This window comes from Selenomonas ruminantium subsp. ruminantium ATCC 12561, assembly GCF_000424065.1.
GTDB lineage: Bacteria > Bacillota > Negativicutes > Selenomonadales > Selenomonadaceae > Selenomonas_A > Selenomonas_A ruminantium.
Genome location: NZ_AUJE01000029.1, coordinates 1 through 57,671 on the forward strand (window position 1 = coordinate 1; position 57,671 = coordinate 57,671).

62 protein-coding genes and 1 pseudogene (1 of these 63 running past the window's edge) are annotated in these 57,671 nt (G+C 43.5%); 40 read left to right on the forward strand and 23 right to left on the reverse strand.

The window, feature by feature from the left end; genetic code table 11:
* Positions 1-612: 612 nt before the first annotated feature.
* On the forward strand, positions 613-753 hold the full coding sequence (locus G598_RS19780) for a hypothetical protein (RefSeq protein WP_157833326.1): 141 nt from the start codon (positions 613-615) through the stop codon (positions 751-753).
* Positions 728-1,453, forward strand: a complete 726-nt coding sequence (locus tag G598_RS0111030; protein WP_157833327.1) for a hypothetical protein — start codon at positions 728-730, stop codon at positions 1,451-1,453. The genes G598_RS19780 and G598_RS0111030 overlap by 26 nt, the downstream gene beginning before the upstream one ends.
* A gap of 54 nt (positions 1,454-1,507) precedes the next feature.
* Here G598_RS0111030 and G598_RS0111035 read toward each other — a convergent pair whose 3' ends face one another.
* From G598_RS0111035 to G598_RS20445, 3 genes are all read right to left on the reverse strand, one after another.
* Positions 1,508-1,819 carry a helix-turn-helix domain-containing protein gene (locus G598_RS0111035; protein ID WP_026767023.1) on the reverse strand — a complete coding sequence of 104 codons (312 nt, stop codon included), beginning with the start codon at positions 1,817-1,819 and terminating at the stop codon, positions 1,508-1,510.
* Complete coding sequence (locus G598_RS0111040; protein WP_051180243.1) at positions 1,816-2,172, reverse strand: hypothetical protein; 357 nt, start codon at positions 2,170-2,172, stop codon at positions 1,816-1,818. Before G598_RS0111040 ends, G598_RS0111035 begins: the two co-directional genes overlap by 4 nt.
* A gap of 252 nt (positions 2,173-2,424) precedes the next feature.
* A complete protein-coding gene (locus G598_RS20445; protein WP_157833328.1) occupies positions 2,425-2,928 on the reverse strand; it encodes a hypothetical protein in 504 nt (167 codons plus the stop codon).
* Between the two features lie 301 nt (positions 2,929-3,229).
* Between G598_RS20445 and G598_RS20450 the strand changes: the two genes are divergently transcribed.
* From G598_RS20450 to G598_RS0111080, 10 genes and pseudogenes are all read left to right on the forward strand, one after another.
* Entirely contained in the window at positions 3,230-3,475 is a 246-nt protein-coding gene (locus G598_RS20450; protein WP_419185356.1) for a hypothetical protein, read from the forward strand.
* Positions 3,476-6,924: 3,449 nt separating this feature from the next.
* On the forward strand, positions 6,925-9,717 hold the full coding sequence (locus G598_RS20455; protein ID WP_419185357.1) for a DEAD/DEAH box helicase family protein: 2,793 nt from the start codon (positions 6,925-6,927) through the stop codon (positions 9,715-9,717).
* Positions 9,718-9,950: 233 nt separating this feature from the next.
* The gene (locus G598_RS0111050) at positions 9,951-10,901 is read left to right on the forward strand and encodes a hypothetical protein (RefSeq protein ID WP_026767026.1); all 951 of its coding nucleotides are present in this window, start codon (positions 9,951-9,953) and stop codon (positions 10,899-10,901) included.
* Positions 10,895-11,638 carry a hypothetical protein gene (locus G598_RS0111055; protein WP_026767027.1) on the forward strand — a complete coding sequence of 248 codons (744 nt, stop codon included), beginning with the start codon at positions 10,895-10,897 and terminating at the stop codon, positions 11,636-11,638. The genes G598_RS0111050 and G598_RS0111055 overlap by 7 nt, the downstream gene beginning before the upstream one ends.
* Positions 11,639-11,743: 105 nt before the next feature.
* Entirely contained in the window at positions 11,744-12,160 is a 417-nt protein-coding gene (locus tag G598_RS17795) for a hypothetical protein (RefSeq protein ID WP_245582803.1), read from the forward strand.
* 156 nt (positions 12,161-12,316) lie between these two features.
* A complete protein-coding gene (locus G598_RS20055; RefSeq protein ID WP_026767029.1) occupies positions 12,317-13,843 on the forward strand; it encodes a hypothetical protein in 1,527 nt (508 codons plus the stop codon).
* Between the two features lie 18 nt (positions 13,844-13,861).
* Complete coding sequence (locus G598_RS0111070) at positions 13,862-14,068, forward strand: hypothetical protein (protein WP_026767030.1); 207 nt, start codon at positions 13,862-13,864, stop codon at positions 14,066-14,068.
* 77 nt (positions 14,069-14,145) lie between these two features.
* Positions 14,146-15,045, forward strand: a pseudogene (locus G598_RS20360) (ArdC family protein); the annotation flags it as partial.
* Positions 15,046-15,105: 60 nt separating this feature from the next.
* Positions 15,106-15,963, forward strand: coding sequence for a YodL domain-containing protein (locus tag G598_RS20365; RefSeq protein WP_272867107.1), 858 nt, complete (start codon positions 15,106-15,108; stop codon positions 15,961-15,963).
* Positions 15,964-15,975: 12 nt separating this feature from the next.
* Entirely contained in the window at positions 15,976-16,332 is a 357-nt protein-coding gene (locus tag G598_RS0111080) for a hypothetical protein (RefSeq protein ID WP_026767032.1), read from the forward strand.
* 647 nt (positions 16,333-16,979) lie between these two features.
* Here G598_RS0111080 and G598_RS0111095 read toward each other — a convergent pair.
* The 6 genes from G598_RS0111095 to G598_RS0111120 all read right to left on the reverse strand — a co-directional run bounded on the left by G598_RS0111095 (position 16,980) and on the right by G598_RS0111120 (position 21,818).
* Positions 16,980-18,176, reverse strand: coding sequence for an MFS transporter (locus tag G598_RS0111095; RefSeq protein WP_026767034.1), 1,197 nt, complete (start codon positions 18,174-18,176; stop codon positions 16,980-16,982).
* A 171-nt stretch (positions 18,177-18,347) separates the two neighbouring features.
* Positions 18,348-18,563, reverse strand: coding sequence for a protein kinase (locus G598_RS0111100; protein ID WP_026767035.1), 216 nt, complete (start codon positions 18,561-18,563; stop codon positions 18,348-18,350).
* Positions 18,564-18,657: 94 nt separating this feature from the next.
* Entirely contained in the window at positions 18,658-19,122 is a 465-nt protein-coding gene (locus G598_RS17805; RefSeq protein WP_051180245.1) for a single-stranded DNA-binding protein, read from the reverse strand.
* A gap of 3 nt (positions 19,123-19,125) precedes the next feature.
* Positions 19,126-21,174, reverse strand: coding sequence for a DNA topoisomerase III (locus G598_RS17810; RefSeq protein ID WP_071837973.1), 2,049 nt, complete (start codon positions 21,172-21,174; stop codon positions 19,126-19,128).
* A 12-nt stretch (positions 21,175-21,186) separates the two neighbouring features.
* Entirely contained in the window at positions 21,187-21,504 is a 318-nt protein-coding gene (locus tag G598_RS0111115; RefSeq protein ID WP_026767036.1) for a hypothetical protein, read from the reverse strand.
* A gap of 74 nt (positions 21,505-21,578) precedes the next feature.
* Positions 21,579-21,818, reverse strand: a complete 240-nt coding sequence (locus G598_RS0111120; RefSeq protein ID WP_026767037.1) for a hypothetical protein — start codon at positions 21,816-21,818, stop codon at positions 21,579-21,581.
* A 379-nt stretch (positions 21,819-22,197) separates the two neighbouring features.
* On the opposite strand from G598_RS0111120, the gene G598_RS18695 reads away from it, so the two are divergent.
* Both G598_RS18695 and G598_RS0111135 read left to right on the forward strand, forming a co-directional pair.
* Positions 22,198-25,086: a MobA/MobL family protein gene (locus G598_RS18695; RefSeq protein ID WP_051180248.1), complete on the forward strand. Its 2,889-nt coding sequence runs from the start codon at positions 22,198-22,200 to the stop codon at positions 25,084-25,086.
* A gap of 35 nt (positions 25,087-25,121) precedes the next feature.
* Positions 25,122-25,376 carry a hypothetical protein gene (locus G598_RS0111135; RefSeq protein ID WP_026767038.1) on the forward strand — a complete coding sequence of 85 codons (255 nt, stop codon included), beginning with the start codon at positions 25,122-25,124 and terminating at the stop codon, positions 25,374-25,376.
* 114 nt (positions 25,377-25,490) lie between these two features.
* Here G598_RS0111135 and G598_RS0111140 read toward each other — a convergent pair whose 3' ends face one another.
* Positions 25,491-25,787 (reverse strand): LysM peptidoglycan-binding domain-containing protein, encoded by a 297-nt coding sequence (locus G598_RS0111140; RefSeq protein WP_014431056.1) that lies wholly within the window; start codon positions 25,785-25,787, stop codon positions 25,491-25,493.
* Between the two features lie 370 nt (positions 25,788-26,157).
* Here G598_RS0111140 and G598_RS0111145 point away from each other — a divergent pair, with 370 nt between their 5' ends.
* From G598_RS0111145 to G598_RS0111170, 6 genes are all read left to right on the forward strand, one after another.
* Positions 26,158-26,730: a cob(I)yrinic acid a,c-diamide adenosyltransferase gene (locus tag G598_RS0111145; RefSeq protein ID WP_026767039.1), complete on the forward strand. Its 573-nt coding sequence runs from the start codon at positions 26,158-26,160 to the stop codon at positions 26,728-26,730.
* 47 nt (positions 26,731-26,777) lie between these two features.
* Entirely contained in the window at positions 26,778-27,254 is a 477-nt protein-coding gene (locus tag G598_RS0111150) for an HD domain-containing protein (protein WP_026767040.1), read from the forward strand.
* Positions 27,255-27,256: 2 nt separating this feature from the next.
* Positions 27,257-27,577: a YqfO family protein gene (locus G598_RS0111155; RefSeq protein WP_026767041.1), complete on the forward strand. Its 321-nt coding sequence runs from the start codon at positions 27,257-27,259 to the stop codon at positions 27,575-27,577.
* A gap of 31 nt (positions 27,578-27,608) precedes the next feature.
* Positions 27,609-28,112: an RNA 2',3'-cyclic phosphodiesterase gene (thpR, locus tag G598_RS0111160; protein WP_026767042.1), complete on the forward strand. Its 504-nt coding sequence runs from the start codon at positions 27,609-27,611 to the stop codon at positions 28,110-28,112.
* 112 nt (positions 28,113-28,224) lie between these two features.
* Positions 28,225-28,611 (forward strand): hypothetical protein, encoded by a 387-nt coding sequence (locus G598_RS17820; protein ID WP_051180250.1) that lies wholly within the window; start codon positions 28,225-28,227, stop codon positions 28,609-28,611.
* Between the two features lie 156 nt (positions 28,612-28,767).
* Positions 28,768-29,136 (forward strand): heavy-metal-associated domain-containing protein, encoded by a 369-nt coding sequence (locus G598_RS0111170; protein ID WP_026767043.1) that lies wholly within the window; start codon positions 28,768-28,770, stop codon positions 29,134-29,136.
* Between the two features lie 150 nt (positions 29,137-29,286).
* On the opposite strand, the gene G598_RS0111175 is transcribed toward G598_RS0111170, so the two are convergent.
* Positions 29,287-29,490: a hypothetical protein gene (locus G598_RS0111175; RefSeq protein WP_026767044.1), complete on the reverse strand. Its 204-nt coding sequence runs from the start codon at positions 29,488-29,490 to the stop codon at positions 29,287-29,289.
* Positions 29,491-29,537: 47 nt separating this feature from the next.
* Here G598_RS0111175 and G598_RS19795 point away from each other — a divergent pair, with 47 nt between their 5' ends.
* On the forward strand, positions 29,538-29,681 hold the full coding sequence (locus tag G598_RS19795; RefSeq protein WP_157833331.1) for a hypothetical protein: 144 nt from the start codon (positions 29,538-29,540) through the stop codon (positions 29,679-29,681).
* Positions 29,682-29,853: 172 nt separating this feature from the next.
* Here the strand turns inward: G598_RS19795 and G598_RS0111185 are convergent, their stop codons facing one another.
* Both G598_RS0111185 and G598_RS0111190 read right to left on the reverse strand, forming a co-directional pair.
* Entirely contained in the window at positions 29,854-30,327 is a 474-nt protein-coding gene (locus tag G598_RS0111185; protein WP_026767045.1) for a hypothetical protein, read from the reverse strand.
* Positions 30,324-31,268: a hypothetical protein gene (locus G598_RS0111190; protein WP_026767046.1), complete on the reverse strand. Its 945-nt coding sequence runs from the start codon at positions 31,266-31,268 to the stop codon at positions 30,324-30,326. The genes G598_RS0111185 and G598_RS0111190 overlap by 4 nt, the downstream gene beginning before the upstream one ends.
* Positions 31,269-31,472: 204 nt before the next feature.
* Between G598_RS0111190 and G598_RS0111195 the strand changes: the two genes are divergently transcribed.
* From G598_RS0111195 to G598_RS17840, 17 genes are all read left to right on the forward strand, one after another.
* The gene (locus G598_RS0111195) at positions 31,473-32,057 is read left to right on the forward strand and encodes a ClpP family protease (protein WP_051180253.1); all 585 of its coding nucleotides are present in this window, start codon (positions 31,473-31,475) and stop codon (positions 32,055-32,057) included.
* A gap of 9 nt (positions 32,058-32,066) precedes the next feature.
* On the forward strand, positions 32,067-33,386 hold the full coding sequence (locus G598_RS0111200; protein ID WP_026767048.1) for a type IV secretory system conjugative DNA transfer family protein: 1,320 nt from the start codon (positions 32,067-32,069) through the stop codon (positions 33,384-33,386).
* 17 nt (positions 33,387-33,403) lie between these two features.
* On the forward strand, positions 33,404-33,628 hold the full coding sequence (locus G598_RS0111205; protein WP_211221572.1) for a hypothetical protein: 225 nt from the start codon (positions 33,404-33,406) through the stop codon (positions 33,626-33,628).
* A gap of 42 nt (positions 33,629-33,670) precedes the next feature.
* Complete coding sequence (locus G598_RS19360) at positions 33,671-34,891, forward strand: hypothetical protein (RefSeq protein WP_051180256.1); 1,221 nt, start codon at positions 33,671-33,673, stop codon at positions 34,889-34,891.
* Positions 34,892-35,057: 166 nt separating this feature from the next.
* Positions 35,058-35,495, forward strand: coding sequence for a hypothetical protein (locus tag G598_RS17830; protein ID WP_051180257.1), 438 nt, complete (start codon positions 35,058-35,060; stop codon positions 35,493-35,495).
* A 23-nt stretch (positions 35,496-35,518) separates the two neighbouring features.
* The gene (locus G598_RS19800) at positions 35,519-35,665 is read left to right on the forward strand and encodes a hypothetical protein (RefSeq protein WP_157833332.1); all 147 of its coding nucleotides are present in this window, start codon (positions 35,519-35,521) and stop codon (positions 35,663-35,665) included.
* A 21-nt stretch (positions 35,666-35,686) separates the two neighbouring features.
* Entirely contained in the window at positions 35,687-35,974 is a 288-nt protein-coding gene (locus tag G598_RS0111230; protein ID WP_026767050.1) for a hypothetical protein, read from the forward strand.
* Entirely contained in the window at positions 35,967-36,533 is a 567-nt protein-coding gene (locus G598_RS0111235; RefSeq protein WP_026767051.1) for an RNA 2'-phosphotransferase, read from the forward strand. The genes G598_RS0111230 and G598_RS0111235 overlap by 8 nt, the downstream gene beginning before the upstream one ends.
* Positions 36,534-36,654: 121 nt before the next feature.
* A complete protein-coding gene (locus G598_RS0111240) occupies positions 36,655-36,912 on the forward strand; it encodes a hypothetical protein (RefSeq protein ID WP_026767052.1) in 258 nt (85 codons plus the stop codon).
* Positions 36,906-37,229 (forward strand): TnpV protein, encoded by a 324-nt coding sequence (locus G598_RS17835; protein ID WP_051180259.1) that lies wholly within the window; start codon positions 36,906-36,908, stop codon positions 37,227-37,229. The genes G598_RS0111240 and G598_RS17835 overlap by 7 nt, the downstream gene beginning before the upstream one ends.
* Positions 37,216-37,413, forward strand: a complete 198-nt coding sequence (locus tag G598_RS0111250) for a hypothetical protein (RefSeq protein ID WP_026767053.1) — start codon at positions 37,216-37,218, stop codon at positions 37,411-37,413. The genes G598_RS17835 and G598_RS0111250 overlap by 14 nt, the downstream gene beginning before the upstream one ends.
* 9 nt (positions 37,414-37,422) lie before the next feature.
* Entirely contained in the window at positions 37,423-37,818 is a 396-nt protein-coding gene (locus G598_RS0111255; protein ID WP_026767054.1) for a PIN domain-containing protein, read from the forward strand.
* A gap of 45 nt (positions 37,819-37,863) precedes the next feature.
* The gene (locus G598_RS0111260) at positions 37,864-38,103 is read left to right on the forward strand and encodes a hypothetical protein (RefSeq protein ID WP_026767055.1); all 240 of its coding nucleotides are present in this window, start codon (positions 37,864-37,866) and stop codon (positions 38,101-38,103) included.
* A 62-nt stretch (positions 38,104-38,165) separates the two neighbouring features.
* Positions 38,166-42,419, forward strand: coding sequence for a hypothetical protein (locus G598_RS0111265; RefSeq protein WP_026767056.1), 4,254 nt, complete (start codon positions 38,166-38,168; stop codon positions 42,417-42,419).
* Entirely contained in the window at positions 42,406-44,724 is a 2,319-nt protein-coding gene (locus G598_RS0111270) for a hypothetical protein (RefSeq protein ID WP_026767057.1), read from the forward strand. The genes G598_RS0111265 and G598_RS0111270 overlap by 14 nt, the downstream gene beginning before the upstream one ends.
* Positions 44,725-45,126: 402 nt before the next feature.
* Entirely contained in the window at positions 45,127-45,465 is a 339-nt protein-coding gene (locus tag G598_RS0111285) for a transposase (protein WP_026767058.1), read from the forward strand.
* 5 nt (positions 45,466-45,470) lie between these two features.
* Positions 45,471-45,833, forward strand: a complete 363-nt coding sequence (locus tag G598_RS17840; protein ID WP_157833333.1) for an IS3 family transposase — start codon at positions 45,471-45,473, stop codon at positions 45,831-45,833.
* Between the two features lie 3 nt (positions 45,834-45,836).
* On the opposite strand, the gene G598_RS17845 is transcribed toward G598_RS17840, so the two are convergent.
* From G598_RS17845 to G598_RS0111330, 8 genes are all read right to left on the reverse strand, one after another.
* Positions 45,837-46,841 (reverse strand): tyrosine-type recombinase/integrase, encoded by a 1,005-nt coding sequence (locus G598_RS17845; RefSeq protein WP_051180267.1) that lies wholly within the window; start codon positions 46,839-46,841, stop codon positions 45,837-45,839.
* A 309-nt stretch (positions 46,842-47,150) separates the two neighbouring features.
* The gene (gene dnaE / locus G598_RS17850; RefSeq protein WP_051180271.1) at positions 47,151-48,848 is read right to left on the reverse strand and encodes a DNA polymerase III subunit alpha; all 1,698 of its coding nucleotides are present in this window, start codon (positions 48,846-48,848) and stop codon (positions 47,151-47,153) included.
* A 27-nt stretch (positions 48,849-48,875) separates the two neighbouring features.
* Positions 48,876-49,451 (reverse strand): HD domain-containing protein, encoded by a 576-nt coding sequence (locus tag G598_RS0111305; RefSeq protein WP_026767059.1) that lies wholly within the window; start codon positions 49,449-49,451, stop codon positions 48,876-48,878.
* Positions 49,452-49,616: 165 nt separating this feature from the next.
* Complete coding sequence (locus G598_RS0111310; protein ID WP_026767060.1) at positions 49,617-50,615, reverse strand: hypothetical protein; 999 nt, start codon at positions 50,613-50,615, stop codon at positions 49,617-49,619.
* 416 nt (positions 50,616-51,031) lie between these two features.
* Positions 51,032-51,661 (reverse strand): hypothetical protein, encoded by a 630-nt coding sequence (locus G598_RS0111315; RefSeq protein WP_026767061.1) that lies wholly within the window; start codon positions 51,659-51,661, stop codon positions 51,032-51,034.
* 23 nt (positions 51,662-51,684) lie between these two features.
* Positions 51,685-51,999, reverse strand: a complete 315-nt coding sequence (locus tag G598_RS0111320) for a hypothetical protein (protein WP_026767062.1) — start codon at positions 51,997-51,999, stop codon at positions 51,685-51,687.
* Positions 51,996-52,775: a helix-turn-helix transcriptional regulator gene (locus G598_RS0111325; RefSeq protein ID WP_245582804.1), complete on the reverse strand. Its 780-nt coding sequence runs from the start codon at positions 52,773-52,775 to the stop codon at positions 51,996-51,998. Before G598_RS0111325 ends, G598_RS0111320 begins: the two co-directional genes overlap by 4 nt.
* Positions 52,776-53,110: 335 nt before the next feature.
* The gene (locus G598_RS0111330) at positions 53,111-54,352 is read right to left on the reverse strand and encodes a PHP domain-containing protein (protein WP_026767064.1); all 1,242 of its coding nucleotides are present in this window, start codon (positions 54,350-54,352) and stop codon (positions 53,111-53,113) included.
* A gap of 548 nt (positions 54,353-54,900) precedes the next feature.
* Between G598_RS0111330 and G598_RS19805 the strand changes: the two genes are divergently transcribed.
* Positions 54,901-55,092, forward strand: a complete 192-nt coding sequence (locus G598_RS19805; protein ID WP_026767065.1) for a hypothetical protein — start codon at positions 54,901-54,903, stop codon at positions 55,090-55,092.
* Positions 55,089-55,904, forward strand: coding sequence for a hypothetical protein (locus G598_RS0111345; protein ID WP_026767066.1), 816 nt, complete (start codon positions 55,089-55,091; stop codon positions 55,902-55,904). Before G598_RS19805 ends, G598_RS0111345 begins: the two co-directional genes overlap by 4 nt.
* Before the next feature lie 375 nt (positions 55,905-56,279).
* On the opposite strand, the gene G598_RS17855 is transcribed toward G598_RS0111345, so the two are convergent.
* Positions 56,280-57,428: a glycoside hydrolase family 3 protein gene (locus G598_RS17855; protein WP_037364047.1), complete on the reverse strand. Its 1,149-nt coding sequence runs from the start codon at positions 57,426-57,428 to the stop codon at positions 56,280-56,282.
* Positions 57,429-57,573: 145 nt separating this feature from the next.
* Positions 57,574-57,671 carry the 3' end of an exo-beta-N-acetylmuramidase NamZ domain-containing protein gene (locus tag G598_RS20370; RefSeq protein ID WP_272867106.1) on the reverse strand. 163 nt of this gene lie beyond the right edge of the window, so only the last 98 of its 261 coding nucleotides appear in the window; the start codon falls outside the window, past its right edge; its stop codon occupies positions 57,574-57,576.

A 57,671-nucleotide genomic window follows, 5' to 3' on the forward strand; every position in this document is an offset into this window, starting at 1 on the left:
GCCTAAGCGTCCTACACGATTTCCCCAAGCGTTAATTCCCGTGTGTCCCACGGTATCTGTATACTGAAAGCTTTTTATCTTTGCAGCCGCAAGGTCTTTAAATTACGGCAGGCCAGCATACATGGCCTCAACCCGCTAAGAACTGGTTGCCCGTAGGCCTTGGTTTTCGATTCGTCCAGTTTCTATCTTTGCAGGGCTTCTCCTTTCTTCCGTATTCTTTAGCTAAGTCTACTATTCGAGAAAGGTTAGCAGTTGTCCTGCTTCAATTACTTACGTAAATTCGCAGGACGCGGCTTATATCCCCAGAGCTAAAGCTCGGGGTTTTACGCCGCATTGGATAAGCGGAACGAAGGAATTTAGGACTCTGCATAGTCAGATGATCCTGTTAGACATGGGAGGTTCGTTACCATAAGGCGAAGGGATTATATTGGTATTCAAAAAAGCAAGGCAATGACGTTAGCCTCGCTATACCCAAAATCCCGCTTACGCCGTGCATAATGCACCACTTATTCATGTTATGCTGTTCTTTATAAATTAAACTGCCATGAAAAACTAAGGAAAACGGAGATATTCAAAGATAATTAAAGATTATATAGGGAGGGAGGTGAGAATATGAAAAAAGGAAAAGTGATGTACTGCCTTGGTGTGGTGGGGGCTTGCTTTGTAGTTGGCATTGGCTCATACGGCATAGGACATGCCCGGGTAATCCCCGGCAAACTATTACAGCATGACCAGCATATCCTATGCAGATAGTGCCCCGTCCCCTTTTGCCCTGAAGGATTTAGCAAGACAGGGAGGCAATGTCTATGACTATGCCAGACACATGAAGGCCATTATGGCCACCCAGAATATAGAAAGCTGGCTATCTATGGCCATGGAAAGATTTGGTATTACGGTCAAGAATATGAATCCTTTGGATAACAGTATCTTGACCACCGTTCAAAGAAATCTTGCCAGTCTAAATCAGGACACCAATAGTAGCAGTCTTAGGGAGAGAACAATGGATTTTTGGAAAAGCAGAATTTTCCGCAATGATGAAGGCTATGAGGACGAGAATACCTTTAAGGCGCAAGAACAATATCAAGCCACTGCCGAAATCTACAAGATTTATGGAGACAATGCCAAGGGCTTCATTGATACGGCCAGCAGTGAACAGGCAAACATAGCTGCTATTGTGGAGGCCGGCAATAACGCCGAAGGGGAAATGCAAGCAGACCAAGCCAAAGCAGATGCTATGGCCATGGTTGAGGCAGAGACAGCCCGGCGAAACAAATTGCTTGGCAATCTCGCCAGCATCAAGGCTGTGGAAGGGAAAATCAGACAAAACGAGGATTTGGCTTTCAGGCGGCAAGTGCAGGCCGCACAAATAAGCATCGAAGACCCGTATCACCGTACCTCAAGGTCAAAAAAGCTCTATGAGAAGTCGGAGCCTAAGGGCTTTGTGAGGTTCTAATGGTATTAACGAAAAAAACAGGTCTGAATCAACAACAAGATTCAGACCTGTTTTTTAAGCTGTAACTATGGACACTGCTTGCCGGTCTAAAAGTTCCAACAGACGGCTGGATGGCCCATTGGGGGTGTTCCTGCCAGATTCCCATGCTTCGATGGTCTTTTTGCTTACGCAGAGATATTTGGCAAGGATGGATTGAGTTAAGTGATTTTTTTTGCGTATAGAGCGAATATCATCGCTGGTGAACTTGCGGGCTGGAGCAATATCAACGGTTAATACAGTATGAGAGAGATTTTTTCCATCATTTTCCTCGAAGTCTGTAATCAGTTCATTCAGCGAATCCGCTAACATATCATAAGTCCTGCTCATTTCGATGCTCCTTTCTGCATACTTTTTTCCAGACGCTCAATCAAAATCTTTAAGCTATTACGTTCGGCCTTGGAGAGATTTTCCATTTCGTTCTTGGCAAATACCATGATAAGAACAATTCGACCATGTATTTCAAAATCAACATAACACACACGGGCACAATGTGATTTTCCTCTGTTACCATAGGAAAATCGCATTTTTCGCAGTCTTCTTGTTCCCTGTATGACTGCACCTACCTTCGGATTGTCGAGCAGAGTTGATTGTAACTCTTTAAGATGTTCATCGTTAAGACCGAGAGCTTTCCATTGCTCGTCAAACTTCTTGCCATGTATAAATTCTCGTGATATCTGCATTTCAGTTCTCCTTTTCTGATATCATACCCTATTTAATAGGGTTAGTCAAGAAATTCTTCTTTTGGAATAATGACAGAAAATTCTTGCAATTTATTTTACTATATGCTATTATCGTAGTGGAAAATCCATAAAGTAAAATATTGTATAGTTTTTCAACCCCTAATCAGATTTAACATGGATATGAAATCAATTTAAGGAGGCATATTCATGTTAAGCAAAAATGCGCTAATGACTGAAGCTGACCGCTTCATCTTAGACATGCAGTCGAATCAGCAACGCTATATCGACTTCCTGTCTACCATGGGCAAGTACCACAAGTACGGCCTTACGCAGCAAATCAATCTCTTTTTTCATGCCCCGGCAGATGCCAGCGGTGCGGTGGCCACCAAGGCCATTTGGGAAAAGTTGGGGAGGAAGGTGGCAGATAATGCCAGACCTATCCCTATCATCACAGGCAGCGAGTATCAGGAACACGTTGAAGAAGTCTTTGATGTCTCGGCTACTGAAGGGTATCAAGGAGAAAAGCTCACATGGGAATATGACGAGGAAAAATGCAAAGCCTATATGGATGAGCACTTTCCCGGCCCCAGTAACCTTTCCATGCCCCAGCGAATCCTCAATTTTGCCAAGAACTACACCGGGGCGCTGCCGTGGGTAGAGGATAAGGAACTTGCAGCCCTTAGTACGGCCTATGTAATTATGGAGCGACTGGGCTATGATGCTGAAGATGAAATTGGCCTTGAACTGATGCTTCACGATTGGGAGAATGTGGATGCTCGAAAGACCCTTGCTACGGTAAATGAGGCCAGCAAGATGGTTTTAAGTCAGATAGGAGATTATATCAGAAAGGAAGAGAGACAAAATGACAATGGACGAACTGATGGCAAGCGAACAGGAATATCAGGAAATGCTCACCCGTTGGGACATGGAGGACAAAGCGAGGGAAGAGCGGATGAAGGAGCTGGACGAGTTAGACCGGCTGACGGCCAAGGCGAAGGAAATTCGGCAGCAGATGAACCTGATACCCGGACGATGGTCGGGGATATGGGCGAAGTACATGGAGGAAGAGAAACCAGCCCAGTGGATAGAAATTCTCCAGAGTGGGAAAGTGGAGCTGATGATGGGCATGATGGACAGGGAGTACAACCAGAAGTACGACCAGATGAAGCAGGAAATGAAGAAACAAAGAGGCCTGAACCACATCTTCCAGCAGAGGGACTTCATGGGGTACACAAGAGCAATAATGGCGATGGAGGACGAGATAGTGTACCTTCTGACCCAGCAGCTGACCAGTCAGGCGTAACCGAAAAACCTGCTACGCATATCACCGTTACCAAAGCTTCCTTGCACCCGGTCAGAACACCTGATGGCGGTATTGCTTGGGTGCCGGAGGATGTAACTGAGAAAGAAGTAACCGTAGATGCGGCAGGGAAGGTCACTGAGGAAAGTGAACCTGTAGCCGTAACCACGGATGAAACGGATAAGGAAGACACAGCTGCGACAACGGAGGACGTTGCAGCTGTACCTTCTATGCCTGAACATGAGGAAACTCCTGTTACAGCCGAAGGAAAAGAAGATTTCCCGGAAAATATTGATACTGTCGATACCGTAGATGCTAATGAAACGACAGAGAAGCCTTCTAGGCCTATCACTACTGAGGATTTCAGCCATCTGGACTTTGCGGCGGATATGTCTACTACTTCTGGCAAGCGCAAGGTTTTTGAGCGCAACATGGCCGCCATTCGCACCGTGAAACGCTTGGAGGACGAAGAACGGGAGGCCACGCCGGAAGAACTCAAGGTCTTAAAGAGCTATTCCGGCTTCGGTGGTCTGCCAGAGGCTTTTGACCAGTATAATACCGCTTGGCAGAAGGAATATAACGAGCTTAGAAATAATCTTACGGATTCCGAATATAGTTCTGCCCGGTCTTCAACATTAAATGCCCACTTCACGCCGCCGGAGCTTATTCGGGGGATTTATGCAGGGCTGGAAAAGCAAGGCTTTACCGGTGGCAATGTCTTGGAGCCGTCTTGTGGCAACGGCAGATTCTTAGAGAATATGCCGGAAGGCATCCGGGAGGCCAGCAATATCCATGGCGTGGAGCTTGACCCCATCACTGCCCGGATTGCCGCTCATATCTACACGGATGCCACCATTTCCAATCAGCCCTTTGAGCGCACCAACTATGCGGATAACTCCTTTGACCTTGCCATCAGCAATGTGCCCTTCGGAGAGTATCGTATTACCAGTGACGTGCGCTACAAGAAACAGCGCCCGTATATTCATGACTATTTCATCAGCAAAATGGTGGATGAAGTGCGCCCAGGCGGTTATGTGGTAGCTATGACCAGTTCCGGCACCATGGATAAGAAATCATCTAAGGCGAGAGAGGACATTGCTGCCAAGGCCGAATTGGTAGGCGCTATCCGCTTGCCGAATACCGCTTTCAATGCCTCCGGCACCAGTGTCACTTCGGATATCCTTATCCTAAGGAAGCGAGAAACACCGCTGAACATTACGCATGATAAGAATGGGGAAGTTCAGGGAGAAGATGCCAACTTCATGAGTTGGGTATATTCCATGCCGGAAAGCGAATATGACTATCAGAATCTGAACCATTATTTCAATCAGCACCCGGAAAATGTACTGGGGAAGCTTGCTGTGGTTTCCGGCCCTCATGGAAATATGCTGACCTGTGAGCCGGAAGAGGGCATGGACTTAGGCAAGAAGATAGCCGAAACCATAGCAAACTTTGAGGGCAGCTACGAAAAAGCTCCTTATGATATGGAAATACCAGTACAGGAAACTGTGCAGGCAAGCAATAGTTTTGGCTATGTCTATGAAAATGGCAAAGTGGTCTATCATGGTGTTTATGGCGAAAAGCTTGAATTCCAGACCTTTATCCATCAGCAGATGGTAAGGGAGGCCGTTATCAGCCAGCAGGGCGATAAAAAAGCAAAAGGAGAAGTGCATGGGGAAGAAGACCTGACCGCCGGACGGCGCAAGAAAATTGATGCCGTTATGGCCAAAGCCCCGGAGCTGGAAAAGAAGGTGCTTTCCCTTATCCATATTCGGGATGCCGTCCGTGATGTATTCGATGCCCAGACCAATGCCTGCTCCAATGACGAGCTGTCTGCCTTGCAGGATAACCTGAACGCCCTTTATGACCAGCATGTGAAGAACTATGGCCATATCTACCGGGATACGGAGCTTTTATCCGTATTTAGGCATGACCCTACTTGCCCACTGATGGAAGTGCTGGAAAATGTAGATGCCGAAACAGGCGTGTTCCTTGGCAAAGCCGACATTTTCACCACCCGAACTGTCATGCCTACCTTCACGCCGGAAAAAGCTGATACAGCCATGGATGCCTTGGCTTTCTCCATGCAGGAAAAAGGCAAGGTCGATGTGGGGTATATGGCAAGTCTTATGCCGGAGGTCAATGTAACCGACATCTTAAAAGAGCTGACAGACAAAAAGCTCATCTTCCAAGATTACGAGGATGGGGAGTACAAAATAGCCGATGAATACCTTTCCGGCAATGTCCGCGCCAAAATCCGCCATCTACAGGAAGCGCGGAAAGAGCTGCTACTGGACAAAGAACTGGCTGTAGCAAATATCATGATGCCAGATTGGCAGCCGGATTTTACCCCGGAGAATGATTTGGAGAAAAGAATCCATGACATTATCAAGGACACCCAACAGTTTGTACGCTCCGGCAATGGGCGCATCCGGGAAGGCAGTCTGTATCAAGATTCAATTTATGGCCTCTACCAGCTGAACGGCGATGAACGGAAATTTTACAATGACCATAAGGGGGACCGGGACTTCATGCTGCACATGACAGGTGCCATGCGTGATATGAACAGCTATTGCCCCACGGAATACAGCAAAGACCCGGTCTTTGTACTGGAAGCATTCAGACATGGCATCAAGAGTATTTCCATGCATGAGGAAGCCGGTGCAGATATTCGGGATATGCTGGAGCATATGGAGCCAAAGGCGAATGTGAAGTGCTACTTCCAGCCGGATTTTGTGCCATATTACAAATTTCTCCATGAAAAACTCTCGGCTGCGGATTATGTTCACTTGGACAAGCAGGAAAAAGCGGCCTGCCGAAAAGAGATTGTTGCTGCATGGCCAGCCTATAAAACGGCCTATGATAAAGAGGTGGAAGACCTTATCAGCAGCCGCAAGGACGAACAGCTTAGTATCTGCGATGATAAACTCCGGGATATCGAGGCAAATATCAAGGCTCTGGAGGAAGTGAAGCCCACGGATATTCCTTCTGAGGATATTCGGGTAACAATGGGAGCGACATGGCTGCCCATCAAGTATGTGAAGGATTTCCTTGTGCAAGAGCTTGACCTGTCTTATAGTGAGGCCAGAAAGCTCAAAATCGAGTATTCGCAAGCCTCCGGCAAGTGGCATATCGACAATAAGGGAGGCTTCTTCAACACCAAGATTGACCAGATTTACGGCACCAGCGACATCAATGCCCTGAATCTTGCGGAGCTTGCCTTGAACCTCAAACAGCCCCATGTCTATAAAAATACCGATGATGGCAAAAGGGTAATCAATCCTGAAGCCACTTCGGCAGCGCAGATGAAGCAGGAAGACTTAAAACGAGCCTTTTCCGAGTGGATAATGAAGGATGAAAAAAGAGCCGCCAAGGTGACAGCTCTCTATAATGAGAAATTCAATGCAGTTGTCACACGTGAATATAACGGCGAATACCTCCGATTCCCCGGCATGAATCCGGCCATTGAACTGAAAGACCATCAGAAAGCAGCTATTGCCCATACGTTATATGGCGGCAATACGCTCTTTGCTCACGCAGTGGGCGCAGGGAAGACCTATGAAATGATAGCTTCAGCCATGGAAGCCAAACGGCTGGGGCTTTCCCAGAAAGCCTTGATGGTCGTGCCCAAGCACCTCACCGAGCAGACTGGGGCAGCGTTTATGAAACTTTACCCCAAGGCAAAAATCCTTGTAGCCCAACCCAGTGACTTTGAAAAGAAGAACCGCAAGGCCTTTGTGGCCAAGGTCGCTACCCAGAACTGGGATGCGGTTATCATGGGGTATACGCAGTTTGAGCGCATCCCCATTACCCCGGAACGCCGGATAGCCTTGCAGGAACAGCGCATTGGTGAATACGAGGATATGCTGGATGAACTTAGGGATACCGAGGATTCCAAGTATTCCATCAAACAGGTGGAATTGATGCTGAAGAAAGCCAAGGAACGGCTGGAAAAGGCACAGGATGAAGTAGATAATAACAAAGATGATATGCCCATCTACTTTGAGGATTTGGGCATTGACAGGCTTTATGTGGATGAAGCTCATAACTTCAAGAACATCTATGTGGCCACCAAGATGAATAATGTGGCCGGTATCGGCACTTCCGATTCCGTCCGTGCCAATGACCTGATGGATAAGTGCGAGTATATCAACGAGAAGACCAATTACAAAGGCCTCGTCTTTGCTACCGGCACCCCGGTTTCCAATTCCATGACGGAGCTTTATATCATGCAAAAGTACCTCCAGCCCCAAGTGTTGAAGGAAGCTGGCATCAACAGCTTTGATGATTGGGCAGCCACCTTCGGAGAGGCGGTTACAGGCTTCGAATTAAAGCCGGAAGGCAAGGGCTTTATGGAAAAGACCCGTTTCTCCCGTTTCTTCAACCTGCCGGAGCTGATGGCCATAGTCAAAATGAGTGCCGACATCAAGACTGCCGACATGCTTGACCTCGATGTACCCGAATGTGAAATGACCGTTGACCAGATAGAGCCGACAGAAAGCCAGTCAGACCTTGTCAATCACTTGGCCGTCCGGGCAGAAACAATTCGACAAGGTGGCGTTGACCCTAGCGAAGATAATATGCTGAAAATCACCAACGAAGGTCGTATGCTGGCCTTGGATGAACGCATTATTGACCCGACACTGCCGGATAATCCCAACAGCAAGGTCAACAAGTGTATCAAAAATGTCCTTGAAATCTATAAAGCCACCGAGGACAAGAAATCTACGCAGCTGATTTTCTGCGACAAGTCGGTGTCCAACAAGAAGGAGCCGAACAAGTTTAATGTCTATGATGATATCCGGAACAAGCTGGTAGAGGCTGGTGTGCCAAGAGAGGAAATCGCCTTTGTGCAGGAGGCCAAGGACGATGAAGCCAAGGAACAGCTCTTTGCCAAGGTCAGAGCCGGGAAGGTGCGTGTGCTCTTAGGGGGTACGGATAATCTCGGTGTGGGCACCAACGTACAGGACAAACTTATTGCCACACATGACCTTGATGTGCCGTGGCGGCCAGCAGACCTTGAGCAGCGTATGGGCAGAATCGTCCGCCGTGGCAATGAAAATAAGCAGGTAAAGGTATTTAGATATGTGACAAAAGGTACGTTTGATGCGTACATGTGGCAACTTATAGAGAACAAACAGCGCTTTATTTCACAGATAATGTCCTCTAAAATTCCCACGAGGGAGGCAGAGGACTGTGATGAGGTAGTGTTAAGTGCTGCAGAAATCAAGGCACTGGCCGCTGGTGACCCTATGATAAAGGAAAAAATAGACGTAGACAACGCCTATAACCGCCTAAAGTTGGATAAGGGAAACTACCTGAAAAACCGGGAAATTACAGCCAAACAGGTAAAAGTAGACCTGCCGAACCGTATTGCCCAAAGCGAGAGCCACTTGGAAGCCCAGCTCAAAAATAAGGAAACGTGGCAGAACAACACGCACAAAACTTCTGGGCTGGATGGGGAGGTACAGGAAGCCTTTGCCATGACCATAAACGGTGTGAAGTATCTGGAGGAAAAAAAGGCCGTGGAAGCCCTGGAAAAAGCTCTTGCTCCAGAGGCTACAAAAAAATTCACTGGTGAGTACAAGGGATTCAAACTCTCTACTGCCTTTGACTGGATGAATAACTGCCCCTATATTCAGGCCGTAAACGCCACTGACTTCCGCATTGATATCTATGGCAGCAAGAAGCGCATCCTGACGGCCATCAAGGATATTGGCAAGCAGATTGATAAGAAGGTCACAGAGGAAAAAGAAAATCTGGAAACCTTGAAGCATAACCTCGAAGTGGCCCAGAAGTCTATGGAAGCCCCATACCCAAGGGAAGACGAATTCCAACGGCTCAAGGCGCGGGCAGAAGAAATCGACATGATTCTGGCAGCCAAGGAAAAAGGCCTCACCGATGCCAAGGAAATCGAAGGTGATGTTCGCCGGAGCCGCATCCTGAAGCTGGTGGATAAGGATGGCCACATGGACTTTACCAAGCTGGAAGGAAACTCCGACATAGAGCGGACATATTTCTTCCGGGCAGCTGAAGCCCTTACACGAAATGGTAACGCTTATTCTCCGGACAATGCCATGAGCACAGACAAAGGGATAGCTGATGCCATGATAGCCAAGGGCTACGACCTCGAAAACATATATAAGACCATTGAGAAGCTGTCTCCCAGTATGATAAAGGCCGTTGATGTGAAGCGGCTGGTAGGTGAGAAAACAGAAGTGGCCTCTATGGCAATGGCTAGGTAGCCAAGTCACTTTACATGATTAGATATAAAAATTACGTGATACAGAATGAGTTATTTGAGTTAATCCCCCAATAAAAGTGATTAACTCAAAAACACCCACTAAACACAAGAAAATTTTTCTGTGTATTTTAGTGGGTGTTTTTTTGCCAGATAACTTTTTGTAAATAAAATATTTGATTTGTAAACTAAAATGGTTTACAATGTAAAAAAATACTTTACAAAGGGGCTGGTGATATGAAAAATTACCTTGAAGCAGTCCTGCATCAGGACGTTGACATCCACCCTTTTACGGATACTCGAAAGCTGCCACTGGCATATAGGAACAGGTTTTTGCTTTCTAATGTGGTCATATCTGGTCAGATAGCTTTGCTTGTTAAACCGATAGAACACGAAACATTGTCGGTTCTAAAGAAGCAACATGGGCAGTTAGAGCTTTATACCGGCTTGCGTTGTATTTTGGCTCTGAAAGACATAAGCAACTACGCACGAGAAATCATGGTGAAGGAAGGAATCCCCTTTGTCTGGGAGGGGCATCAGGTATACTTGCCGTTTTTAGGTATGCTTTTGGACACAGATAAAAGTAGGAAAGTACACCAATGCGAAAAAATATCTTTTCTGACACAAAGACTTCTGCTTACTGCCTTATATCAGAGCTGGGAAGAAGTAACAGTGACCAAGGCCGCTGGTATGCTTGGGGTTACTAAAACAGCAGTGTCGAATAGTTTTAATGAACTGGAAGCCATAAATTTTCCCTATCTATCTGCAAAAAATAGGGCAAGAAAGCTGACAATGGAAAAAGATAAGCAGATGGCTTGGGAAAAAATGAAAGATAGCTTACGAAATCCTATTATTGCTACTTATGCGTTAAAAGAGCGCCCGGCGTCCAACATGCTAACGGCAGGTTTGACGGCACTGGCGGAGTATTCCTTGCTGAGTGAACCGTCCTGTCCCACATTCGCTGTAAGTAAAAAAGCAATATCAAGCTTAAAGATTACCAAGAGCATGTTGGCAGCGGCTGAAGATATTCCAGCTTGTATCTTGCAGGAAATAGGCTATCAAATTGATTTCGGGGTAGGAATGGCAATAGACCCGTTGAGTTTAGTGCTTAGTCTAAGCGATGAGGAAAAGGAAGAACCGCGCATCAGCATGGCGGTGGATGAAATGCTGGAGAGGTACGTATGGTAAGAGGAATAGAGAAATTCAAAGAGTATTTTCAGGAATATGCAAATCAGTATGTTCTGATTGGTGGTACTGCTTGTGATATATCATTTAGCCAGCATAGCGGAGACTTTAGAGCAACAAGAGATTTGGATGTTGTTCTCATCGTTGAGGCGCTGACCCCGGCTTTCGGTGAGCGCTTTTGGCAGTTTATTCATGATGGCGGTTATCAGAATAGGGCTAAATCTTCAGGACAGCCTCAGTTCTATCGTTTTGATAAGCCAAGTGAGACGGAATTCCCTTCTATGATAGAGCTTTTTGCTCGTACAGATTTTTTGCTGGAAGGCGCAGCAGAAATAACGCCACTTCATATTGATGATAATGTCTACAGCCTATCGGCTATCTTGTTGAACGAGGCCTATTATCAGGCGTTGCTGTCTGGCAGGGAAATAATTGATGGATTATCAATCCTAAAGCCGAGTTGGATAATCCCATTTAAGGCAAAAGCATGGCTTGACCTAAGCCAGCGTGCTGCCAGTGGGATGCATGTAGATTCACGAGATTTGAAGAAGCACCGCAACGATATCATTCGCTTGGTTGCTGAATTTGTTCTTGAACGCTGTGAGCTTCCTGATGAGGTAAAGACGGATATGGAGAAATTTGTGGGAAGTATGGGCGTAACGGATGCCGAGCTTAAAAATCTGCGAATTCGTGGAGTAAAGGCTGAAGAAATACGCCAGTTGCTCGTAGATACATACCTATAATTTCAGGTTTACAATGATACAGGTAAATTTGCCCTAAAATAGGTTTTGTGATAAAATTTTTCAGGGAATACAAGCAATAGAGAATTTTTAGGGGAGGAATTCTATTTGGCTACAACTAAGAAAACGACAACGGTAAAGAAAACTGCAACTGCTGCTGCAAAAAAGGCAGTAAAGACGGTTGCTGCCAAGGTGGCCGATGCGGCAGTGACTACTGCTGTTACAAAGGCTAAGGCCACTACTAAGAAAGTTGCTGGGAAGAAACAGCATGTATTTATCTTCTTCAACTGCAATGACAATAAGGATGCGCATTCCATGAATGCCCGTTACAACAATGAGGTTTTCGCAGATACGACTTCCGGCAGAAAAGCATTGTTGGCAAAGGTTGAAGCAGAAGTAGTTGCTGGTCGCGTAAATATTGCGGACAAAGATGCAGTGGAGCATGATATTCTCAAGGGTGACCCCACTGAAGCCAGCAGCAAGATTCAGTATGGCGATATTGAACGCATGATATTCATGGCATAAATCATAGTGGCTCTCTGCAAAAGAGGGCCACTTTTATAATACGAACCTTCCAAGAAGCTGTCTTTGACGGCTTCTTTTTTTGCGTTGAGTAAAATATTGTAGAGTTTTTCAACCCCTAATCAGATTTACAATACCCCTCATAGGAGGCGATAAATAATGCTATATGTTGCAAGGGACGGTGCCGGGGACATTACGGCTATCTGTAATAACCCGACCACCGCCGAAAATCTACGGGCACTCATTGACGATAGTATCGAGGAAGTGCCAGCTGCCGGAGCGGCAGAGGATTATGTTTTTACTATTGACGGCAAGGCTGGCTCCCAGCACATTGCCACCAGCGAAGCGGAGGTAGTGGATTTCATCACTTCCACACCGGGCATCCAGTTCAAGAAGAATAGTCCATTCTATGGTCTGCCGCAGGATGAAACCAAGGCAGCCATACAGAATTGGCTGGACGATGGCCACATGGCCAACGAACTTACCGAAGACCTAGAGGGCACATTAGTCAGTGAGTATAGAGTAAACACCATATACTCCAAGGCTGCCCCCATGCTGGAAGGGCGAGACATTGACGCGGCTTTTAAGGAAATTTATGGCCGAGATTACCATGAGACAACACAGAAGGAGGATTTCACAATGAATCAGATGGATGTAGAGCCGGAGCTAGATGAGGCAAACATCGCCAGCATGATTGCTACCATGGAAGGATATATGGAAGATGTCAAGGAAGCTGCTCCGACAGCGGCCTATGAACAAGTTGCCGCACCTGCAGAGGAGCTTAAACAGCACATCAAGGACTGCCGGACTGCCGAAGAGTGCTTTGGCCCGGAACCTGCTATCTGGGAAGGCTACCAGCCAAAGCATGAGGAAGTATGCAACAGCTTAGACAATCTATCTCGCGCCTATCAGTCCGAAGATGCTACCACGGAAACAAAGGCTGTGGCCTTAGACCATAGTACAGCAGCCCTGAAAAATGCCAATAATTTCCTCGTTGAGCAGCTGAACGCTGTGGAGCGGCGCAATCAGGACATGCTGCGTGAAATGCAGGAACTCCGGCAGGAGTTGGCAGATATGCGTTCTTCCGTACAAGGGTACTCCCCGGAGAAATTTGCTCAGAGCATGGCGGTGGCCATCAAATTCTTGGAGGAAGCCAATGGTATCTATAAACATGCCCAGCAGCCCGGACGGAACTATGGAAAACTCTACAAGCACACCCGGCGCACCGTTCACAAAGTATACCGAGATGTGATTGATACCCCAAAGCGCATCAGAAATGCGGTCAAAGACAAGGCGTATAGCGTAGTAGACAGCGGCATCCGCAAGATTGCCCGGGTCTTTGACAAAGGCCTTCAGAGCTTGCAGGAGAAAAAAGATAAGCTCATGGAGAAATCAGCAGCCATCAATGAAAAGAGGGATGCCATTTATGGCAGAACGACCTCCACAAGCCAGCCGGAAAGCCCGGCAGAGGATAAGACAGACAATCACCTGCTTGACCTGAACAGCCTCCTGAAAAATGAAAATCGGGACAAGGCTGTGAGCCAGCTGGTAGATTTTCTGGTGAAGGCCGGGAAAAAGGAAGAAGGTATTACCAAGATACTGGCAGATGTAAAGGTCAAAGCCACGGCAGAAATGAAGAAGCCAGAGTACAAGGCGATTCAGGCTGAGGCCGCTGCCGCCAGATAAATGAAGGGAGAATACACTATGAGCGAAGCAAACTACACTATGACCGAGGAAGAAATCAAGGCACAGGGCGTGATGGAGGCAGAGGATGCCGATGAAACCATCACGGACGAAAACTTTGCCGAAGCCGCTGAAAAAAATGTCTGGGACGGCGAAAAATGGGTGACAGAAGAACAGTATAACCGGGACATTATGGCGGCTTTTGCAGCACAGCAGGGAGGCGAGTAAGTCATGACAGATATAAAGAAGGACTACTATCAGGAAGTCACCAATGAAATCATCAAGGCTATTGAGAGGGAACTACACCTTGGCAGCAGGGCTGGGACAGCAAAGTGGGAGCGGCCATTGCCGCCGTTCCCATCAACGGCAAGACCGGCAGACCCTACTACAAGGATAATCTCATTCGCCTTTCCATCGTAATGCGCCGTCACGGCAATAGCAAAGACCCACGTTTCTTCACCTTCAAACAGGCCAAAGATATGGGCTATTCCATCAAGAAGGGCGCTAAGTCCACCCTTATCCGCATGGGCTTTTATGCCGAGAAAGACCTTGAAGGAAATGAACTGCCGGAGGATGAAAAGCACTGGACAAATAGATACTACCGTGTTTTCCACGCCACAGACTGCTGCCAAGGCATGACCTACGTCAAGGACGAGAATGGCAAACAAGTCTATGCTCCAGCTTATGACAGTGAAGGTAAGCCGGTCTTAGTAGAGGCCAAGGACAAAGATGGAAAGACTGTGATGGTTCCTAAGATGGAGCCGGTGATTAAATACGAACCTATCCCGGAGTATGTGTCCAAGGCAGAAGGGTACACCCATGATGACCAGATTGAGCTTGCCGAAGCCATGCTGAAAAGGTCAGGAGCCAAAATCTTCAATGACCAGGCCAACAGGGCATACTACCGTCCCAGTGCAGATGAAATCCATCTGCCAGCCCAAGAAGCTTTCCCGGAAATTGCAGATTACTATGCCACGGCCTTGCATGAGCTTGGTCATTGGACAGGACATAGCAGCCGCTTAAATCGCTTTGGCATGGGCAGCGTGGACTTTGGCTCTCCCACCTATGCAAAAGAAGAACTCCGGGCAGAACTGGCCTCCACCTTCTTGTCCGCCGATCTTGGCATTCCCATGAACACCCAGAACCACGCCGCCTACATTGGCAGCTGGCTGAAAGCACTGAAGGAAGATAAGACCGAAATCTTCAAAGCTGCCAACGATGCCTCCAAGATAGCCAAATACCTTGAGAACTATGTACGGGATTTGATGAAGGAAAAGCTTCAGGCAAAAAGCGCAGAGGAAGTCAGCAAACCTGCCACTAAGCTCTATGTGGCTATCCATCAGCTAGGAGAAGGCCATGATTGGCACTTTGACAGCTGGAAAGAAGCCAGCAAGACCCATAATGCCAAAAATCCCTTGGATTTCAAGGCCTACGAGCAGAAATGGCAGGAAGCCTATGAAGCCAAGGGAGAGAATATATCGTCCATTCTCGAACACATCTACACCGAGCACAACGCAGATAACAGACCTTCCGGGCAGGTGATGTCTTCCCTGTCTATGAGTGATGTAGTACAGGTCAATGAACGTTACTTTTATGTAGACAGCGTAGGTTTTCAGGAACTTAACGTCAAGCCTTTCAAGGATATGGAGCTTATGACCCCGGTTTCCAATGAAAAAATCGAAAAGACCATTGCTGCAGACCGAGAGGCCATAGGCGCAGATAAGCACGATGCTTACCAAAAGAGCTTCAACGAGGCTTATTTTGCCGGTTCCCCGGTAAATTTCTCGAATTCCGGTACGGTGGAGGACGATTATAACAAGTTTATCTTCAATAATGCCCAGAAATACAGTCTTTCCAGCCTCCGCTCTGCGGATCAGGCTGGATGGGAAAAAGCAGACGAGGCTTTTTTAGAAGAAATTGCCCATAAGAGCTGCGAGAAAAACGGATATGTAGATAAGACCGACATTGACCGGGCCACCATAACCCTCTTCAAGTTAAGCCCCAGAATGGCTGTGTTGGAAGGGGACAAGCAGGAATATACCAAAAAGCTCAAAGATAACGTTCTGGCATCCGAATTCTGTAAGGAACATACGACCACCAAGACAGCGGCAGCGGTCAGATAAGAGGTATCGCCAATGAAAACCGTAGTTACAGATGTAGACGTAGAACGCTCCTGCGGTGGTCAGTATTTCACCATTTACATCAAACAGGGGAAACTGGCCGGGAATATGCTCCTGCCGCAGGAAATCATAGTAGACAAAGAAAAAGGTATTATCGAAGCCGCACAGGATTATATAGACAAACATGAAGAAGATGTGCCCATACTAGCGGAACTTCTGGATATCACAGCAGTTGGAACTGTGACACGATATCTGGTCGATAGGTCGCTGGCAAGTAAGTCAGGCATGGTATTCGTAGAAAATGACAGCGAGGAAATAAAAAGCCTTGTGGCTGACCTACACGAAGCATTCGCACCTTTGATGATGTATTGACCTGCCTAGAAGCGGATTGCCAGAAGTTCCCTGTCTTACGTGATAGTGTAGAATACCACAGACCTGATGAATACAGCAACGTTGGAGAACCACTAATTCATTGCTATACAAGCATTGCATGGGTATTTTTTTACACTCCAGCTTAACATTAGAATTTTTAAAGAAAAAGGGGCTGTGAAATAACACATCCCTAATAACAAAGGCGGTTATCCCACCAGCTGCCACCAGACACATTGTCCAGTTCCATAAACTCCAGTTCTTTCTTGTCCATCATTTTTGACAACCCCTTTCTTTTGTATTTAGTTGACTTTGTTTACCTTTGTCTATACTTACGATTGATAATGTCAAGCATTACAAAAATTATTTCAAAATCAATACACACTTTTTGAACTGGGGGATATAAAGAACAGAGGAAAAGATAAAAATGAGGGGCCTATCTACATCAGGAACAGAATACGCTTCAGATACTGTTCCGAAGCCTAAAAACATAACCAGAACACCAACTGCCACAAAGTGAACTATCTTCATAACTGGAACCCATAGCCCGCAAACCATTATTCCTGCTTTATAAAATAATTTTCAAAAAACGAAAAATGTGCTGTGATGAAATGCGAAAGCAATTTATCTACAGCACATTTTTTATTTTATCAATCGGCGTCTTGGATTTCATCCAACACAACTGTTGCATCATCCTTGCTGCGATACTGAATAACTGCCAGCAACAAAAACAAGCCCATTATAGCGGCAATCCAGCCAAACATTCCGGTAAAACCAATTTCCCCAGCTACAGTTCCCAGCACCAAAATACCGGTACTCGTGCCAATATCCAGCATATTGTAGAACGTGGCACTGGCTGCACTGTGTCGGTCCGGCCGCACCTGATTGAGCATCCATGTCAAAAGTGCCGGTAAAAGGGCACCAGCGCCTAAGCCATAAAAAGCCGATGCTGTCAGCATCCAGCCCAACGACGGAGCCCAAAGCAAAAGCCCCAAGGCCGCCAAGTACGAAACTGCCCCAGGGAGAACCACTGCAAAGGCCCCATAACGATCCAGTAACCTGCCGCCGAAGGGACGGGAAATAAAGATGAATAATGTACCGATTACAAAGAAAAGGCCAGCTCCCTCAATCCCCTTTTCCGCTGCCAGCATGGCAATGAAGGTATTGACGCTGCCGTAGCCAGCACCAAACAAAATGGTCAGTAGTGCCGGTCCCCCGGTATTGCGTTCACACAAGCGGTTGCGGATGGAAGACTTGATAGGCGAAAATTCAGGAAGTTCTGATACATGCTTTTTCCCCCGGCAGATATAGGCAAAGAACAGGGCCAGCAGGGCAGCAGTTATCGACGATAAGAAAAGATTTACTGCCCCCTCAGACAAAAGCCACAATCCTAAAGCTGGAGCCATAGCCATAGCGACAGTACTTCCCAAACCGAAATAACCGATCCCCTCGCCCCGGCGGGAAGCAGGAATCACATCGGCCGCCAGCGCCGCCGCAAAAGTCGTAGCCAGGCCAAAGCCAAAACCATGGATTACCCGGGCAAACACCAAGGCATGGATGTTGGCAAACAGCATATAGCCAAGCGTTGCAAAAACACAAAGGACGAGACCAGCATACAAGCAAATTTTTTTACCAAAAGCCCGCACTCCCGTGTCCGTAAACAAGCGGATAAAAATCGCTGAATAACCAAAAATACCGCCAATTAACCCCATTTGCATTCCTGTAGCCCCGAGACTTGCCGCATACAGGGTAATCGTCGGCAGCAAAAAATGAAAACTGGCAAACAACAGGCCATTAGCCGCAATTAACGCACCGAAATTCCGTGTCCATAATTTTTCTTTTGTCAAAATGATGTCGCTCCTCTCTGTAATTGACCCGTCAATTACAATCTCTTATTATAATATGTAATAATCAACATGTCAATTTACTGTTATTGAAGAACGCTGCTGTCCCTCCCCTTGCATACAAAAAGGGATGTGTTATTTCACACCCCCTTTTCTTTTCATGGCAGGTGAGTATTACTCGCCATAAACTTCCTTGAGTTTGCCAAGAGCCTCTTCAGGAGCAATGCCTTTATTTACAAGATACTCATTGAGCACCTTAAAATCCGTTCTGGTTTTCTTGGCTTCAAGGTCTGCTAATTGAGCTTTCAGAGCCTTGATTTCTTCGGATTTTTTTTCAATTTTGGCTGTGATGTTTTCAATTTTCTGTTCATAATTTGCTGTTCTTGCCATGATGATTCCTCCTAAAATTGGATTATTTATTTTTGATTCCATCTAAAATATGTAATTTCCACCTAAAAGCGGATTTTCCTGCTTTTCCAAACAATCAAAATGGAATTTCTGGGCCAAAATCACTGGCAGGAATACTCATGTCCTGTAAAGTGGGCACACCTACGGAGGCATTGCTTTCATCCAAGGGAATGGCAGTATCTTTTATATTGGTAGTCGGGATATTGCTATTTTTTGAAGACCTGGGCATGTCAACAAATTCTACTTTGTCAGCAGTTACTTCACTGAATTTTAGATGTTTGCCATCCGATGTAGTGTAGGTATTATTGGAAAGGTGGCCTCGGATATTTAATTGACGGCCTTTTACAAGATAGTCCCGGCAGTTCTCGGCAATTTTTCCCCATGCGTTGATACGGTGAAATTCTGCCGGAATCTTACCGTCCTTATTTCGCTTGAATCCTGTCGGGGTGGCGAGATTAAAGTGAGAAAACAGTCTGCCATCTTTGGTAACACGGCTGTCAATGTCCGTGGCTACACGGCCACTAAGAATTACAATGTTCATAAATTATCCTGCCTTTCGATGGAAGTTTTTCTTACCGTAACTGCCGGTCTTTTTCTTGGCGGGAGCCGGATTGAAGTTAGGCTTGCCTCGTTTATCGCTGAAGATGGATTTGCATTCCCTTTCCGGGTCGGTGCAAATCCAATATTTTTTTCCGTTCTTTTTGGAGGTGATGAGTTTCAGCGGTCTGCCGCACTGGGGACATTTGGGAATATCCTTCGGTGGTTCGATTTCCTTATGAATGGCATCATCAAGAAGCCGCTTGATGTAGGTTTTCTGCTGGGAGAAGAAATCCTGCACGGACATTTCCCGGTTGCTGATGGTCTCTAAGTTTTTCTCCCAAAGGGCTGTAATATCCGGGTAGGTAATGCTGTCCGGCAGCAGCTCGATTATCATCATAGCCTTTTCCGTGGGCACAAGGTTTTTCTTATCCAGCTTCAGATAGTTGCGTTCCTGCAGAAGTTTAATTTCTCCTGCTCGAGTGGCTTCGGTGCCGATGCCGGAGCAGTCCTTCAAGATGGGCTTTAGGGATTTATCCTTGACGTAGCTGTCGATATTCTTCATAGCCGCCAGCAGGGTGGATGTGGTAAAACGCTTAGGAGGCTTGGTGACCTTTGTGATTAACTCTGCTTGCAGATTGGTCACGCCATCCCCGTTCTGCACTGCCGGAAGCTGGGCTTGTTCCTCATTTTCGCCGTCCTTGTCTGTTGGCTCGCCTTGATAGAGCACTTTCCAGCCTTGGGAGAGAATGACCTTGCCATTGGCAACAAAGGTTTCCCCTGCAGCTTCAATCTCGATATGAGTAGTAAGGAATTTTTGGGCTGGGTAGAACTGGGCGAGGTAGGCTTTGGCCACCATGCTGTAAAGGTTCCGCTGCATATCCGTCAGTTCAGCCATATTGGCTTTTACTGTTGTCGGCACAATGGCGTGATGGGCAGAAATCTTCTTGTCGTTCCATGCCTTGCTGCGGAGTGCGGTATCGGCACTTTGGGTCAAAGTCGCAAATTCTTCAGATAAAGAGGAAAGGTTTTCGATAATTTGCGGCACATCGGCCAGCTGGTTGGTGGGCAGGTAATCGCAGTCGGAACGAGGATATGTTGTTAGTTTCTTTTCATATAATTCCTGCTGGGTGTCCAAGACTTGTTGGGGAGAATAGCCGTATTTTTTTCCTGCCGCAATTTGCAGAGCAGACAAAGAATAAGGTAGTGGCGATTGAGCCTGACCTTCCTTTTGCTCAACTTTACGTATAACCCCTGTTTGTCCCTGAATCTTGGCTGCTATGGCTTCTGCCCGTGCTTTTTCCAAAAGTCTGCCTTCGGCATCCAGCCCTTCCATATCCTCCGGCATCTGCCAGTGGGAACGGATTTCCCCTTGCTCATGCTGCCAAGTAGCGCTGACCTGAAAATAGTTCACTGGGTGAAAATCCTGAATTTCTTTTTCCCGGCGCACCACCAGACCTAAAGTTGGTGTCTGTACCCGGCCAACGCTGACCACGCTGCTATAACCAGCCTTTTCGGCATGTTTGGTGCAGGCACGAGTCATGTTCATGCCAATAATCCAGTCAGCCCGGGAACGGGCAAGGGCTGAATTGCGGAGGCCGATAAATTCCCGGTTATCCCGTAAATCGGCCAAGGCATCATGGACAGATTTTTCATCCAGAGCATTGACAAGGATGCGCTGAATAGGCTTTTTGCCGAGAACACCGATATAGTTCAGCACCTCATCCACGAGTAACTGTCCTTCTCTGTCCGGGTCACCGGCGTTGACAATGGTATCGGCCTTCAGGTCTAAATCCTTCACGGCCTTGAATTGCTCTTTGGCAGTTGCCTTAACCTTCATCTGCCATTTTTTCGGGATAATGGGCAGCAGCGCAATATCCCAAGATTTGTATTTCTCGTCATACTCCTGTGGCGCAAATTGCTCTAAGATATGCCCGAAGCACCATGTAACAACATCATTTCCACAGACAAAGCAAAACCTTTGTTTGTCCGCGCTGCCCAGCCCCTTGGCAATGGCCTCGGCAAGGCTGGGCTTTTCGGCTATGAATAAACGCATAATTTCCTCTCCTTAAAAACTGACTTTGCTGGCAGATGCAGCAATTTTTGCTTCGGCTCCATCACTGGATGAAGGAACAGTGGATTTTTCCATTTCTGGCTTTTTCTCCTTGCCCATGTTCTCGATAATGAGCCGGAGGGCTGCTTGCATGGTTTCCTTATCCTCAAGGTCAATACCGTAGCTCTTTAATTCACCAACCATATTGGAGTGTTTGCTGGCGTTCAGGCTATATTCTAAAGTCTTGATTTCCGCTTTTAGCTTATTGCGGCGGTCACGGAGTTTGTCCAAATCCTTTTCCACTGCTTCCAGCTGCTCTTTCTTCTTGGCCAACTGCTCGACTTTCTTTTCCCCGTTACCACTGACAATCTAGTAAATGCTTTCTACTTCCTGATGGCTAATGTTCATCATAAATCTGCCTCCCTTTTGTAATCCTGCAAGATTTGCAGAACCCTGTCATGGTCATAACAATCCAAGATACCTGCTTTCTCGAAAATCATGCCAGCCTTGTAAATCTTCAGTACATGCTGGTACTTTTTCACTGTCTGGCTATCTTGGTAGATTTCTCTTTCTAAGGCTTTCTGCTTTGCCTCCATTACTTCAATCTGCCGATTGACAGCGGCAAGGCCTTTAGTGCGTTGCTCCAACCTTGTTATGGGTAACACCTTCCTTCCGAAGAGATACCCACATTATAAATATGATTGGGGGTCCAAAAACTATACAATATTTTACTCAACGCAAAAATCTTCATAGGGTGAAAAAATATAGGGGGTTCTGAATCCTCGCCAATATTCGAACCTAAGCACATTTTGGTAAGGAAAGGTGCTATAATGCCAACATACGTCAGCAGCACCCCGTTAAGATGGGGTTACATGTGCATCTAGGAGTTTCTCATTTGGAGAAACTCAAATTACTGGTATCGAGGAAAGGGACTTCCCTCAATACTGGGACGGGACAGCTCCTTAAAGCTGCCCTTTTGCCATTCGCTGCCGCTCATTGAACTGCCGTTGGCTGAAGGAGAAGACCATGCCAAATTACTATTTTGACCTAAAGACGGATAAACGCCCCAATGGCAAACAGACAAGTGCGCATACGCACTGTGAGTACATCCAGCGCGAGGGGAGATTTGCCGACTTGGGGCAGGAAGAACTGGAAAGCCTGTCCTATAATAATTTGATTACCGGCAAGTACCCCATAGAGAATTTGCCGGAAAGCGAGTTGCTGCTATATAGCAGCCCTTACGGGAAAATCCTTGTAGATAAAACTGGTGTTCGCTTTATGCGCCAATCTACCCTCAGCGAAGAAACCATAGCTATGGGCATAGAGATAGCCCGGAAAATCTACGGGGACGAACTGGAACTGAAAGGAAGAAGCCGCTTTGTAAGTAAAGCCATGGCCACGGCGGTCAAGCTGGAAGTGCCGGTGACTTGGAGCGATGAATATCAGAATAAGGTCATGGCCATCATGAAGGAGGATTACGAAAATGGAGAACGAGATTTTAGAGCAGCAGGGGGAAAATACATCCGGAGAAGAATTGCTGACCCCAGAAAACAGACAGGACGAGGCAGAGGTAAAAGGGATTTCCCAGAGCCTCACGCTAAACTCGATACCCTCGAAGCTTTGGCCCAAAGAGGATTCAGCTTGCCTAAATTGCCCCAATGCCATATGGTACGCCCAGAAGGAAGAAGCCAGCTGTTACTGTCTCGTGATGAGAATCATCACCTGCTCAACAAATGCCGAGAATCCACTGCGCATCTGCGATGGTATAGCCTACGGGCAAGACGAAGAGCAATAGACAAAACCGTAAATGACATCATGGTGAACTTCCAGAAATGCAATGATGCCGTTTACGCATCCAGCCATGTGCAGTACATCACCCGTGAATCCATTTTCAAGAAAAGAGGCGGCTGCCTCTATACGGCAAATCACTTGCCTCGCTGGGCAGAAGGAAACGCCAAGAAGTTCTTTCAGGCGGCAGACCGATATGAGCGAGGTAACGGAGAACGGTATAAGGAAATTGTCTTTTCCTTGCCCAATGAGTTGGGGCTGGAGGAAAACAAAAAGATTGTGGAGGCATTCGTGCAGAAGCATTTGCAGGATTTCTACTATGCCTACGCCATCCATGATAAGGTCGGAGCCATGAGCAACGGCGAACGGCAGCCTCATGTTCACATTATGTTTTCGACACGGGAAATAGATGAAGTGGAACGACACCATGAACGTCCACCGAAACTTTTCTTTAGTCGGGCAAATTCCAAGGCACCAGAAAAAGGCGGCTGCAGAAAATCGTGGAAGTGGATTTCTGCTGACCGCCAGAAGTATCTGTTGAAGCTTAGGAAGGACTGTGCTCTGATGCAGAATGAGGCATTAGAGCGAAACGGCGTAAATTTGAAGGTTGACCATAGGACACTAAAGGCGCAGCGCGAAGAGGCATTGGCGAATGGCAACTACTTTTTGGCAGACCTGCTTAATAAAATGCCGGAAAAGTATGTCGGCCCCGTGGAGTTGATGAAAGCCGATAGCCAAGTGGTGAAGAATCAAAAGTGCCTAAGAGCAGTCAATCACCAGCGGGAAAAAGACCTCATAGCCCGGCTGATGATTCAAGATGGCATTGATAAAGACACCATGGAGGAAAAATCCCAAGACCTGAAGCAGCGGCAGGATTCAATCTTTGCCTATGAACCAGACATTGAAGATGCGGATGAACGGGCATACTTCACGGAGGAAAAGCAGAAAATCCAAGAAATGGAGAAGGACATGGTGGCCGTTTACGGCATCACTCTCTGGGCACCTAAGGCGGTGGAAATGGCCTCACTTGATGCCATGACTACCGAGGAAAAGGAACTATGGCAGGATTTGAAAAGCTACGGCAGAGAGAAAAAGGAATGGGAAATCCTCAAAAATCGCATGGGTGAGCCGCCGGGGGACGATGTGGAAGCCTTGGAAGCATACCTTAAGATTTGCCCGGAAATCGACAAGGAGCTGGACAAGATTAACCTCAAAATCCATCAGGCAGCTGCCGAAATACGTCCGGTATTCGAGAGGTTGAATCTGCCCCACAACAAGGCCAGTATTTTGAAGCGAGCTGCCTTTTATGTGAATGACAACCGCTTGGCCAAGACTGAAATCAGGAAATTGCAGCGGAATATGGACAGTAAACTCAAGTCTTTGGACAAGCATATCAAGGACTATTTTGCCGTCCATCAAAAGAACCGGGAGTATTCAGCTGAGGAAGTGGCCAGCATCCTCAATGCGAATATTGCAAGGCAGGAAACAGCTGAAAAACGGCTGGCCAAAGAGCTTTACCACATGCGAAAACGGGTAATCAGCTATCCTAGAGCCATCGAAATGGCCAAAAATAACTATGTGAAGGGGGCGTTCAAACAGCTTCGCGCTGATAAACGTGAACTAAAAAAACGGGAAGATAAACTCTCCCCGGAAGACCGAAATAGCGCATGGCAGGAAATTGACCGCCGTGAGCAGGAATTAGAAGCACGGTGCAGCACAGCGGTAGGCCGGTCAAAAATAGAAGCCATAGCAGCAGGCATACTTCGCAAAAATGCGCCAATAGCCAAAGAGTACAATATGTTAAGTGCCAAGCACAGAGCACTCAAAGATTCCATCGTACAGACAAAATACCAATCTCAGCGAGTTGAGGCAAGGGCACCACTAGAACAGGGCAATAAATTCCGTGTTGCGCCATCTGCCCAATCCTCTAGCAGCGGAGGAGGTGGTGGCAACTTACCTACGCCATCCCGTGATGCAGACCTCATCAGCAAAGCACTTTCCGGCGGAGCTAAAGAAGCCCAGCTTGTGGCAAGGTCAAAACCAGACGAGCCAGACGATTGGATGTGGCTCAGTGAAGCTGAAAAAGATGATTTGCGTAATGATATGGCTACTATTGACAGGTATTAATGAAAAGTTTATATTTTACCCAAGGTGATGTATATATGAATTATGATGTAACAGAATACAAAGAAATCTTTAGAGAGGTATTTGCTGGTCTGTTGGCAGATATTGACCGGGAATTAGAAAAGCGTGGCATTAGTGATCACGAACATCCGCTGTATGTGTTTCAGTCGAAAATCAATATGATATGGGGAGAACTCCTGAGCGAGAAGTATTCGACAATGGAAGATATGCTGAAACTCAAAGGGATTTTTGAGTTTTCACAGGAATATGTGAGAGGGCTGGCAACGTTTTAGCATAATCAGCAAGAAGCTTTCACCCTATTAGGGGGCTTTTCTTATGTAAGAAATGGGAGGCCTTAAAAGAGGTAAAATAATAGAGCCGCCTGAAATCTCAAGCGGCCCCGCTTCTTACTTACTGACCTTTTCCCAGTAGTTGATGCGAAGAACGTCGCCCTTCTGCATATCCCTGGTCAAGAGCCAGTCATTGAGCTCCCTGATACCCTCACGGAATTCGTTAATATCACGTTTTCCGTAGGTATTCTTCTGTAAGTAGGTTTCGGCAACACTCTGAAGAGTGTCACCTTCTTGAACTTCGTAGGAAACATGGACTACCGTCCAAGAGCGATGATCTACTTCGGCGGCCTCGCTAACGCTCCCTACACAGACAAACAAAGCCGCCATCAATACGATAACCACTTTCCTCATCTTCTTACCCTCCTAGGATAACCCAATAATAAAATATGTATGATTACTATGAGATAGAATATTCTACCTCATAGTAATCATATCCTTGTTAGTTTGCAATGTCAATAGTTGTTTAAAAAATATTTTTCATGCAGCAATAGCCTTAACATAGACATTGAACTTAGCATAAAAAGGCAGGGGCGGATGTTAATTATTAACATCCTGGGCTGGCGGTGAAAACGTAGGGGGATGCTGTATAGTGTCAGCGATGGCGTGATGCGGATGTAGTGGAATATTCAGCTGCAAGTAAGAAGGAGATTGGTCGTTGACACGGAATTGTTAAAAGGGATAAGAAAATATAGGCAGCAGCGCTAATGAGGGGGGCAGCTTAATGCTTCAGGTCTATACAGGAAATGGCAAAGGAAAGACTACAGCGGCTATTGGACTGGCCATTAGGGCATTAGGGGCTGGCAAGAAAGTCTATGTCATGCAGTTCATGAAAAGCCTTTGCTATAGTGAGCAGAAGGTACTGCAGGGATTTGCGCCTGAGCTTACATTAAGAACCAGTGGTAAGCCGTTTTTCATTGCAGAAGAAGGAACCTTAAGCAATGAGTTACAGGATAAATATGGGGATACTGTCGTGATATTTCCTAAGGGAAAGCCTCCACAGGACTACATTGAACTTATAAATACAGGTTTTGATGAAGTGAGAAGAGCAGTGTCTTCAGGAAAATATTGGTTGGTAATTCTGGATGAACTCAACGTAGTGCTGCATTTTGGACTGATAGAAAGAAACGTTGTTGAGGAACTGCTGGAAATGGTGCCAAAGCATACGGAAATGGTGCTGACCGGAAGAGGAGCTCCTGATTGGCTGATTGAGCGTGCTGACCTTGTGACTGACATGAAGGAAGTTAAGCACTACTATGCAAAAGGTGTCGAGGCGCGTAAAGGGATTGAGTGCTGACAAACGGTCAAGAATAAGTACAGGAGCAGAAATCCTAGGGGGATAAAATGAGCAGATTAAAAGACCTTAGAAAAGTAGTTGGCGACAAATTGCGTGAGAGCATAACGGATGCAGAAAAGCTGGAAAAGGCCTATGCGCATCTATATGGCGTTTCACTCGCTGCCACGGTGATCGCGGAAATGCGTGGTGAGGATTCAGAACTTGCCAGCATGGCTGCTATGTTGCATGACATCGCGGCTTATGTAAGTGGAACTTATGATGACCATGCACATAGAGGCGCAGACCTGGCAAGAGAAATCCTGTTGAGAAATGCCTTGGCAACTCCAAAGGAAATTGATCAGATTTGCTCGGCTATATACCATCATGACGACAAACTGCTGAAAGATGAGCCCTTTGATGAAGTACTGAAGGATGCAGATGTCATGCATCATACCTTCAACAATCTGGCAAAACCGGTTAAAGACAAGGAACTAGCACGTTATCGGGCACTTAGACAGGAATTTGGGCTGCCAGTACAGGAGTAATCATGAACGTATCAAAGCTAAAGCTGGAGATTTTCATACCGGAAACACATCTTTCTAAGCTGCGGCTGGCCTTGCAATCAATCGGGGCAGGGAAGATTGGAAACTATGACAGCTGTCTGGCATACAGCCGCGTGACGGGAACCTGGCGCCCTTTGAAGGGAAGTCAGCCCTATATTGGAACATGCAATGAAATCAGCGAAGCTCCGGAAATTAAAGTGGAGGTCAACATCCGGAAGGAGGCGCTTCAGGAGACATTAAACGCAATCCGCGAGGTTCATCCTTATGAAGAGCCGGTAATCAATGTGATCCCGCTGTATACGTAGAGCCCATTACAGATAAGGTGGTGGAAAATCCATGAGGCTTTTTATCAGCATTCAATTTACGGAACCAATGATAAATGCTTTGGAGGCTTTTCAGTCGCGACTAAAAGCTTCTGGTGTGGAAGGATATTTTGCCGTCCGGGAAAATCTGCATTTAACGCTTGCTTTTATCGGAGATTACGGGGCACCAGATGAAGTCATGGATGTTATAGAGACCGTTCCGTTTGAGCCTATGACCATGAAACTCAACGGTATGGGGAGTTTCGGCGATGTATATTGGGCTGGAATAGAACAGAACACCAGCCTAGATAATTATGTCAGGAGGCTGCGCAGGGCTCTGGCTGAGCATAAAATTCCCTATGATCGCAAGCGGTTCTTCCCGCATATTACGGTAGTTCGCAAGGCAATCTATCGTGGCAAGACTGTTTTGCCTCAGGTCGAACCGCCGCAGGGCAAGATGGTTATAGAACACATTTCCTTAATGAGATCAGAACGTGGCAAGCATGGCATGATTTATACGGAGATTGGAAGGTCATAGTGGAGAAGTTTTTTAGAAATGACTATGGAAATCTAGGAGCGAAATATCCTCTTATAAATCCCCATATTCCAACGATATAGATAGTAGAGATAGTTATGTTGGAGGTGATTCCATGGAAATCAAATCGCTGCAGGGAATAACTGCCTGGTTCGACAAAGGGAAGGTAGCTGGCAACAAAGACAATACCTTGCAAGCCAAAGAAAAGTTCAGTAGCATGCTACGGCAGTTGGAAAACGGGGGAGCCATTACCGACACTGGGGAAAAGCCGGGTGAGGATACCACCACAGTGACTCGCGTCATGTCCGATGGCTCTGTACTGATTACTGTGTACGAGAAAGATAAGATTGTTTCCCAAACCAAGACACATTCTCCGCAACCGGAGAAAATACCTACCATTCTCAGCACAAGAACGGAGCAATCCCTGCCTGATAACTTGGAAGAACAACAGGTCTCTGGCATGGTTGACACTCAGATGTTAAACTTCTTGATGCAGAAGTAAATCAACCGAATATAACGCAGGGGCTATTGCATAAGTGATATCACTTGAGCAACAGCCTCATTTGTGTGTGATGGAAACGTTAGCTGAAATCTTGACAAATATGAGTTCACCGTATATAAATAATATTGATAATAAAACTCATTGGGGGTATAAAAAATGAATGGTGCTACGTTATTAGTAGGTTTGGCATTATTGATCGCTTTAGGCTTTGCGCTGAAAGGCGTTATAAAACATTGGCAGGGTGAAGGTAGCTGCTGTGGTGGTGGTGATATTGCAGCTCTGCCACCCAAGAAATTGACCGGAACCATCATCGGGGAAAAAGTCATAAAAGTCAAAGGAATGACCTGTGGCCATTGTAAAATCAGGGTGGAAGAAATGCTAAACTCCATCGAAGGAGCTGCAGCAGTGGTAAATCTACATCGTAACGAGGCACACTTGTCTATGATTCGAGAGGTTTCAGATGCAGAAATTCGTGAGGCAATGAAAAATGGTGATTATGAAATCTTGTCGATTGAGAAAAAATGACCATATGTGTGCTGTTGCGAACGTAATATGCGGTGCATCAAGTGATGGCCTTGCTTTCAAGCTAGCATGAAATACTGATGGCGAAAAAAGAGCCAGCCATAAATCAGGAATAAGTCTGATTTATGACTAGCTTTTTTGCATATTGGAACATTACTGGATGCCGCCTCTAAATCGCTCCAATGCCTCTTCTGCTGACATGGTGTGCAGCACATCCTCCAGAGCGGCCAATAACGGGATTACATCCTCATTAGGTGTCTTGGCCTGTCTGGCAGCCATGACAAAATAGGCATAGAGGATATCGTTGAATCTGCCCGTATTGAAAAGCTGGCAGTCCTGTTGCTCATAATCTTTCATGTATCTGTATGCTCCTTGTTGTCTGTCAAATGAAGGGGGACATATAAATGGGCAATAGGCAGATGTCGTTTTCGGTAAAGGCCTTGTTCTTGAACATTAGTGTGGTGAAAAGGCCGGTATCGGAGAGGAAAAGCTTGAATTTTGTCAGGTCTTTGTATGAGGCCATATCAGCCGAAGGCTGGCTGGTGTGATAAGCTGCCAAGGCTGTTCTGGAATCTAGTAGTTCGGCAATGAGATTCAGCGAACTGCCCGGTCTCAGAGCAGGGATGACGTTGGATACGGTATAGCGGGAAGCATTCCTGTTTAGCTGAGCAGGGATGGCATCGAAGAGGTGGGAAAGGCGGCCTGTTGCCTCTCTTTTATTTATGAGATTTTATCGACGCGGTCAATCCAATTGTAATTGAACCAGACGGTGCTTTCGCAGTCCCAGCCGTGAAACGGATGAATATCATCAGCCGGCATATTCAGGATTCGGTCGGATACATGAAACGCATCATATCCTTCATGGAAATACCAGGCAAAGTCAATGGAAGGGGGGAGGATGGGAAGTTCCGGTTCGATGGTGCGCAAATCGGAAAGATTGTCAGGTTCAAAGACTTTGAGATTTGTTTTGGGAATCAGAGTGAAATGATGGATTCCGCAGTGATAGTCATTGTTTGCGCACCATTCCTGCCACGCGGAAAGGAAAGGGGAGTCATTGAGGACGCTGGAGGTCCAAAGTCCCGCGCTGGGCTTGTTCGGCACAGCCCAGGTGGCAACCCCGTGGATTTTGCGGAACTCGAATTCTTCATTGTCAGTGCTAAAAACTTGTGGGGGCATTTTGGTGAGAATACTCATTCGTTATGCTCCATTTCGTACAGGGCTTCTAGTGACTGCTCATATTCTCGGTTAAAGGATGCTGACTCATCGTTTTCCTGTTGGCCGGCCGGCAGTTCCTTGGGAGGGTCTTTCTTTACGCTGGCCTGATAGGTTATTATCATGTGCCTGTTATCCAGGTCCTTTTCGTGGCTGAGAATATGGTCAAGCTGGAATCCCTTGCGCAGGGTGCTTTCCAACAGTGATTGGCTGATTTCGGATGAGTCGGCTTTTATTGTTATCTCTATCTTGGCCAGGGTGCTGCTGGGGGCAGCCTGCACTGTGTGGCCTTCGTAAAAGGGTTTCCAGTCAGCAGGAACGAGGAAGAAATGTCTGTCATCGTATTTGGTCCTGGAAAGTTGGTTCAGTGGCGGGACGTCCACCTTATGTTCATTGGGGATGAAGAACATGGTTTTCTGCCTGCCGAGCTGAATTTTTATGGCACCTGCCTTGAACATGTCACGGTAGCAGATTTCTGCGGTTTTGGTAGTGGCTTCGGGTGAGTCATCTCCCTGGGTATATTCCTTGGGGAATATCAGGGGGAAATCCCAGAAGTCTGTGGACTTCAATGGGATGCATGGCAGTTCACTGCGTTTTGCCTTGGTCCAGTCCGGGATTTTTCCGATGAACTGTTCCTCGAAGTCATGACTCTTTATGCGGTAATCGTTGGGGTGTTCCTTTATGTAGTTCTGAAGTTCATGTTCAAGGTTTATCCTGCGGGTCTGGCGGGTGAATGTGCTTTTCTGCACCAGATATTTCCGAAGCTGGTATCCGTTGTATATTACACGCGCTCCCTTGGACGGGGCTTCTTCTATATGTTCCACACAGTGGGTTATGTTACGGATGATGTAATTGCGGCTCAGTTTCAGGCGCTCCATCAGGTCGTTGATGGAAATTCCCTGAGCCTTGGGGGGATAATCCAAGTTGATACGCCTCCTATACTTTTATTTAAGTTTGATTATAACCTAACAGCGCAGCTTAAACAAACAAATTTTATCAAGTTAGGAAAAAAAATATAAAAAAAAAAATAAAAAACCCCTTGCAAAATTACGAAAGTTAAGCTAAGGTGAAACAAACAGTAACGAAAAAGGAATTTCATAAGTTTTATTTTGCAGGGGGTAATGTCTATGCAGACAATAATCAAAAGTGTAAATGGGTATCAGGTGGTTCCAGTGGATGCTTTGCTGAATGCCCACCGCGCTATCTACATCAGCGGGGAAATAAATGATGAGCTTGCCATGAATGTGGTGAAACAGGTAACGTATCTGGCGCATGAGGATTCCACGGAGCCAATCCGGATGTACATCAATTCCTGCGGCGGGGCAATCGACGCAGGGATGGTCATCTATGATATTCTGCAAGCGTGCCCAGCACCGATTCAGGTGTACTGCACGGGCAAGGCCTACAGCATGGCAGCGGTTCTGCTCTGTTGCGGTCAGCATGGCCGGTATATTCTGCCGCATAGCAAGGTAATGATTCACGAGCCGCTGATTTCCACAGGGGTGGGAGGGAAAACCAGTTCAATCCAGACCATTGCGGAAAGCATGATGAAGACGAAGGAAGAAATGGTTGCCATCCTGGCAAAGCATACGGGGCAGCCTTTGGAAAAATTGTATGAAGTGACTAAGACGGATACTTTCTTTTCGGCGGATGAGGCGGTGGCCTTTGGCCTTGCCGATAAGGTGGTTGATTTTGCGGAAATGGTAAAGTGAGGGAATGTCATGAGAAGAAAAATTATCGAGAAACAGGAGTATAGGGAAGCGTTTGACTGTTATCCCATGGGGATGGACAGCCGAACCTGGTATTCAACGGATTCCCGTGCAACGGGCTGCAACAACAGTTATCTGATTGTTGGCGGGTCAGGCAGCGGTAAGACTGAGAGCATAGCAAAGCCCATGATTCACGGCACAAATAATGGCAATCTGGTGGTTGTCTGCACCAAAAAGGAAATCATCCATTATGCCGTAAATGACCTGAAGGAAAAGGGCTACCGCACGATGCTGCTTAATTTCGTTGAGCCGGAAAAATCACCCTTTGGCTATGACCCGCTGTTCTATTGTCAAAAATCTTCAGATGTCCATGACCTGGCACATACGCTTATGCAGGCGACCAATCACAAGGAGGAGGAGAAAGACCCGTTTTGGTCAAATTCAGCAGAGAATCTGCTGGCGGCAATTATGGATGTTGTACGTACGGGGAGCTATGAAAAAGGTAAGTCAATGGATAAGGCCCTGTACCTGCTGGATTACCTGTTCTATACCGGCAAGGGGGAATGGAACTTTATCGAAGGACTGGATACTGATGAGGAAATAGCAGAAAAAAAGAAACGTTATCCTTTGCATATATTGATGGAGAAGACCGTCCCAAAGAAGAGGCGATGGAATATTGTGTGGGAGACCTTTATCAATCTTCCGGAGCAAACCGGCACATGTGTGGCAGCTTCGACCCAGGAACCGCTGAACAAGGTATTTACGGAGGAAATACGCACCTTGCTCAAAAATGAAAACAGGTTTAACTTTTCAGAACTGCTTCAGCCTAAGACAGCGGTTATTGTATATGTGTCGCCGGTCAACAGGGCCAATCATGCCTTTGTCAGCATATTTTATCAGCAGCTGTTCAAGAACCTCTTTGAGCTTGCAGAGAAGCGGGAGAGCGGGAAGCTTCCGTATCCTGTGCAGGTTATCTGTGATGACTTTGCCACGGGCTGCAAGGTGCCTGAGTTTCAGGAGCTTATATCCATCTTCCGTGAAAAACGTATCGGGGTGACGCTGCTGATTCAGTCGGAAAGCCAGCTGGCGGCCATGTATGGGGCGAAAAATGCAATAACCATTATCAATAACTGTGATACCTATGTTTATCTGGGTGGTATGGACCTAAAGACCAGTGAAAACATAAGCAAAAGACTGAATATCCCCCTCCATGAAGTATTGAATATGCCCATTGGGAAGGAATATGTTTTCCGCCGCGGGCAGGAGCCGATAAAAACGGAGCGGTACAGCCTGCAGGAAAGTCTGCAGAAGAAAAATATCAGCCGGATGTAATTGAGTGAAAGGAACAGGTGAGAAATATGCTTACGGAAAAGGACAGGAAATGGGCACGTGCCTGGAAGAAAACTCCAGTCCAGATTGAGGAGATGCGCCGGGAATTGCACCGCGAGGAGGAAAGATACGGACGCTTGTTTTATGGGAAGAAGAATATTGATGATTTTGATGAAGATGAAGTGAAGTTCTATTATATGGGACTGCAAAATTTGCTTGTCGATTTGCGTATGTATGGAGGCTGACGGTAGGCCGTTTCCTTATGAATGGGGAGGAGTGTAGAGAAAATGAGTATGCTAAGGTTCTTTCAGGAAAAGAAAAACAAGCTGAATATGTTCTTTCTGAAATTCCTTAACAGCAGGTCGGATAAGTATATTTTAAAGGGCGCTATGGCTTTAAGTGCTTGCTATAACTCGGAGATAAATGCAAATGATATTGAATTGGAGTCAGAAGAGCGGGAAGCCATTGAAAAAATATGCAATGATTTTGCGAAAAAATATCGTTTCAGGGTGATGAAAATTGATGGGAGATGTTCCGGTGCAGAATGTTATTATGTATTTCATGAAGACTATGGCACGCTTAATATATTCGTGGAAAAGCCTGTGGCATCTTTACGGGGAAAATTCAAGCGAAAAGTAAATGGCATCATGACCTATGATGTAAATGTGATATTTAATGACCTGATGAAGGAGTTCAACAGTTATCGATTTATAAACAGGAGTACCTATCCCAAAATGAGGGAATCCCTGGCAGATATTTTGTTTATCTATAAAAAATACAAACAGGATTTATGGGGCAATAGTTTGAGGGGGATAGAAGAGTCTATGGCCTATAAGGGCGTATCGAAAATAGATTTTTTCCTAAAATGTGGAATGGATGAAAGAAATAGGACAGAGGTTAAATTCATCAATAGGCTGTGCGGCGAAGTGAGATGGCTGTTTCGGGATTTGGGAATGGGGTATGAGACGGAAACTGACGAGAATATGCTTTGCTTGATGAATATTAAGGAAAGTGGTAATACGGTGTCCTTTGTGGGTTACCCCGAGGGCAAAAACAAGGGAAAGTTTCATATGATTATGGAAAGGGGAACAGGTGAAGTCCTGAAGCTGGATGTGCCTAAGTCAAATTATACGGCCATGGCCCGAAAGAAAATGGCGGACATAATTAAGCGGGGGAGAATATCCAATGAGGCCGAGATGTTCTGCTGGGAAAAGGACTTGGATTGGTATACGGGAAAATCCGGCGACAACCAATATGAAATCCATTGGGTAAAGACCGTGGGTGGCCTTATGGGCAAGCCATATCTGGATAAGTATCATGGTACGTTCAACAGCCTGAAGGAGGCGCAGCTGTCGGTGAGGGACTGGTGGCTGAAGAATAATTTTTCACCGCCCTATGTGCGGCAATGCGTTACGGATGATGGTAATGTCTGGCTGGACTATGGGCAGCACACTGCCTTTTATGTGTTTAAGCAGATGTGGGCGCATGGTTACGAAGGGTTACAGTAACATGGAAAATAAGGAGATGATACTTCGTGGAAAATAAAAAAATTATTTATCCTGAATTTTGCCCGAATGCTGATAATAGTACCCACGCTGATGGGCGCGTGTCCTGCGCAGACCTGCTGAGTGGGGAAATATATCAGTCCGATTAAGGAGTGGGGAGGTCAAATATATGAAAGGTGTTCCGGATATTATGATGGACAGTCATTGTGAAAATATAGGGGTACTATTTGACTGTGGAATCAATGAGTTAGGGGTGAGTCCTGAGACAATGACATATTACTTTATAAGGAGCGGAGCAGCAAAATTAATGAGTACTTGGCATCCGCGTTTATCTGCCGGAATGGATTGCATGGAGTTTTTGGAGTGGTGTCTGGAACGTAATGGATTAAATCCTCCCAATATATTAGCGTCTGGGGGAATTTCGACAAGGCCGGAATATTGGGCCGGGTATATGATGGCGGAATATCAATGGTTTTACGAGCACAGTTTTATGGAAATCCTGGATAAAGTTCCTTTCGTGAAGATTGTAGAATCATATCATCCGCTTCATGAGGCACCGGAGGAAAAGTTTTATGAAGCCATGGAGCATTGGATGGGCAAAATTTAATAAGGGAAAAGAGGAGGAATGATATGGTGACTGTAACCTTGAAGTTCAATGAAGAGAAGTTAAAGAACCGAGGCAGGACAGTAGATGAAATGCTGGAACCGATAAGAAAAACGCTGGCACATTTTCATATTGAGGAAATTGAGCAGGGCGGAACTTATTTCCTACAATAAGGAGCATAGGAGAAACTACAGATGATAAATCCTTTTTTGGAGTTTGGGGATGGAACAAAGGTTGTCTGTTCTGCCCCAATAGAAATTGATGGCAGAATGTGTGTGCGTGTCCTGTTTGAACGGTGGAGCGCCGAGCGCAACGATTATGACCGTATGGAGTGCCTGCTGCCGGACGGCGAGATGACGGGGGTTAAAGGTTTTACCCGGGAGGAAGTCCGCTATCATCATGGGAAGATGATTCAGATGCAGGACAATATTCTGGAGTGGTCGAAGGAAGATGCAGAAGAGAGGCGTGATGAGGATGAGTGAGAAAAAACTGTCAGCTGCAGAGGTAAAGATAAGCAGACGTATGGCCTATATTTTGCGCCACAGTCCGGAGTCGGCAGGCGTGGCTATGGATGAACATGGCTGGGTGGACACGGATGCACTGATGAAAACGCTGTGCAGTCAGGGTTATTCTGTGGATTCAGAATGCCTTGACCGCATGGTGTACTGTAATGGAAAAAAACGGTTTATTTATAATGACGATAAGACTAAAATCAGGGCCTGTCACGGGCATACGGTGAAGGTGGATGTGGAGCTGAAGGCTGCAAGACCGCCGAAGTTTTTGTACCATGGAACGGTGGGAGAGAATACTGATGCTATTGCAGCGGAGGGGCTGCTGCCCATGAAAAGGTTATATGTCCATTTGTCTGCTGATGTGGAAACCGCACGGCAGGTTGCCGGGAGGAGGAAGTCATCCGTCGGATATGTCATATACCGTGTCAGGACGGAGGACATGATGAAGGATGGCCATACCTTCTGGCAGGTGGAAAACGGGATATGGCTTGCAAAGGCTGTACCGCCGGGCTATCTGGACATTTTGTAATATTTTTTGGACTGGAAACAGTCCCGATGAGGGAGCATCGTTAAAAGTTGTGCTGTGGGTGGAGCAGGGTAAATTCCATTTTACGATATGGCTTTCGTGTCGTGCCGTGCTGTGTGGCTAAATGGCAGCAGTCCAGCCGGGGGACTATAAGGGCAAGCCAAGGGTAGTGGCAGGTCATACCCCTGTGCAGTATATGGATGGGGATTGCAGAACGCCGCTGCTGCTGCCGAACAATATCCTGCTGGTGGATACGGGGACGGCGCTTGGCTGCGAGCTGTCTGCTGTCAATGTCCTGGATTTGACCTATATACAGAGCGGGGCTGAGTCTGTGGAATGGAAGCCCGTGGAAAAGCTGAGGGAGGTGCGTATGCAATGGTGATGAGCGATGAGGAAATTTTGGCAAAAAACTATGGCCCCTGGGGGAATATGCGGAAAAAATTTTTGCATGAATACCGTCAAGCGGAATGGGGATTGCTGCAGGATGCGGGGAGACTGGATTCCTATCTTAAAAAAGTAAATGATGATTATACGGCAAAGACAGAAGACCTGATGGCAGCTGAGCTGGAAAGGCTTGGGGTAAATGAGGACCTGAAAAGCCGTGATGTTATGGCATGGGTTCAACGGTATGGGCAGGCAAGGGGAAACGTGCGGGAGACTTTGCAGAAGGAGCTGGAGAAAGAGAATGGTAACATTTAAACTGATGGAGGTAAATGGCAATATTGCGGTTTACCATTATTGGGTGGAGAATAATGAGAAGGAAAATCCGGACGATTATGGGACGCTGGCATTTGACATGGAGACAAAGAACAGTGAAACGCCGGAAGTGGCACCTGGGGACTGCTGGAATACGTTGACGGTCGAAGACCTGATGAAGTTTTGAGGTGATAGCATGCACTTTTTAATCGACTTGGAGAATGTTCATAGCGAAGGCTTAAAGGGATGCAGATTTCTGAAGCAATATGACACCATAGAATTTTTTTATTCGGAAAACGTGAGGAAAATTGATGCCTATCGGTTGGAGCAGGTTGAACAGTCTGGCTGTAATGTTAAATTCTATAAATTAAAAAGTCCGGGGAAAAATGCCTTGGATTTCTATATCGTCAGTCGATTGGGACAGTTGACAGCGGAAAATAAGGATGCGGAAATAGCAATAATATCCAAAGACAACGGTTTCCAAAGTTGTATTGAATACTATGACGAATTCAGTGACAAAACCTATCCGGTTATTCTTGCTAGTGATATGAGAAGCGCCATTACGCGGACAAAGAATCCAGTCTGTAAGTAGCGAAGACAGGAATTGGCCCAATCGCCCGAACTGGAAGATTTGGAAATGTTTAAGGAGAGAATTGGCCAAAGGCAGAACCTTCTGGAGAAAAAAATAGCCGATATGGTGTCCGGGACGAAATACGCTTCTCGCGCAGAGGAAATCTACGGGCTTATAGATTCGGCCAGCACATCAAGAAGGCATATCTATTTAGGAATGTTGCGGTTGTTCGGGCGTGAGGATGGACTTGGTTTGTACCACATGCTCAAAAAGGGGAGTTTTGCTATACCGGCAATAAATGAGTAGTGAAAAGGAAAGATATATATGAATACTTATCAGGCTATTGATTAGGTTTTGGAGGATTAATTATGAGTTTAAAGCAGTGTCCAGATATAGCATTACTGTACAGAGAGTTTTATGAACAGTATCAAATGGATTACCGTAACAATATGATGCTAGTAGATGCAGCTACTGGTCAAGGGAAAACATATGCGTTTCTTTGGTTTTCAGAAGCATTATTAGAAGGAAAAATTAAACCAAAGATAAAACATAGAAGACGTGGTGATATTATAAAAGATTTTAAAATATTTTATATTTACCCGAAGAAATTGGATGCTCCTATTCAAGATATAAATAATGGTAATTTTCCAAAGTTGAAAGATAATTATGTTATTTTACATTCTCGATTAGACGCTTTGAAAGCATGCTGGGGGGAGGATTTTTCAGAATCAAACCAAGAGGTAATGATTCAAAGAGTAGAACAAATGATTACACCATTCAAAAAATATTGTGAAAGATGTAGCAGCAAACTCACCCCTTATTTAAAAAAATTTTTAGGTAGTTATCGAGATTGTGCAAAAATGTATTATCACTATATATTAAGAAACAGGAATAATGATAATACAAATGTCGAATGCTACGCATATAATAATCAAATGTTTTCAATGAAAAAAGATGAAGATTTTGAAATTAATAATTACGGCATAATGGTTAAATCATTAAAAAAATTATTGAAGAAAATAGCTGAAATCAATGAGTGGCAAGATTATGAAGGTATTTATAAAGATGAAGAAACATTCGGAGTATTTCGAAGGATGTTTCCTGCAATGGAATTATTTAATCCTAAACGGAAGGTATTCTTCATGACGGCGGCAAAAGCACTTCGGATTATCGATCCAATAATTGCGCCATCCTTTTATTTTAAATCGATTAGAAAGCAATTTTCATCTAAGCCAGTTATCCATTTGTTCATTGATGAGTTTGATGAATTTATAATTGAATATAATAAAATACGATATGATGAAGCAAGGAAAAATCCGTATGGAATTATCGGATTAGCACAACAACTTTTGGGAATTCGCTATAAGAGGTTATCGAAATTAGGTAAAGGTATTCATGGTGATTTAGAAGGTGAAAATAAGATACTTCAAAACAAAGTAACAGAATATTGCGAACAAATGGATAATAAAATTGATGCTATTCTAGAAAAATATCCTTTTTTGCCTGATGATTTTAAATTTGAAAGTGATGAACCAGAGTTTATCTATTTAGCCATATTTGGGTATCCATTATTGAGATGCTCATTATCAAATCGTGAAAGCTTAAAAGGTAAATTTGAGTACATTATACCACATACAGATGGATATTTTAATGAATGGTCTCCTCATAATCAAATATGTTCTATCACTGTAAAAGAGGGAAAGGAAACTGATAATAATTATATAAAATTACGCGATTTTATACACGATGTTACCGTGTTTAATCGCAGTATGATTGCAAAAATATCTTTTATTGTACGTATTTATCATGAATTGATAAATAAAAGGATAATAAGGAGTAAGTCTAATCTAATAAACAGTTATAATGAAGATTTAAGCGTCTTTCGTGAAATTAGTTTGGATGAATGCGTAACGACGGTATTGGATGAGTTTGGATTATACGATTCCAATATGAGTAGGTATGCAAATCCATATGTAAATTTAGTGCTGCAAGAATTGAGTCGAGATACTTTTGGTTATCGTAGGAATAGTAGATATCTGTTTATTCCAGCCATTTATTCTTTTTTTAATCGCGGTTATCATATAGTGTGGCCGAAACAAGATTATAGTCATTATCAAAAAGATGATATATCATCTTGTGATTGTGTATCATCTTGTGAGAATTTTTTTCTAAATTTGACATCATCGACTAAGAAAAATCTTTATGATAATAATAAGTTGATTAACGATAATGACAGTCACGTACTGATTTATGGTCTTTCTGCTACGTCACATTATGATTCGATTCTTACAAATCTTAACTATAATTACCTTTTAGATATCGGAGATAAAATACTATATTATCCTTCAGATAAACTTTGCCAAATGATAAGGAAAAACTTCGAATTAAAAAACCGTTTTAATACTAAAGGGCAGGAAGTTAATGTATCTTGTGTTATTCCTGATGAGAAAATAATAAAAATAGCTACTAAAAATATAAAGGAAGAAATATATATACAATTACATCGTAATCATGTAAAAGACCTTTGTGACGCCTTGGATGGCATAGGTATTGATGACCCTGTAGGTTATGCACAAGATTTTTATGATGAATTAGATATTTTAATACAAAAAATGACAGCTGATGGAAAAATGGAGTATAGACTGCGATATATTTGTATTTTTTTTGAGTGTTTCCGTAGCTTCTTGGATAATAATATTCGTTCGTTTCTATTTTTTAATACAGCTTCATTATATGAGTATGAAAACTTTTTGAAAAATGCTGCTTTAGTTATTGCAATTTTAAATAATCATATTCATACAAGACAAGAGCTTAATGAATGCAAGAAATGGTTATGTTTCTTTAAGGCAACACATTTTCGTGATGAAAAAATAGAATATGATGTTAATGAAAAAAATTTGCGTCCCGTTTTATTGCGATTGGCAAAAGGAGGTCGTGCATTCATTATTACCGCATACGCATCAGCTGGCCGTTCTTTTAATCCAATTTATCCAGCTCCATTTCAAGATTTGTATGATGAAAAGATTCATTGCATAGGCGGCGATGATGATATTACTGAATTTGAAAGCAGACGTTCCAAAATAATAAAAGCGGGAAGACAGTATTACGAAGAACAAGTTGATCTTTGGTTTAATCATAAAATTTTATCAGATGAGTTTATTATGGTTGATTTTCAGGGTTGTTATACCGGTATGCCAACATATATTTTCCCGTTTATAAAATCACAAAATGGTACGAGTCTTATTTCAAATCTTCCTGAAGCATTTATACAGGGGTTGGATTATCTTTGCAGACTTAGAGATTATAATGAAATATCAATTGACGAATTTAAGAAGGGGTTGAATAATTTTGCACTAAAAATCACTCAAGATGAAAATACTAAATCATTTAATGACTTTAGTCCTAAAAATTTGATTAGTACACAAATATCATCATTGCAAACCGTTGTACAAGCGATAGGACGTATAACGCGTGGGAAAAATAGATATAGCAAAATAATACTTTATGTGCAAAATGAATTACTAAAGTATCCATGGCAGCTTATTTATGGTGCATCAAAGCTTAATCATAATCATTATATTAAGATTATTCTGGAAGAAGCAAAAAAACGTGGAATCAGTACAGACTATACATATAAGAAACATATCGAACAACTAAATAAACAGTATCTTATAACTGCATCTAATAATTTTGGAAAATTGTTATCGGAAATCGCCCAACACTTTGGGGAGGAGGGACCAAGTAAAGCAGATGAACTTTCTAAGTTAAAATTTGACGATTTGCATACTTATTGTTTACAAAATCAAGTTAAGTGCAGGGATTCAGCTGATTTTCTATATCCTAGCATCGAGGGAGTAAAAGAGAGGAATGTTTTTATACGTTCCCTGACAGGAAAGCCGATTTGTAAAAGATATTATAAATTTGAGGAAAATAGACAAGATGGTCGATATGTACGCATTTCTGAAGTTAGTGATACGCCTCCAGGGGATGGATGGAATGAGATGTCTGCAGATGCATTACAATTGCCACTATATAATCGATGCATAGAATTTCATGAAGCTTTTAAAAAATTACATATACCTGTAGAATGGGAGCCGCAAATGTATCTTCCTGTACCATCTTTTTTTGAACAAGTTTGTAAGGGACGTATTGGTGAGATTATACAGGATGTTTTTTTGTCAAAATATTTGGGGTACACTGCAGAATCTTTATCAGGAAATATTTATGAACTTTTTGATAGAGCAGTTAAAGAAGTTCCAGGTATATACTTTGATGCTAAATTCATGACAGAAAACAGCTTTCATAATTATGTTGAATCTTATTACAGTTTAAGTCATTTATCTAGGAAAATAAAAACTGTTATCGATAAGGGGAGGGACATACAGGGCGTTGTTATTATAAATACACGAATTTTGACAGAACGAGTAAATAGCCCAATACTTAAACCTAAGAAATACTTTGTTGAATTAGAAGATAGGAAAATACATATTCTTCAGATTCCACAACTGCTTAAGCCGATTGTAGGGAAATATTTGGTTAATAATATTTGTGATGAGGTCAAAGATGCTATAAAAGAATTTACTGCAAGTATGATAGGAGAGAAAAATAATGGAAAAAATTAAAATAAATCAATTTATTAATGATGTAGTAAATTGGGAAGCCCTGAATAAACGTTATTATCTATTTCGTTTGTCATCTAATAGGGATAAAGACTTAAAATTCCAGTATGATGTTTTCTTTGAATATATAAAAAATTCGAATCTTTCTTCTGTAGTGTCATGTCTATATACTGGTTTCGCAGAAAGGGCTGTGTATATTCTTTTCAAGAAGGATAATGACTATAAGGAGCAAGATTATCATATAGCTTTATACAATTATACTAAAGAAAAATGTGGTGATGTAGGTTTTTATATTCATGCAATAAAAAATGAAACGGATTTTATCTTTTCCAGAAAGTATTTGGATAGTACACCTATTATTAGGCAATTGTTTCTTAATGCTGTGACATGGCAGGACCCATTTAATAATTCGACTGGAAGATGTCTGGTAGTACAGAAAACGATGAAAGCTGGTAAGGGGACAGTGGCGCCTGCTTTAGAACTTCGAGTTGATGAACACAATGTTTTGTCGTTTAAGGTAGTCACATTTGCGTCAATTCAAGGGGATAATTGGTATTACTGGGGAAAAATGGGGAAAAGAAGGCGAGAACAATTCTTAATTGGTGATAATTACATGAGACGATGCAAGTATCGAGATATACCAAGTGATGAAATCCTTAAGGGTGTTTTTGTGCAAAAAAAACCTTGGTTTTTAAAAAATAAGAAAGAAGATATACCATTTCTGTTAAAGGGAAAGGATGAAAAATATGCAAAATTGTATCAAATGCATAATGTTCTGGAATCTGCGTCAAAAATTGCAGGTGATATTATATCTTTTGAATTTAAGGAAATAGAGGAAACTGAAATTCATCCATATAAGAGAAATAAAAAACAAAAATTAGATGAAAATATAGAGATTATTAGTCTGGAGTCGCAGAATAAACTATGGGAAGATATGTTATGCAAGTGGGGGGCAAATATCCATTTGGATATTTGCTTTGCTAGAGATTGTGATTCGGTATGTATCCCACAGCCACGTTTTTTTAAAGCATTACAGGAAGCTTTTGCTCCATACTTTAAATCCGTAGAATGCTGTGATATGAGTGATAAGCCTTACGAGAAATGGGATGGTTTTAATCGCGTGGGTATGATTATCCTGGGAAAAGATCGTAACGACTATCAAGGGAAACGTGAAAATGATCCATATTACGACAAAGAAAATGTACTAGGGGTTTCTGTTCGTTTGACTAGTAAAACTGTCCAACAAGTTATAGTTGATAAAAGTGATGGATATACAGGCCTGATAAGAACAGAACTTTTGGAACTTCGTGAGATAGCCGATATTCGCCAGCAGAATAGCTCGTTTTATTTGACCGCCGGCAAGAATCTTTTGGAGTCAGATTTACTACTCTGCACCAAAAATCCCAATTCCAAAAGTTATTTGCATAAAGATGAAGCGCTTTATTTTAGTATTCTCTCCCCAAATGGTAAGATGAAATTTATGAAGGAAGGAGTTGATACCCTGGGATATATTTCAAATGAACAGCTTGAGTGTATGTACCGCAGTATGGAAAGAAAGGATAAGCCTATTACTTTAGCGGGTATGACCAAGTGGAAAGGTCAAATAGTGAGCTTTGGTATTTCATTGGGAAAAATCTATCCTTTGCCTAATTATAGAGAATTTTACGACTTTGTGAAATTGGGGAAAGATGTGGAAGCTAAAGGGCTACCTTTAAAAACATGGTATGATGCCGTAATTATGGGAGGGGATAAAACCTATCCATTGATAGATTGCTTAAAAAGTATGAATACTAACGGTGAATGTGAATATATCACCTTCGCTGGCCTAAAAAAAGCATTTAAAGAATTTGATCGCAGAGAAAAAACTTTTCCTGAATCTGTGTGGAAGAAAGCACTTATTGATACAACAGATAGAGCAATGTTTCTAGCGTTGCAAAAAATTATAAAAAAAATGCTTAATATTGATATAAAACTAAACTATAGAAGTAGTGAAGTTATAAATAAGTATTATCGGATGATGTTAGGATTACATGCGGCATATATGGAAGAAGGTAAACATGTCTATTATTGGCGCGGACAGAATGGCGGAATTAGAACAAGTGTATTAGAGCGTGGCACCCCAGCACGTGAGATTTACCTAGAAGGTTTTGATAATTTAGATGATCGTAAGGACTTCCTTCATCGTTGTTTGTTGCCGTTTTTAACATTTGAACATATAAAATGGGGAGAAGATACAGCATGGCCTATGCCATATAAGTATTTACGGGAGTATATTAATTTACATTTACGTGAAACAGATGTAAATTAATTTTGATTAATCAAACTTACGGACAAGGACGATATTGTTATGCGTACCCAGTCTATGATTAACTCGAGGATAGCGCATTCACAAAGAGTTTTTCAGTGTATTGTGGTTATCATCAAGGATACCGTGCTGGAGATAGCGATAAAGGCCGAGTTTATCCCGGATTTTGTGTAAACCTCCCAAGTGATGCAAAATAATAGCATCATTTGGGAGGTTTTATCATGAGCAGAAAAATACGTACCCCGGACGAACAGGCCCGTAGGGCAAAGATTAGAGAACTTCTGCAGGAAAGCAACATCAACAGTATGGAGGATATACAAAATGAAGTAGTACACTTTTAGTTGACAGATATAAAACAATCACTCAGTATAGAAAATGCTGAATCGAAAAGGATGGTAAAAACAAATGTCAACTGGAAAAAAATACGACAACGATTACAAAGTACAAGCCGTTAAACTTGCTATGGAAATTGGGCAGACTAAAGCAGCAAAAGAGCTTGGACTCTCCAAAAGCGCGATAGGCACTTGGGTTAGGAACGCACGAACGGGCAAGTTGGATATGGGCGATGATGCCATAACCTTTACCAAGCCACTGTCTGCCAGCGAGAAGCTGGCTATCCTAGAACGGGAAATGAAGGCTCTTAAGAAAGAAAATAGAGAATTACGGGAAATGAACGAGTTCCTTGAAGAGGCCTCCGCTTTTTTCGCCGCCAGCCGTCAGAAGTACGCAAAAAGGAAAGAATGAAATTCTTGGCTCAAAAGGTTTCTGATGGCAATGGAAAGCAACATGTAACCCGTTATTGCCGGTGGCTTGGCATTAGCAGGCAGGGCTTCTACAAATTTATGAAGGCATCTAACAAGCCGTGGAAGCATGCTGCGATAGCTCAGGAAATACGGGATATTATCGCCGAAGATGACTGGAACGATAATTACGGGAAGAAACGTATATGGGAAGCACTTCTTCTGAAGCATCCAGATGGCGATATTCCCAGTATAACCACGATATATCGAATATTGACAAAGATGGGGATTATCCGAAAGGCAAAGAAAAAGCCTAATGGGATAACTAAGGCTGACAAGAATTCCAGGAAATCAGATACTCATTCTGCTTAACGGCTATTCATGCGGAACGAGCTTAGATGTATGCCTTTTATCCAGTCGGTCAGCTACATGGGCATAACGAGCCGTAACCTTTGGGTCGCGATGTCGGAGCGTATCCTGCACCAATCGTAAATCCTTGGTTTCTTTATACAAATTCGTGCCACAACTGTGCCGGAAGACATGGCATGAGTAGCCGGGATGCTTCAAATCGCAGGCAGTTAGTGCCTTATTCATAATGGAGCGGATGCCATTCCGGGAAATACGGCCCATAAAGTTCCTATTAGATGAAGAAAGTATCAACGGCGTGAGAACGCCGTCTTTTTTTACTGCATGGTCGGTGGGGATGGCCTTCAGGTATTCCTCGATAAGCTCAAAGGTTTCTTCACAGGGATAGATGGGCTCCATCCTGCCTTTTGTGCCTTTTCCCCGAATCATAATAGCATTTGCTTCCCAGTTGATGTCTTCTACGCAGGCGCGGTGAACCTCAATATTTCGCAGACCTTCAACGCCCATCAGATAAAGGATAAGCCTATTCCTGGTTCTGGTAAAGGTATCCTTATCTTTATCGAAAACATGGACGATTTCGTTCATTTGCTGCGGTGTGTAAAAATGCAGAAGAGCATCAACATTGTGGCCGATAGATGGAGCCTCCACATCAGCAGCGGGATTGACCTGTATGAGTTCAATTTTCTTGGCTGCAGCATAAAATGCACGGACAGCTGCCAGCATAACTTGAATGCTGTCGGGCTTATACTGCCGGTTCAGTAAAAATTCCCGATACATCAGAATCTGGTATTCATTTAAGGCCAAAGGATGTCTTTCGTGAGTAATGCACCAGCGGACGAAGAAGTCAATCTGGTTGCAATAGTGCCGCATGGTATCTGAGGATGGATTTCCCTTGGCAATGACCCGGGGAATGAATTCAGAATAATGGGTTAAAAAGTAGTCTGGAGTAATCTGCTGGACATCCAGAGTCGAGGACAGCTGATTAGTTGTTGTTATCAAGTTGTTAACAGGCATGGCTGGCCTCCTTCTTAGTTGTCAGATAATTTATGATATTTGAGTAGAACTGAACCAAAAATTCTTTATTAACATTTTACTGTGGATAAGAGGAATTAGCAACACTAAATTGTGGAAAAATTTTCAGACTGACAGAACGAACATAAAATACTGATTTTATGCTTATTTATCAGTCTGAAATAGTAAAATTCAAATCATAGCCCCTAAAATTGCCTGTAAGCGTTTTTAGATGTACACGCTATACTTTATATGCAAAATCATTTAGACGTGGCTTATAAACGATTCTGTGAGGTCGTTTTTAGATGAGTCTTAGGATAATCTCCGTGATAGCGTCAGCCTCAGCATAAACATTCCAATCTCCTCTAAATATTTCACAGGAAATTCCGCTACTAAACTGTCTTCTGATTCGGACACTGGCAAATAATCCATCAATGGACCATGAGCAATAACCACCATTGATGCATGGGTAGATGTATGCCGTGGTAAACCTTCAATCTCATGAGCAAGGTCAACCCATCTCTTGATTACTTCCGATGATTCATAATGCTGACGAAATTCCGCAGACGTATTCAATGCTTCATCCAAAGTCATACGTAATTCATTTGGTATAGTTCCGGCTATAGCATCTACCTGCTCATAATCCATTCCCAAAACTCTGCCCACATCTCTTAATGCAGCTTTAGCCAGCAGTGTACCAAAAGTGACAATCTGTGCTACGCTGTTATAACCATAGCGTTCCTTAAGATAAGCGATTACAAAATCTTGATTATCTCGCTGTGGGTTATAGCCTAACTTAAATTCAGGTAAGGATATATGCTCCAGATTCAAAACAGCGTCAGCTTCTAAATTACACTTCGAAGGTTCTACTTTACTAAGTCCAAGAACATAAGCTATAACACTACCTTCCAAATAACTACATCGTGACCTTACACTAATTTCATGTTCTCGGCAAAATTCAATAATATCCTGTGCAATCAGGATATATCTTGCAAGGTCGCTCCTTTTAATCATGTCTAGTTCATAACATAATTGTTTCTGTATTTCTTCTGTAATTACCGAATAATATTCAGGGAGAGCTTTTTCACATAGCGCACACAAGTATTCATCATCTGTTTTATAATCTTTTGGTAATGAAAATGCAGGCATTTGCATTTGACCAAAGGTAAAGTCAACCTGACAGCGTTCAGCGATTTTTACGGTATTGGCAACAGCCTCTGGATATTCCGAAAACAATATTGCTATTTCCTGTGGAGATTTAAGGTAATACTCTCCATTATCATATCGGCCATTCTTATATTCGTCCAAGTCCATGCCATGTTCTATACAATGCAGAACAGCATATAACTCACTATCTTCCTGACGTAAATATCGACAATCGTTGGCTGCCACCAAACCTAAGCCAAAATTCTCAGCTAATTCAACCAAGCCCTTATTGACATTTCTCTCTTGGCCTAAACCGTGATTCTGAACCTCAATGAAAAAATTTTCTTTACCGAAAATATCGATATATTCTTGAGCTACTTTTTTCGCTCTTAGCTTATTATTGCGGCTAATTGCACGATAGACTTCGCCATCAGCACCAGATGACAAGCAGATAAGCCCCTCATGATACTTTTGTAGAAGTTCTTTATCCACTCGTGGCTTGTAGTACATCCCCTCTATATTGGCCAATGACACAAGTTTCACTAGATTTTTATAGCCCGTCTGATTTTCTGCCAACAGAATCAAATTGTAGTACGTTTCACCATCAACAGCACAGCGGTCATATCGTGAAGCAGGGGCCACATACACCTCACAGCCGATAATTGGCTTGATTCCCTGCTTTTTACATTCCTTGTAGAAAGGTATAACTCCGTACAGCGCTCCATAATCGGTAATCGCTAAATGTTTCATACCCAGTTCTTTAGCTCTTGCCACCAGTTCTTTGATGCAAGCTACACCGCTATAAATACTGAATTCTGTATGGACATGAAGGTGCACAAAATGTCCCTCATCAACTGTTATCATTGCCTGCCCTCCTCTATGATGACGACTTCATTCTGCAGTTTCGACAATAAAGCCACTCCAATTATCCGCATACTGCAAAAGCAAGGTAAGTTTCCCTTCCCTTGCCGCCACGCTGCGATTATCTTCTACATACTGCCCATCATGGTAGACAATGGCCTGCACTTCATCTTCTGTAAGCGGGAAACGACTTGCCACCAGATAAAGCCCGCGGATAGGTACACTTAGATAAAGCAGGTCTTTGTTAAAGCGGTAGGGCGTCGTAGCCGGATAGCCGTAAGCCTTCTGCTTGGGGCTCGGTTCATTTTTTAGATATTGCGGCTGCCCCGGCATCCCAGCTTTGCCTAAGTCATGAAGCAATGCCACAATGACACAGCTTTCATCACTGATTTCCGGGGCAAGTACCGCTTTGATTTTCAGCAGGTTCTCTGCCACGTTGACACTATGTTCCAATAAGCCACGCTCACGGCAAAGATGGAATTTGGTGGAGGCAGGCGTTGTAAGATAAGCCGTTTCTTCTTCTATGAACTTCATTAATTCTGCAAATTGTTCCTTGCGATTGATAACTTTAGCCTTTAACGCCTCATAACGCTCCTTAAGTTCCATGGCATCTATTCCTCCTAATAACGCTCTTTATAGTTAAATTCTTACAAGTTATAAATTTGTAACTCCTCTTCTATATAATTTGCCTTTTCTTAAAAGGCATTTCATGTTTTTTTAATTATCCATCTTCTTTTTGCAAAGTATTTGTCAATTATTTTGCATTTATTCTTATATATATCTCTTTAAATATTTTATTTCTTTAGGTGATTTATCCAAGCAATTAACAATTTCTTTTACAGTCATTCTTCTTATCTCAAAATCATAGTTACCAAACAATGTCTCTTTAATGTCATTGAAGTTCTCTATAAACCGATCTATTTCTTCTTCCATTCCAATCTTTATATTTCCGTATTTCACTTTCTGCTTATTTTGTTTGGGATTTTTATCATCAAACAAATCATCAGGTATTGTCCAGTAGCCAATTACTAATCTTATTTTCTTCACTTTCGGAAACTTCTCATTTTGGATAGCATTGTATATTCCTAAAACATGCTTTATTATTTGGAAAACATCAAAATACGTTGTTATTGCCTTGTAAAACACTTTATAATTTCCATTCTTTTGCTTTCGATAATACTTTTTATACTCACCATTTTCCTTCTCAATATATTCATCAAGCAATTCTGCTATTTCACGAGGCATTTTAGCTAATTTGGGATTATAGGAATCAGATATCAGGCTAGGATAATCAAGAATCCATTCTGTCATTTTCATCTCAAACAGGATAATACTATCACTATTATCAGACTTATCCGACTCAAGATAAACGTCCAAACATGCCGAATTTGTTAATGCACGTAATTTCTTCTCAAATTCAAGGTTATATCTTCCTTCTGGTAATTTACAATCTTTTATCCCCCTTATATCTACTTTTCTCTCAGAACAATCATCAACACTAAAAATATTATATGTCATTGCTGACGATGAATACAACGCTCGCATTTTCCAACGCAATTCTTGTCCAGAAGCACCGCCATACGCCTCCATATCTTTAGTTGCCATTTCTCGAATCAAATTATCTTTAAGATTTGCGAAATAATACTTTTTCTTATCAGCTGATATTTCAGCTGTTTCAACATCGCAAATCATATTTTCAGAATGCCATCTTTTCCTTATTGATTCATATAATACACTCTTACTTATATTTATTCTTTTCCGTTCAGCCATGATTATACTCCCTCCTAACATCCGTCATATAAAAGATTTATTTATCAGCCACTTTAGCAGAAGCATCCATCAAAGCTCCTTCTATTTCCGAACAACTATCCAAAAAGCATAGGCATCCGGCATTTAACGTAAGATTTCTATTCCTTACACAAGGAACGTACAACTAGCGAAACGTTATCTTGTCATAATGATAAAACGATATGGAGATATCCCGTCTAGCGATTAACGAAATAGCGATAGTTGAATCGTCATAATGGATATTGGAGGTACACACCTCAGGCTCTTAGCCATAATTTCCATACGCAAATAGCTATCTGCTATCATTCGTAATTTGCATGCAGCTTCATAGTTCATCTGCACCTGAACCGAATTCCCTTTAATGAATGCCCCTGCTAAAGCGGCTGATTATATCCTGATTATTTTTCCAGCAATTCCTCAACAATAAATTGGTTCTCACCTGCCAGGTCAAACCTGGGCGTGTAATCAACTTTGGTAGTGAGCAATGCTTCATCAATCTTGAGAGATGCTTCGTCAGCCTTGCGATTAAAGTCCTTAACCATTGCCCTTACCTTGTTTCTGTCATAATCAATCGTCATAATACGGTCAATATCATAGTAGTAGGAAGTTTGATTGCCATCATTGTTAAACACATATCCTTGACCTTCTCCCTTTTGCAGTTCATGAGAACTCTTCAAGTTTGCTAAGCCTTGTAATACTTGAAGCATTGACCGCCTACTTTTATTAGCATCTACAGCTGCGTCAAGGTTAAAGCCCATCCCTGCCTTAGCCTTGCCAATTGCACACGACAGTTTTTCTTTTTCTTCCATAAGTTCCTGCCATACTTTCAACAGTGCCTCTACAGCAAAACCTTCTTCGCTCCGCTCACTGACATCGACAGTCTCATCCTTCTGTCCTTTTAAGGCCTTGCTGCGCAAGTGTTTTTCCGAAATCGTCATAACGTTATCATTATTGGACAGATATCTGGTGATGTAACTCAGTAATTCATTGATTTTATTCTGCGTTTGAAAAGCTTCCTTCAAATTCATGATAAATACCTCGTATAAATGAATCATATAATATTATCCAAAATGTAAACATCTGAATGCTTTAATACTGCTGGAATATTTATTGGTTCTGTAAAAATCATAGCCAGACTATTATCGGGAGCATGAACCTGCAAATAGAAGTCAAAAATCAAAGCCTTCTCATCTTCACTTAATACATGGGGATTAATTACAATAGCTTTTGCAGGAACAGCAATCAAATCTCTTAGCTCATCTGTTTCAGATAATTCATATCTTTTTTTTGATGGATACAATTTCGCAATCTTTGTTTGTTGCTCTGCAGATACTCCATACATTAAAATCCGCTTAGCGGCACTCATACGTTTTCCTCCCTGTACTTTGATGCCATACCTTCTATTGCCACTTTTATACGGTCTCTTAAAACCTGTGGTGCCTTAACCTCAATTCGCTGACCATATTGCAGCGCCCAATGAAACATCGCATTTTCGTTACATGTTACTGTCACCAATATCTTGTTGCTATCTTCTTCCTCAACTTTGAAATTCCTGCCGAACCAATCAACTAATTCATTCATCAGACCAATATCTGCTACGAATTTAACAGCTACACTTTCACCACTATACATATAAATGTGTTCAGCCATGTGCTTAGGCAGGCTGAATCCCTGTACAAATTCTTTGATTTTATTTTTGGGCTTTGCTGGTTCATCCAGCATGGTTATCGATGTAATGTGATCGACTCTGTAATGTGATATATTATCGTACTTGTCATAATTCCCCATCAGGTAATAGCGTCCATTGTTAGCCACCAGTTGATAAGGGCTTACAATATATGGTTCTGGTCTTTTAGGGTGGAGCTTGAAGTCTATACCATACTGGCTGTAGACAAAGCGCACCTTTCTTTTGGCCTCTATCGCATCATTTAACGTATCTAAGACAATCATTGCCTGCTTATTGTCAGCATGGTGGAGTTCAGGCAAATTGGATATATGATTAACCTTAGCACTAAAGTAACGATTCCCTAGACTTTTAATTTTCTCGATTAAACGTTGACTCTGTGCAACTGATATATTTTTAGAAAACAAGATACTATCAATAAGTAACCGCAATTCTGCATCATCAAAATCTCGCTCCATCAAGTAACACCCGCGCTCCGTATATATCTCATATCCCATATCTTTCAGAGACTGTATGTTGTTCCGGATGGAACGTCGGTCGCACTCGGCCCCGTAATTATGGTATAACAAGTCTATGATTTCCTGTTGTGTCAGTCGATGTTCAGCATCAGTATATTCTTTTAGAATCTCCAAGACCAACATATTCAACATTTTTTGTTACTTCCAGCATATACACGCAATATCATCACTCCAATAACATATACCTAATCAGGAAGCTGCACAGTTTTATGTAATATTCGATACCTTCGTTATCTATCCCTTTAATTCCAGCATTTTTATTTCTCTTTTCTTCTTTATATCTTTTCATCTCTAAAATTCAGGAATGCGTTACTATCATAATGTGAAATACAGATATTGGTGGATGGCAAAATTTGTGTAGGTAAAAGTTTATAGATGCGATATGGTACGTTAATAATTATATCACCATGAACATCCGTATACGCTTTGACACCTGTTATCCCGTCTAATATATCATTTATTTTTTCATCACTGAAGTTTACTTTTCTTTCTTCTATATAACGTCTTAAATAACTTTCTGCCGTAACCTTAGCTATTTTCTTTATGACGGACATTCTAAATACCCCATCGTCCCATGATTCCATTTTATCTACATCATTTAAATTCAACATTAATTTTGTATCATCGCCAGTTGGCATAGGTACAATTTTTTCAACCATATCTGCAAGTAATCGTGGATTTTTTACAACAATATCATAAGCCTTTTTATTACCAAGGAAACTGAATTCATCCAGCATTTCCTTGGTCGTCCGTAAAAAACAAGGAGGCTGTTTATCAGCATCATAAAATCCCATTGCGTGCTTAATAACCGCACGAATGTCAGCATCTTCTTCATCGAGAAAATGGACATCACTTGTAGCCACTACTAACTTGTTCAACCTTTCCCCTAATTCAATTATCTTACAAATAACCTTCTGTACCTCATCTTCTGTTTTAAAACTTTGAATCCAATAATTATCATAAAGCATGTAATACCCCAAAGGCTGTACTTCTAAATAATCATAGAAATTTGCAATTTTGATAAGTTTTTCATCACTGTATCCTTTAATAATTGCTTGAAATAATTCTCCAGCTATACAAGCCGAACCGATAAGCAATCCTTCCCTGTATTCATTTATTTTCTTTTTCGGAATGCGATTTTGCCTAAACATATGGCGAAAAGATAATCTCACAAGCTCATTCAGGTTATATATCCCCTCTATATTTTTAGCCAGAATAGATACATGATTAGCTCTTCCTTGCTTGTAATCTTCACCTGTCATATATCCTTCCATTCCATATATCACTTTAAGGTTTAAATTATTCTCAATCACAGTCTTCACAGCCTCTGGAAACGCCTGTGTTACGCCATGATCAGTGATGGCAATTGCATCCCAGCCCCACCTAGCAGCAGTCATTATCAAATCTTTCGCTGATACTACACTATCATATCTGCTCATTTTTGTATGCGTATGAAGTTCAACTCTTTTTTCATTAGCATCATCGATACGATTTTTTGAATTGATTTTCATTTCCATTTCTACCTCCAAGCTTCTCTGGGCTCAATCCTTCTGCTGTAATACCAGTCTAACAAATCTTATGGGTAAAAAAAATCCCATAAGATTTGTTAGACTGACGATAAGCGGTACGTATATAGGAGGTTTGCACATGAAATTTGGCGAATTTATGGCGAGTTTGCAGAAGGGTGATTTGCTCTGCTGGATACTATCAGTGAGTTGCAACGCCCAAAAAGCTTTGCAACTTCTGTGACGTCAGTTAAATGACGGCACAAAAGTTGCGAGCATTGCACCTTTGTTTTCATTCCTATTTGTGCCGCCAACGTCAGCGGCGGAATGAAGTTTATTATCGAGGAGGCTGACCATTAATTGACCAGCCGACCTCTCACACCACCGTTCAGTGCACGGCGGCTCTAGTTTTCACATACTTGCTCGTAATAGCTCGTCAGGCTTATATAGCCTTGGCGGGCTATTTCTTTGTTTGTCAGGATTTGGTTTAGCATTAGTATTGGCAGGATTCGAAAAGCTACGGTAGAGAGAAAAAGGAATGGGAAATCCTGAAAAATCGCATGGTAGAACCGCCTGGGGACGATGTGGAAGCCTTGGAAGCCTATCTTAAAATATGCCCGGAAATTGACAAGGAACTGGACAAGATAAACCTCAAAATCCTTCAGGCCGCTGCCGATATACGCCCAGTATTCGAGCAGCTGAACCTGCCCCATAACAAGGCCAGCATTTTGAAGCGAGTGCCTTTTATGTGAACGATAACCGCTTGGCCAAGACTGAAATCAGGAAACTCCAGCGGAACATGGACAGCAAGCTCAAGGCCTTGGACAAGCATATCAAGGACTATTTTGCCGTCCACCAAAAAAACCGGGAGTATTCAGCCGAGGAAATGGCCAGCATACTCAAAGCCAATATTGCAAGGCAGGAGACGGCTGAAAAACGGCTGGCCAAAGAGCTGTATCATATGCGAAAACAGGTTATAAGCTATCCTAGAGCTATTGAAATGGCCAAAAATAACTATGTGCAGGGAGCGTTCAAACAGCTCCGCGCCGATAAGCGTGAACTAAAAAAACGGGAAGACAAACTCTCCCCGGAAGAACAGGAAAGCGCATGGCAGGGAATTGACCGCCGTGAGCAGGAACTGGAAGCACGGTGCAATACAGCGGTAGGCCGGTCAAAAATCGAAGCCATAGCGGCTGGTATACTTCGCAAAAATGCGCCCATAGCCCAAGAGTACAGCGAGTTGAGTGCCAAGCACAGAATACTCAAAGATTCTATCATACAGAAAAAGCAGCAATCCCAGAAAGTGACAGCAAAGGCACCTAAGGAACAGGGCAACAAGTTCCGTGTGGCTCCACCGGCATCATCCTCTGGAGGAGGTGGTGGCGGCAGCCTACCTACACCCTCCCGTGATGCTGACCTCATCAGCAAAGCACTATCCGGCGGAGCCAAAGAAGCCCAGCTGGTGGCAAAGTCAAAACCAGACGAGCCGGACGATTGGAAGTGGCTTAGCGAAACAGAGAAAGACGATTTACGAAATGACATGGCTACCATTGACCACTACTAATGAAGCTTATTTGACAGTTTGCTATTATCTACAATATAATAGTCCTGCTTGTCCCCTTCCAACACAGCCATTCTGGGGCTTAACTTGAAGAGGGTTATGGGTGGCCCGGTCAATATCCGTCTTATCGACATACCCTTTTTTCTCGCAGCTCTTATGGGCAACTTCTTCTAAAAAAGCCTCGTCTGCTTTTTCCCACCCAGCCTGATCCGCAGAGCGGAGGCTAGAAAGACTGTATTTCTGGGCATTATTGAAGATAAACTTGTTATAATCGTCCTCCACCGTACCGGAATTTGAGAAATTTACCGGGGAACCGGCAAAATAAGCCTCGTTGAATACACACCTCCATTCATTTCTACTATCTGATGACTATTACATTCATGTTGTTTTTCCTAGATGGGTAAGTTTTACCCGAAGAATCCTGCGCAGGGATTCGTTGATACGTTCCTCGCGGATTTCTCCTTTTTCCACGGCTCTAAGCAACCTGAGATAGGCATCTGCCCCGTTTTGGTACACATGGCAGCTTAAAATGATGTCTGCCCCTGCGCGGACGGCTCTTAGCGCGATGTCAGGTGGTGCATAATACTTGGAAAGGGCTCCCATGGCGATGTCATCGGTGATGATAACCCCCTGGTACCCCAGGTCTCTCCGCAGAAAATCTGTCTGGATAACCTTGGAAATGCTGGCAGGAACATTTCTCTCCAGCTTGGAATATGTGGCATGATTTACCATGATGAAATAGTCAGAGGGATTCTTTTCCCTGATACAGCTCTGGAAGGGCATGACATCCCATTTCATCAGTTCCCGGCGGGAAGCATTCACCACAGTTGAATCCAGATGCGTATCGACTTTGCCCCGGCCAAGACCAGGGAAGTGCTTAAGGCAGTAAATGAAATCTTCCTGCTCATAGCCACTGGCAGCACTACGCACGAAATCCGTTACCACAACAGGAGTATTGCCAAAGGAACGACCACGCCCGGTTCCTATGTCGGCTACCGGAGCCAGGTTCACATTAAACCCGATATTCCTTAAGGCACGAGCAGTTTTTCTCGCCCAAAGCCTGGCATTATCCGGGGCCCCTGTTTCCCCAATTTCCTGGGCAGAAGGAGGTGGTGGCAGCTGCTCCTTCATGCGAGCTACCACTCCCCCCTCCTCATCTACAGCAATAAAGAGGGGCAACTTTTCCCCAGCTTGTGCCTGCAAGTGAGCATTGAGTTGCTTCACCTGCTCCTGGGTTTTCATGTTTCGGTCAAAGAGGATGATGCCTCCGATATGGTACTGATGCAGCATAAAGAGGCTTTCCTCATCCACATCAGTCCCCTGAATGCCAATCATGAACATTTGCCCAATCTTTTCCTCCAGCGTCATGGACCGGAGCATATTTTCCACACAGTCTTCTACAGGTGCTGATATACATTTAATGGCAGGCTGGTCAGTATGGCCAGCTTCTACATTTACCACAGGCAACATGAGTATTGCCATCAGTAGCAAACATATCAGATTAATTGGTGAAGGTTTTCTTGACATAATATTACTCCTGTGCTAGTTCCAAATATTTTTACATTATTTGACAACCTCGTTATTTCTGCAGTTTGGCTACAATCCAAGGCTGATTGCGCTGTTTTGGGGCAGCATGGAATGGTCGAACCACATAAAAAAAGTGGGGATGATTTTATTCGGCGTACAATAGATAGGGACGCCGCTGTTCCTTGAAACGCCTTACATCTTCCTGCCACATGGCACTGATTTCCTTGGCGCTCTTTCCGGCCA

Coding starts and splice junctions, on each gene's coding strand:
- G598_RS0111270 (WP_026767057.1), top strand. CDS start 42,406: ATGGAAAAAATTAAAATAAATCAATTTATTAATGATGTAGTAAATTGG.
- G598_RS0111320 (WP_026767062.1), bottom strand. CDS start 51,999: ATGAGTGCCGCTAAGCGGATTTTAATGTATGGAGTATCTGCAGAGCAA.
- G598_RS19805 (WP_026767065.1), top strand. CDS start 54,901: ATGGTAGAACCGCCTGGGGACGATGTGGAAGCCTTGGAAGCCTATCTT.
- G598_RS0111080 (WP_026767032.1), top strand. CDS start 15,976: ATGAAAACCGTAGTTACAGATGTAGACGTAGAACGCTCCTGCGGTGGT.
- G598_RS20365 (WP_272867107.1), top strand. CDS start 15,106: ATGAAGGAAAAGCTTCAGGCAAAAAGCGCAGAGGAAGTCAGCAAACCT.
- G598_RS0111150 (WP_026767040.1), top strand. CDS start 26,778: ATGAGCAGATTAAAAGACCTTAGAAAAGTAGTTGGCGACAAATTGCGT.
- G598_RS0111140 (WP_014431056.1), bottom strand. CDS start 25,787: ATGAGGAAAGTGGTTATCGTATTGATGGCGGCTTTGTTTGTCTGTGTA.
- G598_RS0111195 (WP_051180253.1), top strand. CDS start 31,473: ATGCAGACAATAATCAAAAGTGTAAATGGGTATCAGGTGGTTCCAGTG.
- G598_RS0111155 (WP_026767041.1), top strand. CDS start 27,257: ATGAACGTATCAAAGCTAAAGCTGGAGATTTTCATACCGGAAACACAT.
- G598_RS0111185 (WP_026767045.1), bottom strand. CDS start 30,327: ATGAGTATTCTCACCAAAATGCCCCCACAAGTTTTTAGCACTGACAAT.
- G598_RS0111325 (WP_245582804.1), bottom strand. CDS start 52,775: ATGGAGCGAGATTTTGATGATGCAGAATTGCGGTTACTTATTGATAGT.
- G598_RS20055 (WP_026767029.1), top strand. CDS start 12,317: ATGCTATATGTTGCAAGGGACGGTGCCGGGGACATTACGGCTATCTGT.
- G598_RS17810 (WP_071837973.1), bottom strand. CDS start 21,174: ATGCGTTTATTCATAGCCGAAAAGCCCAGCCTTGCCGAGGCCATTGCC.
- G598_RS0111035 (WP_026767023.1), bottom strand. CDS start 1,819: ATGAGCAGGACTTATGATATGTTAGCGGATTCGCTGAATGAACTGATT.
- G598_RS0111250 (WP_026767053.1), top strand. CDS start 37,216: ATGGTAACATTTAAACTGATGGAGGTAAATGGCAATATTGCGGTTTAC.
- G598_RS17830 (WP_051180257.1), top strand. CDS start 35,058: ATGAAAGGTGTTCCGGATATTATGATGGACAGTCATTGTGAAAATATA.
- G598_RS0111030 (WP_157833327.1), top strand. CDS start 728: ATGACCAGCATATCCTATGCAGATAGTGCCCCGTCCCCTTTTGCCCTG.
- G598_RS0111255 (WP_026767054.1), top strand. CDS start 37,423: ATGCACTTTTTAATCGACTTGGAGAATGTTCATAGCGAAGGCTTAAAG.
- G598_RS0111145 (WP_026767039.1), top strand. CDS start 26,158: ATGCTTCAGGTCTATACAGGAAATGGCAAAGGAAAGACTACAGCGGCT.
- G598_RS0111265 (WP_026767056.1), top strand. CDS start 38,166: ATGAGTTTAAAGCAGTGTCCAGATATAGCATTACTGTACAGAGAGTTT.
- thpR (WP_026767042.1), top strand. CDS start 27,609: ATGAGGCTTTTTATCAGCATTCAATTTACGGAACCAATGATAAATGCT.
- G598_RS0111040 (WP_051180243.1), bottom strand. CDS start 2,172: ATGCAGATATCACGAGAATTTATACATGGCAAGAAGTTTGACGAGCAA.
- G598_RS19795 (WP_157833331.1), top strand. CDS start 29,538: ATGGGCAATAGGCAGATGTCGTTTTCGGTAAAGGCCTTGTTCTTGAAC.
- G598_RS0111175 (WP_026767044.1), bottom strand. CDS start 29,490: ATGAAAGATTATGAGCAACAGGACTGCCAGCTTTTCAATACGGGCAGA.
- G598_RS17820 (WP_051180250.1), top strand. CDS start 28,225: ATGGAAATCAAATCGCTGCAGGGAATAACTGCCTGGTTCGACAAAGGG.
- G598_RS0111230 (WP_026767050.1), top strand. CDS start 35,687: ATGATAAATCCTTTTTTGGAGTTTGGGGATGGAACAAAGGTTGTCTGT.
- G598_RS0111055 (WP_026767027.1), top strand. CDS start 10,895: ATGGTAAGAGGAATAGAGAAATTCAAAGAGTATTTTCAGGAATATGCA.
- G598_RS19780 (WP_157833326.1), top strand. CDS start 613: ATGAAAAAAGGAAAAGTGATGTACTGCCTTGGTGTGGTGGGGGCTTGC.
- G598_RS20450 (WP_419185356.1), top strand. CDS start 3,230: ATGGAGGAAGAGAAACCAGCCCAGTGGATAGAAATTCTCCAGAGTGGG.
- G598_RS19800 (WP_157833332.1), top strand. CDS start 35,519: ATGGTGACTGTAACCTTGAAGTTCAATGAAGAGAAGTTAAAGAACCGA.
- G598_RS0111235 (WP_026767051.1), top strand. CDS start 35,967: ATGAGTGAGAAAAAACTGTCAGCTGCAGAGGTAAAGATAAGCAGACGT.
- G598_RS20455 (WP_419185357.1), top strand. CDS start 6,925: ATGAATCCGGCCATTGAACTGAAAGACCATCAGAAAGCAGCTATTGCC.
- G598_RS17805 (WP_051180245.1), bottom strand. CDS start 19,122: ATGAACATTGTAATTCTTAGTGGCCGTGTAGCCACGGACATTGACAGC.
- G598_RS0111260 (WP_026767055.1), top strand. CDS start 37,864: ATGTTTAAGGAGAGAATTGGCCAAAGGCAGAACCTTCTGGAGAAAAAA.
- dnaE (WP_051180271.1), bottom strand. CDS start 48,848: ATGATAACAGTTGATGAGGGACATTTTGTGCACCTTCATGTCCATACA.
- G598_RS0111330 (WP_026767064.1), bottom strand. CDS start 54,352: ATGGAAATGAAAATCAATTCAAAAAATCGTATCGATGATGCTAATGAA.
- G598_RS0111305 (WP_026767059.1), bottom strand. CDS start 49,451: ATGGAACTTAAGGAGCGTTATGAGGCGTTAAAGGCTAAAGTTATCAAT.
- G598_RS0111070 (WP_026767030.1), top strand. CDS start 13,862: ATGAGCGAAGCAAACTACACTATGACCGAGGAAGAAATCAAGGCACAG.
- G598_RS17855 (WP_037364047.1), bottom strand. CDS start 57,428: ATGTCAAGAAAACCTTCACCAATTAATCTGATATGTTTGCTACTGATG.
- G598_RS19360 (WP_051180256.1), top strand. CDS start 33,671: ATGAGTATGCTAAGGTTCTTTCAGGAAAAGAAAAACAAGCTGAATATG.
- G598_RS17845 (WP_051180267.1), bottom strand. CDS start 46,841: ATGCCTGTTAACAACTTGATAACAACAACTAATCAGCTGTCCTCGACT.
- G598_RS0111200 (WP_026767048.1), top strand. CDS start 32,067: ATGAGAAGAAAAATTATCGAGAAACAGGAGTATAGGGAAGCGTTTGAC.
- G598_RS0111240 (WP_026767052.1), top strand. CDS start 36,655: ATGGCAGCAGTCCAGCCGGGGGACTATAAGGGCAAGCCAAGGGTAGTG.
- G598_RS17835 (WP_051180259.1), top strand. CDS start 36,906: ATGGTGATGAGCGATGAGGAAATTTTGGCAAAAAACTATGGCCCCTGG.
- G598_RS18695 (WP_051180248.1), top strand. CDS start 22,198: ATGCCAAATTACTATTTTGACCTAAAGACGGATAAACGCCCCAATGGC.
- G598_RS0111050 (WP_026767026.1), top strand. CDS start 9,951: ATGAAAAATTACCTTGAAGCAGTCCTGCATCAGGACGTTGACATCCAC.
- G598_RS0111310 (WP_026767060.1), bottom strand. CDS start 50,615: ATGGCTGAACGGAAAAGAATAAATATAAGTAAGAGTGTATTATATGAA.
- G598_RS0111170 (WP_026767043.1), top strand. CDS start 28,768: ATGAATGGTGCTACGTTATTAGTAGGTTTGGCATTATTGATCGCTTTA.
- G598_RS0111135 (WP_026767038.1), top strand. CDS start 25,122: ATGAATTATGATGTAACAGAATACAAAGAAATCTTTAGAGAGGTATTT.
- G598_RS0111100 (WP_026767035.1), bottom strand. CDS start 18,563: ATGGCAAGAACAGCAAATTATGAACAGAAAATTGAAAACATCACAGCC.
- G598_RS0111315 (WP_026767061.1), bottom strand. CDS start 51,661: ATGAATTTGAAGGAAGCTTTTCAAACGCAGAATAAAATCAATGAATTA.
- G598_RS0111285 (WP_026767058.1), top strand. CDS start 45,127: ATGTCAACTGGAAAAAAATACGACAACGATTACAAAGTACAAGCCGTT.